We start from the raw sequence: 57,671 nt of genomic DNA, 5'->3' as shown, positions 1-57,671 counted from the left end.
GCCCCTAACTTGCGAGCAGCGACAGTAACCACCACCTCTCCGGCTGCCGTAAACTTAATCGCATTGCCGAGCAGATTAACTAAGATTTGTCGGAGCCTAGTGACGTCACTCACGATTGAAGTAGGAACTTGTGTCTCCAAAACATAAGCCACTTGCAACCCTTTTTCTGCCGCCTTGGGTGCTAGTAAGTCCAGCACTCCCTCAATACAAGTACAGAGATTAAAGGGCTGTTGCTCTAGCTCCAACTTGCCAGATTCAATCTTAGAGAAATCTAAGATGTCATTGATGATGGTTAAGAGCGTTTCTCCACTACTACGAATGGTTTCAGTAAAATCTCGCTGTTGAATGGTCAGCCCTGTATCGAGCAAGAGGCCCGCCAGACCGATCACCGCATTCATCGGTGTACGAATTTCATGACTGACTGTGGCCAAAAATTCGCTCTTAATTTGGTTAGCTGTTTCAGCCGCCTGCTTTGCCTGTTCTAGGGCTTCATTCTGTTCAGTCAACTTTTGGCGCTGGTGCTTTTCTTGCTCTAACAAATGCGCCTGACTCAGAGCAATCCCCACTTGGGCGGCCACTGACTCTAGAAGCTCTACTTCATTAGGAGTCCAGGCGCGAAAGTCATCGCACTGGTAGAGGCTGATTACGCCATTCGCTTCTCCTTGATAGGAGGTGCGAATCGTCAATAAAGATTTAAGTTCTAAGGGATTAAAAATAAAGTGATAAGGCTCTAATAGCGGTTCAGCATAGACATTGGTGTAGGCGATCGCTCGGTCTTGCGACAAAACTGATGCGACCAAATCATTATTAACCGCAGAAATATCGGCCACTTCTGCCTGATTGATCAAGCTAAAACCGGATTCAGCATATTGAGCCACCAAGCAAATCCGAGGGGTAGGGGTCGTGAGATAGGTCCGAATCACACAACGATTCACGCGAAAAGCTTGACCAATCTGTTGCACCGCAGTCTGAAAAATTTGGGAGGCATCCAGGCTTTGGCGAATTTCTTCGGTAATTTTCTTGAGTAAGAGCGTGCGCTGAAACTGTTGTTGCAACACTGCCTCGGCTTGATGGCGTTCTTGCGCTAAGGCAATCGCGGCAGCAGCGGCTCGCAACAAATCAATTTCCGAGGTTTCCCAAGCGCGGGCTTCTACACAGTTATCAAAACCAATGAAGCCACAAAATCGGCTATTGACAATAAAGGGCAACACTAAAATCGATAGAATGCCTTGCGGCTCCAAAATTACTCGTTCTGATTCGGGAAAATCAGCCACGATGCCCGCCACAATCTCGCCTTGCGACAACCTCTCGGCCCAGCGGGGAAAAAAGTCGGCATAGGAAAGATTTTGTAGCTCGGGATTGTCAATTTCGGGTTGAACGCCTGCGGTACACCACTCAGCCCGTTGGCTCATCAGCAACTGAGAACTGTGCAGATGGGAGTTTTCAAAGTGGTTTTCAAAGATATAAACTCGACTAGCTCCAGAAACCTGGCCTAGGAGCTGGAGCACTGAAGTGTACCCCCGCCAATCTTCCTTACAAACCAAGAGTTGCTGCTGCACCTCGACTAAAGCCGCTAAATATTGCTCTCGTTTAGCGATCGCTGCTGCCGCTTGTTTTTGCTCCGTTTGTTTTTGTGTCAAATTAGAGCCGGAACCAGTCATCTTGAGTGGTTTCCCAGCCTGATCGCGCTCAGCCGTTTGCCTCATGGTTGGCTGAATCATTTGCTCAGTCATCTGCCCCATAGCTGGCGCTTCTAGTACCAAAGTGGGGTGGCTCAACGGAGTCAGAGACAGTGCTTTCGAGAGCGGAGCCAACCAAGCTACTTCTGGTATCAACCGCTGTCGGGCCGCTCTGCGAGCCGCGAGAAAGACAGTACTGAGGTAGTAGCCTGCCAACAAAAGGTTAGCGCCGAAAAGCAGTTCACTCAGCATCTGCTAAAACCTCTGAGAGTAGAAGTAGAACTGATAGAGTTTGCCATTGATTCTGAGACTGGCACTCATGGACTCAGCTTTGCAGCTTAGATGCCAGGATGACACATGCAGTATTCCCGATCTGGAGCGGGGAACTGAGTTGGCAGTGAAATTTCTCAGCAGTTGTTAGCCTATGGTTATCCCTACCAACAAAATTAGCCTCCTGCCAACAGGAGAGCGATCGCCCTCTCTGAGCGCTTGCCGCTCCAGCACGGCTGAAAAATCGGAATCATTCATGATACAAATTTTGCTGGCTGAGGTTGTCTTTCTGAGGAGATGATTGTAAGTGAACCGTGAGCGTACTATTCCAGGGCCAGGACAAGAATCAGTCTGGGACTACCCCCGTCCGCCCCGCTTAGAAGATTCTCCTAAGCATATTCAAATAGTCTTTAATGGCGTCGTGATCGCAGACACCCATCAAGCAAAACGAGTTTTAGAAACCAGTCATCCTCCCGTTTATTACCTTCCTCCTGCGGATATTAATCCAGACTCTTTAATTGCTTCTGCTCAAGCATCTTGGTGTGAGTGGAAAGGACGGGCAGGTTACTACACCGTTGCCGTCGGCGATCGCCAGGCTCCAAATGCGGCTTGGTTTTACCCCGAGCCGACTCCTGCTTTTGAGTCCATCAAGGACTATGTGGCGTTTTATCCCCACTTAATGGAAGCCTGCTACGTCGATGGAGAACAGGTCCAGCCCCAACCAGGAAACTTCTACGGTGGTTGGATCACCTCAGATATTGTTGGCCCATTTAAAGGCGCATCGGGCACTTGGGGTTGGTGAGCATGAAAGATGTTGACCCTCTAGAAAGCCAGGACTTAAAACGGCTACAGATATTCTTCTACCTGATCCCAGTCGTCGGCTTTTTTCCCGCCATCTGGACGCTCTATCGCAATGAAGGAGGTCGTCAGAGAAAAGCCCTAAGTCGCTTGGTTGTAACCCTCGCCCTAGGATGGCTGTTTGGGTATATCTTATTAGGCACTGGAGCCCAAACTTCGGAATCTCTCACCCTACCCTTGCTATTGATGAGCAGTTTGCTCACCTCTGGCTATTTTTTAGTCAACATCTGGTTAATGGTGCGGCTGTGGCAGCGTAAACCATTGCGTTTACCTGGAGTCAGTCATCTGAGCGATCGCCTACCGTAAGTAGGAAGCTGCTTTTAGATGAGCGATAACTCTCTCTTGCGTTTGAAGCCAAAGGGCTCGTTCCTTAGCTAAACCTAAGAGAGGGGCATCAAATGTCCAGTTTTGGCACAGAATCGAGGGAATACTGTTAACATGCTGCTGTGAACTGGACAGAGGCTGGAAAACTGTTGGCTTGCCAGCCTGAGATTGGCTGCCCTATGTTTGAGCAATTTGGGTGCAGAGGTTTCCAAGTCACTCCAGTAGCATCAGCTATTTTTGCTTTAGTGTGTGTTGAGGAAGCCAGTGTCAACCCAAAAGATCCCTTACCAGCGATCGCTGCCGAAACGTCATCAGCCCGTGCCCAAGAAACCGACGAAATCAAGTAACTCACGTTTGGTTTGGCTATTGTTTAGCCTCACTGGGGTCGCTATGTTATCAGCGACGGCTGGAGCTTTGTTGGCGGTATCTCTGGCAACCACCCCACTGATGCAGAGTAAACTCAGCGCTGAAGAAGCAGCAGTCTTTGGGCAAGGCGAGAGCATTTCCAGCAATCCTAACTTCCGCTTACCTCAACTCACCCGTCCCGTCAGCATTCTGATATTGGGCGCTAAGGTCCTCTCCACCGACGTCCAAAATCCGCCTGCTTACGCGCGTAACTTAGGTTATCAAGCCACAATCAACTCGCTTGATGGTTTGACTGACACCATGTTGCTGGTTCGGTTCGATCCAGACAGCAAAAAGTTAGCGGTACTATCCATTCCTCGCGACACCCGCGCCTATGTGGAAGGATATGGAGTCACCAAGATTAATGAAGCGAACTACTATGGTGGTCCTGCCCTCAGCGCCAAAGCTACTAGCGAGTTACTCGATGGCGTGGGTATCGATCGCTATGTTCGGATCAATGTGCAGGGAATTGAAAAACTAATCGATGCTTTGGGTGGTGTCACGGTCTATATCCCCAAAGACATGAAGTATCAGGATGACAGCCAACACCTCTACATTAATCTCAAGGCTGGCAAACGTCGCTTAAACGGCAACCAAGCTCTACAGTTTTTGCGGTTTCGCTACGACGAGAATGGAGATATTGGCCGCATTCAACGCCAGCAAATGCTGATGCGAGCCTTAATGGAGCAAGCGCTCAATCCGGTTACCTTGGCTCGCGTCCCCAAGATTTTGTCTGTGATTCAGTCGCACCTCGACACAAATCTGAGCGTAGAAGAGTTAATGGCTTTGGTCGGATTTGCCACTCAGACCAACCGCTCTAACGTAAAGATGCTGATGGTGCCTGGCGACTTTAGCGCTCCAGGAGAATTCCAAGCAAGTTATTGGGTTCCTGATCAGGATCGCATTCAATCACTGATGGCTCAGCACTTCAATCTTGGTGTGGGTAGTGCTTTGCCCACCAACCCCGCCTATTTGCGAGTCGCGATCCAAGACAGCACCCGTGAGTCTGCGGCTACAGATGGCGTGATGAGTGCGCTAAATCAGGCAGGATATGAGAATGTTTCCGTCAATGATCCTTGGACCGAACCGCTGAATGTGACGCGGATTGTGGCCCAACAAGGAGATGCCGAAAGCGCCGAAGCCTTGCGCCAAGTTTTAGGAGTTGGTGAAGTCCGCATCGAGAGCACAGGGGCTTTGCAATCGGATGTCACGATCCAAGTCGGTAAGGACTGGCTGCGCCAGCAAAGCCGCTAAGGTACAGCTTGCTCGGAGTGAGTCGCCTGAGTCATAATCCACTCCTGCAAAATTGGATTTACCCGCTCTGGAGCTTCGTCTTGCGGACAGTGCCCTAAGCCCTCCAGCGCAATAAATTGCTGGACTTGGGGAAACTTGGCGAACTCCTGCCCCAAAGCGATCGGCTCCCAAGGATCTTCGGCCCCCCAAAGAATAATCGCGGGACAAGGTAAGACGGGTAGTAAGTCCTCTGGCAATGGCCCCTGAGAGTAGCGCGTAAAGGCCAAAAAGACTGCTGCCGCTCCTGCATCCACGGTGGGAGCCATCAATAAATCCACTAGTTCATCCGAAACCGCGGCTGGATCTCGATACGCCTGCAACAAAATTTTCCGCACCACCTTGCGTTGCGCTAGACGACTAAAAAAGAACTGCCCAATCCAACTCACGCCCAGTAAACGCTGTAGCACCGGGGCACCGACTCGACGATGCCAGGGCAATCCCAACCGCTTGCGATCGTGCAGTAGCCGTAAGGAACAGTTGAGTAAAGCAACTCCTAAAGCAATTTCTGGCCGATCCACCGCTGCTTGCATCGCCACAATGCAACCAATCGAATTCCCCACCAGAAAAGCAGGACCGCCGACCACTTCTTGGCAAAAATCGGCAACTTGTTGGCCCCAAGTTTCCATCGTGTACTCGATTTGCTCCCCAGGCTGCAATGGGCCAGGTTTCGGTTTAGCCGAACCCCCAAAGCCAATCAGATCTAGGGCGTAAACGCGGCAGGTACTGGCTAGAGCGGGAATATTCTTGCGCCAGTGTCCCCAGGATGCCCCAAAACCATGTACTAGGACAACGGCAGGCCCGCGATCGCCTTGGGTATGGTAGGAAATCGGAAATCCCTGCCAGTTCCAGGTCAAGGCAGTGAGATGGGAGTAAGTCACGGCTGAGGCATTAGAAACGGGGGGCATCATGGAATTTCTAGAGAACTACTGGCGAAACTGCATAAGCTTCAATCTTTATTGTGGCAACAAGCCTGCCGGAATGCGCGGTAATGGCTAGAACATGGGCTGGAGTACCAAGCAACCCCCAAGGTTTGGGAATACTAAGCAGCAAAATGCCAGAGAGTTCGCCAGGGAGTTCGAAGATGCTACAAAGACCCAGCCGCCCCAATATCATTACCCCTAAGATCAGCACAATGCCGCGTCAGCAAACAGAAGCGACGGTGTATCTGGATGTCTATAAGCTAGTAGTAGAGCGCAGACGGCTGGAACAGGAACGACAAAAAATTGAGCAGCGCAGCCAGCAAATCAATCAGCGGCTGACACAACTCGATCAACAAATTGTGGTGTTGGAAACAACCTTGCAGCAAATGCGGTCAGGTATAGTTCCTGAGGCACGACCGATCCCTCCTCAAGCCAAAGCTGATCAAACAGAAATCTTCGACATGCTGTTCTTGGAATATTAATTGCCCTGTGAAACATTTTCCGGCGAAGTTTTACGTTCTCTGGCTTGGTATTTTGGTGCCCCTGCTAGGTTGCAATTCAGTACCTCAACAAACATCATCTAGTCCCCCGGCAAGTGTTGCTGGTAGTCCCAGTGCTACAGCTATAGCCAGCCCCAGCGATCGCCCTGCACCAACTCAGCCGCCTACCCCAGCCCAAACGATTTCCGCGAAAGGTATTGGAGCGGCTCAATTTGGCATGACGTTAGGAGAGGTGAAGCAGGCGTTAGGGCCAGAAACATCCTTCAAGGTTGAGTCACCCTACATTGTTGACTTTGATGCGATCGCGGTGCAGCAAGGAAAAGAAACCCTGTTTTACATCCTGTATCCGGCTGTCACCCAACTAGCGGATACAGATAAGTTTGAAATTTTGCTAACAGATAATCCTCAGTTCCAAACGGCTGAGGGTGTTGGCCCTGGCATGGCACTCCAGCAGGCCGAAACTATTTATGGTCAGGCAACGCTGTCTTACCATACGGCCAACGAGTCGAGAGAGTACGTGAAGTTCGCTCAGCAGCCCGCTGACAGGATTCATTTCCGCCCTCAGACCCAAGATAAAGCTCAATTTGCAGGCATCTACCCTTCACCGACGCAGGAATACAACGAGACTCAAGCGTTTGCACCAGATGCCGCGCTCAAGACGGTAGAAATCCTTTGCCCAGCTCAGAATTGTTTGAAACCTTAATTCTGAAAGACTTCAGCGGAAAACATCTCAGTCAAGGTACGGAGGTAGGGTAAAAATAGCGCTAGATGATCTGGGGTGAGGCGATCGTGCATTTCCCAGCCCAGCGTTTGTAGCATGTCTTGCACCAACTTCCAACTGACGTTGAGGCGGGGATAAAGCATGACACAAAGCGGGAAGAGTTCTTGTTGCACCGAGCGAATGCTGTCTTCCAAAATGCACAGGCAGAGATACACCTGGAACATTTCCACATCACGGATGCTAGAAACTCGAACGGATGATGAGTTGAGTAAGCCACTATAGCTCTCATAACCCGGATTTGATCGCCCCACTTGGCTGCAAACCGCATGAGCAATTTTGGTGCTCACAGGTAATAGAGCCTGTACTGCTTCTAAGACGGGGGAGCCAAGGTCATGCTCTGCCGCTGCTCTGTAAGCATCCCGCAAAGGCATATACATGTGGTCATCCATAACCTTGAAGTAAGGCTCTAGCAGCGATCGCTCTGTCGGCGGCAACTTTTCTAGCAACATTTTGCCAGTGTAGTGAAACTGCATGCTGACAAAACCGATCGCGCGTGGGTCTTGAGCTGTGTATTTGCGCCGCACTCGGCCAAAGTCATTTCCCACTACCACTGACAACCGCCGAGGAGTGATGCGCTCGGCGTAAGCATCTAATGACTTCTTGAATAAGTTGTGAGCATCGGCCGCGATTTGCCAAGGGTCGATCAAGCTGGGGTCAATATCGTGGCGCTCCATTTCTTCGGAGAGCAACGTTTCTGTGGTGGACCAAGCCTGAGCGCTGGCTAAGGTTAACTGCTTGAGTAGCTTGCTGGCAGTGAGAGTGCGCCCCTCTTTTGAATTGACCGCCGCCAGGTTATCACTCGTTTTTAGTTGCTCTGTCGTTTCCTTAGAAGTGACGGCAACGACGTATTTTCTGGCCCAAATGGCTGCTAAGGAATGAACCTTAGATTCTGGTACTGCCCCCCTGGAACCTGAGCTTGGTGCTGCAATCCGTTGCAGCTGAGACGGCAATGCCATAGACGGTTGCTCTTTAGCCGCAGTAGATGCCAGGGAATGAGTCATTACCAAATCCACAATTATCAACAGGGTTTTTGAATTTAGAAATCAAAACTTGATCATCTCAAGCGGCGGCTGAGTCATTCAGCACCAATAAGCAAGGAAGAAAATACGCAGATATTTACAGTTTTCTGAGAAATGCTCTATTAGACATCAAGTATCCTGTATTTTTGCTGAAAAGTAAAACAGACTGTTGAGAATCTTCAATCTTGGGAAGATAAATTGGAAACTCAATTCAGTCTGAAGCCAGAAATTAGCCGCTGTCGGCATGATTTATGAGAAAAGTCTACCTTCCTTAAGGTATAAATTGTGTCAATAGTGTCTCACTCTAGTTACATAAAATTTCGTAAACCAGGACTAGTTACGTTAATGGCAAGGCGTAATGCCAGCGCAGATTGCTACACCTGGGACCGAAAGGTTCTTGTACTATTGAGGGTGAATTAAGCAAAGTGGCAACTATGAGTGCAGGCAGCAATTCGAAAGCGATTAAGTTTGGTACGGATGGATGGCGAGGGATCATTGCTGACGACTTTACCTTTGCTAATGTACGGCGGGTAACACGCGCGATCGCCAGCTATCTCAAAACCGCTTACTCCCAGGATCGACCGGTTTTAATTGGCTATGACACTCGCTTCTTAGCAGATGAGTTTGCTCAAACGGCTGCTGAAGTGTTGGCAGAGTTAGGTTGGACTGTCAAAATCGTGGATCGGGACTGCCCAACGCCTGTCATTGCCTATAACGCTCGTCACCTCAACTCAGCCGGAGCGCTCATGTTCACGGCGAGTCACAATCCTGCCCCCTACTGCGGGATTAAGTACATTCCTGACTATGCGGGTCCTGCAACGACCGAAATTACAGATACGATTGTCGCCAATATTGAAGGAGCAAGTGACGCGCCTGTATCGACTGGCAATGGCGATCGCATTTCTACCTTTGACCCCAAGCCAGAATATTTAAAGTTCATCTATACGCTTTTAGATGTCGAGCGGATTCGCAGCGCTAAGCTCAAGGTGAAGTATGACGCGCTCTACTCTACTTCACGGGGTTATTTGGATGAAGTGCTGATGCACTGTGGCTGCGAAATAGAAGCGTTCCACACTTACAGAGATGTGCTGTTTGGTGGGGGTATGCCTGAGCCGAAAGGGGAGCAGCTAGAAGAGTTGGTTGCAGCCGTGAAGCGCGATCACGCGGACCTGGGCTTGGCGACAGATGGAGATAGCGATCGCTTTGGCATTGTGGATGAGCAAGGCAATGTCTTGACTCCCAACACGGTGCTGCTGTTGTTGGCCCGCCATTTGGTCAAGAATAAAGGCAAAAATGGCGCAATCGTGCGGACTGTGGCTACGACCCATCTGCTAGATAATTTTGCCGCTAAGTATGGCTTAGAAATTCACGAAACGGCGGTTGGCTTCAAGTATGTCGGCCAGAAGATGCGGGAAACCACGGTTCTAATCGGTGGTGAGGAGTCGGGTGGTCTTAGCATCATCGACCATATCCCTGAGAAAGATGGGGTTTTGGCAGATATGTTGGTGGCTGAGGCGATCGCTTATGCAGGTAAGCCTTTGAGCCAGTTGGTAACAGAAGTTATCGCCGAAGCAGGTGGTCCGCTCTACAACAAGCGTCTCGACTTGCACTTGGAAAACCCTCACAAGGAAGCGGTTTTGGAATCTTTCACTAAGAATCCACCGTCGGAAGTGGCAGGGATTAAGGTGAAGGAAGTGGGTCGCAAGGATGGCATTAAGCTTTACCTAGAAGACGGTAGCTGGGTGTTGCTACGTCCCTCTGGAACTGAGCCGTTGATGCGGGTTTATATGGAGACAAATTCTCCTGAGAAGGAAACCCAGATTGCTCAGCATATGGATCGGGTAATTCATCAGATTCAACCTGTGGGTGTTTAGGAAAAGCCTTGGGGGCAAGCGCCCCCAAACCCCCGCTGAGGGACGGTTGCGTCCCCCAGACCCCCTCCAAAGGTAACTTCGGTGTCTTTAGTTGGGGAACTTCTGTCTCCTAATTTCTGACTCCTGACTCCCTCTTCTCCTTTCATCCTTCCTCTTTCTCCTCACCCCCTACCAATGGTTAATCTACTCGCCTCACTACTTTTGGCTGCCTGGGTTGTGGCGATCGCCATTGTTTCGGTGCAGAATTTTACGCCTGTCTCTTTTGAGTTTCTGCTGTTTAAGTCGGTGGAAATTCCGTTTGGGATTGTGCTGGCGTTTAGTGTGGGACTGGGTATGGTTGGGATGGCGCTGCTCCAGTTTCTATGGGGTTTCAGCAGCTCTAGTCGGGGTTACTCTGGTTCCTCAGTCAATCCGGGTGGAAGGGCTCAGAGTGACGATAGCTGGTCTGAAGATTGGTAAAACTCAGGCTCCGATCTAATCGATCCGTAGGTTGAGGGGTAGGCGGGCATAGACACCAAGAGAATCGTTGAAGGCTTTCAGGGTGGACCAATCTTGTTGCACTTTGAGCAACTCGGCTGTGAATGGATCGACTTTTTCGGTAGCTGTTTCAGCAACCTGAGCGGCTGGATCACCGATGAGCCGCTTGAGAATTTGATCTTCTAGACTGCGGGTTTTAGGATATTCTTCTAGTTTCCAGTCATCGCCCAACTTGGCTCGCTTGGCGGCATCTTCGACGGCAGCATTGAGACCACCGATCGCGTCGACTAAGCCGAGTTGTTTGGCGGATGTGCCTGACCACACTCGTCCTTGAGCTAAGGTTGCTACTTTCTGTTTGGGCAGTTTGCGAGATTCAGCAACTTTGGTCAGGAAGCGGTCATAAATTCGATCGACGACGCGCTGATGTACGGCTAATTCTTGGGAAGTTCTAGGGCGTGTAATGCCTTCGCTATCAGCAAAGCGGGCGGTCTTCACCACATCCCAAGTAATGCCTTGGGCGTTGGCTAGTTTTTGCACGTTGGGCAAGAGGCCGAATACGCCGATGGAACCAGTGATCGTATTAGGTTCGGCGAAGATCCGATCGGCATAGGTGGAGATCCAGTAACCACCGGACGCGGCCACATCTCCCATTGACACCACAATCGGTTTGACTTTCTTAATTAGAACAACTTCTCGCTGAATCACTTCGGAAGCGGTGACGCTACCACCAGGGCTGTTCACTCGTAGTACGACTGCTTTGACATCATCGTCGAGCCGCAGTTCTCGCAGTTGTCTAGCTAAGCGATCGCCTCCGACCGAGCTAGGGCCGCCAATCCCTTCTACAATGTCGCCTTCGGCATATACCACCGCGACTTGATTGCTGGAAGATTTTTCCGTGTCGGATTCAACCGCTCTGGCATAGGTCGGCAAGCTAATTTGCCGGAAGGAGCGCTCGTCTTCGTCGCTGTCCGTCATTTGCTTCAACTCGGCCACAACTTCATCGAAGTAAGCCACTTTATCAACTAAGCGCCGTTGCAAAGCTTCTTCGGCTAACAAAACGCCTTGGTTATCGGCGATCGCTTGAATTTGCTGAGGCTTGAGTTTACGGTCTTTGCTGACGGTGGTGGAGAACTCGCTCCAGAGGTCTCCTAGGAGCTTGGCCGTTTGTTCCCGACTGGCAGAGCTTTGCTTAGTGAGGAGGAAAGGTTCTACGGCTGATTTGTACTTGCCAACTCTAGTGACCTGAACACCGACCCCATACTTTTGCAAAGCTCCGGTGTAGAAAGTTGGCTGGGAACTAAACCCGTTCAGTTCCATTGAACCAATTGGATTGAGTACAACAGTGTTGGCAACTGAGCCGAGGTAATACTCTCTCTCTCCCCACTCCATGTCGTAGGCAATAATCTTTTTGCCCTTGGCCCGAAACTCCTCTAGCGCTTCCCGCACTTCCTTCAAGGTCGCCAAGCCAGAACTGCTACTACCCGTGCTCATGTTGCCATACAGGTAAAGCGCGATAATCCGGTCGTCCTGAGTCGCTTCCTCAATCGCTTGCAGCACTGTCTGGAGAGAGACGGAGTCATTATTGTCGTTCGATAACGCTTCACTAATCGCCTGACTCGTACTAGTGGCAGGCTTGGAATCGGTAATGTTCAGGGATAAATCAAACGTTAGAACGGACTTGTTTCTCACCTGGGGGCCTGAGTCAACTGACGCAGCAGCAATGAGCAAAAATATTAGCCCCCCTACTCCTAGACTGCAAAAGAGGATCAGCCCTGCCAAACTAGCAAAGGTGTATTTGAGAAAGTCACGCATTGAGAGAATCCCTGGCAAAAGTGAATAGCGCCTCAGCAAGCATCAGGCTTCAAGGAGAAACTAACTGGTCAAGCTTTAGCTAGGTGCCTAAAACATTCCTCTATGCTAGTTGCTCTCTCACGAAGCCGCCGCTCTTTCAGCATGCCCAAACTCAGGTTGAAAGGTGAGCTAGACCTTCAATTCCAGAGCTTGCGATCGCCTGAGCGCTTCAATAGTGGGGCTGCCTGTACAGAAGAGTACCGTTTCGATCTCGGCAATCAGCACCTCTGCCAGTTCCGCCAAAGCGGTTTCTGACTCACAAGCTGCCTGCAAGAAAGGCTGGGCCAAACCTGCCAAATCTGCACCTAAGGCGATCGCTTTAGCCACTTCTAAGCCATCGCGCAAACCACCGGAGGCGATGAGGGGGATGGTAGGGGCGATTGCCCGGATGCTGGTGATGCATTCTGCGGTGGGCAAACCCCACTCGGCAAACGTCGCGCCTAAGCGTCGTTGTTTGGCATCTGTAGCCCGTTCACTCTCCACCTTGGCCCAGGAAGTCCCGCCTGCACCTGCCACATCAATGGCTTGCACTCCAGCCTCAATCAGCTTTTGCGCCATTGCTCCCGAGATGCCATTGCCGACTTCTTTGGCAATCACCGGAACGGGCAATTTCTGGCAAAGCGTGGCAATTTTAGCGAGTAAGCCTCGGAAGTTAGTGTCGCCTTTGGTCTGCACACACTCTTGCAACGGATTCAAGTGCAGAATCAGAGCATCGGCTTCTAGCCAATCAATCACCCGCAAACATTGATCTAGGCCATAGCTGTAGTTCAGTTGCACCGCGCCCAGGTTCGCGAATAGCAAAATATCGGGGGCAAGCGATCGCACATTGAAGGTCGGCGCGACTTCTGGGTTCTCGACTGCAACCCGCTGCGAACCAACCCCCATCGCAATTTTGTAGTGCTGCGCGACGGTGGCGAGGCGGTAATTAATGGTTTTGGCTAGCTCTGTGCCGCCTGTCATGGAGGAAATCAGCAAGGGAGCTGCCAGCGGTTTACCCAGAAATTGAGTGGTTAGATTAATCTCGCTGCGGTCAATCTCTGGCAAGCAGCAATGGGTAAAGCGATAGCGCTCTAGTCCATTTGTCGCCTGATGACATTGCACGTTTTCATCTAAACAGATGCGGATGTGATCAGCTTTGCGGGATTGGGTTTCGGTGGGGGAAGTGAGGGGCGCGTTCACAAAAGACCAATGAGTCAAGCAAAAGGGAAGTCTTGATCAGAATACCTTGGATGGCAGCACTCCAGACACTTCCCTCTATTCAGCAATCAGGTTCAGCAATCGAGTTCAGTAATCAAGTCATCCAGGCAATTAACCACCCCAGCCATCGGGCTTACGAGGAATCAGCTCTACTCCATCTCGGCCATCCAAGTCTTGCAGGTACACTTTCACTTTCTCTTCTTTCGCAGTGGGTAGTTTTTTCCCTGTGAAGTCTGGGTGAATCGGCAACTCTCGATGACCGCGATCGACTAAAACGGCGAGCCAAATTTCTGGCGGTCTACCGTAGTCATTTACTGCATTTAAGGCCGCTCGAATCGTCCGTCCTTTATAGATCACATCATCTACTAAGACTACTGTTTTCCCAGACAGATCAAAGGGAATATCGGTTTTATCGGGGGTACGCACCCCAATTTCATCTAAATCATCTCGATAAAACGTGATGTCTAAAGCTCCCACTGGCACCTGCACCTGCTCTAGAACCTCGATTTGTCGTGCTAATGCATAAGCCAAGGGCACGCCTCTAGTGCGAATCCCTAATAAAACCAACTGAGACAAATCATTCGCTTTTTCGACAATTTGAGAGGCCAGTCGGGTCAAAGTCCGACGTAATTCCTCGGCTGAAAGAATTTCTATGATTTCGGAGGCCATAAAGTTTCTACTAGGAGCTGTATTCGCCAGAAACACCCTAAGCGGCTTAGGCAAAGTTTAGGGCAACTGGCCTGTAGAGAAAACCATTTCAGACCACAGACTTAAACCCAAAAGTCCCAATCCTAACCAAAGCAAAAAGCTAATGCGGGTCAGTTGCAGCGCTTGGTAAATTTGTTCTGGCGTAATGACGTGAATTGGTTCTCCTAGCAAGGGTTTATGTTTAGCAACGCCGCGATACCAATTGGTGCCTCCCACTTGCACACCCAAAACTGCTGCATAGGCACACTCACTCCAGCCAGAGTTAGGGCTAGCATCGGCGATCGCGTCTCTGCGGCAAATCCGCCACACATATCCTGGTTTTCTGGAGAGCAAGGCTAGCGTCAGCACGACCAGACGGCAGGGGAGCCAAGTCAAGCGATCTTCCATCTGGGCACTAAACCAACCCAAGTGAGTGTAGGGTGCTTCTTTATAACCCACCATTGAGTCTAAGGTGCTGGCAGCTTTGTAAGCGATCGCTAGAGGCACTACTCCAACTCCAGGCAAAGCAGCACCCAGCAAGGCATAGAACAAGGGAGCCATCACTCCATCCGTAGCATTCTCCGTGACGGTTTCCAATATGGCTCGTAACACTTCCGGTTCTGATAAATTCTCCGTATCTCGTCCGACATAAAAGCTCAAACGAGTGCGGGCCTGTGCCAAATCTCCGCTGGATAGAGGCTGCATCACGTCCTCAGCAGCAGACCTCAAGCTCCGCCCCGCGAAACAAGAGGCCAATAGAATGCTTTGCACGGCGATTCCTAGCCCTGCATGAATCCAAGTGGTACCTGTGGCAATCGCCCAACCAACCCAGCCACTGCCAATAACTAGCCCAAGCCCCAAGAAAACCCCTGCCAACCGCTGTCCCGTGGCTGACTTGAGGTAGTGAAACACTATTTCCTGGTAACGAGCGATCGCCCAGCCCATGACCCGCACTGGATGAGGCCAGCCCCAAGGATCGCCGATCACATAATCAATCAACGCCGCGATCGCTAATACCCAAAGGGCGATCGTGGATGGTGGGGTGAATGATTCTAAAGCTGAGAAGAGATGGCTAAAAAAAGATACTCCTGAAGTCATGCCAATAAAGTCAAAAAGGGGTATGGCCCATCGGAGTGTACCTGGCTTTTTTAGGCACAATCAACAGATGCATCTACTCTCGCAGGAAGTTTAATTGCTATGTCCTCCCATCAACTTGTTCCTATTCAGTCTGACGACGGCACAATCATCTACATCGAAGCGCAGCAAAACGTTGAGAATACTCCAATTTCTGACACTCCATCCTACGAAGGCAACGAAGAAGTTGAACAAAAACGGGAAGGAGGAAAGGGATGGCCTGGTATTGCGGCTAAGTCTATGAGTTCCCATAGCTCAATGCAGATGGTGCAGAATACCCTCCGCAGCTACACCGCTTATACACTCAACGCCTTCAAAAACTTTGGGGCTGGCAACATTGATGAAGTCACTCTAGAGTTTGGCATCAATTTTAGTGCAGACGCAGGCGTGCCCTACATCGCCAATGGCAAAGCCCAAAGCAGCATGAAAATTACAGTTAAGTGCTCTTACAACAATCAAGTAGAAGGGGCCGAGGAAAACCCAACTGATGAACTTGCGCAGGGACAGGTCAACTGTTCAGCCAATAGGCAAGTCCATGAGCCAATCCATGAGTCAGCAAACGGAACAGCTTATGGAGAAGTTAGCCGCCAAATTCATAACCATCACAACCAATTTAGGCAGCCAGTTTAGTCCATATTTTACTGATGCAGCGCTGTCGGATCAGTGCATCTCTAAGCGCAGTTAGTATTAAATTTTACCCAGCCTACCAATAGGGCTGATGTTGGAGTCAACACCTAATCGAAAAGGTTGTTGGCTCCTCCTTTTTTGAAACCAAAATTAAACTACAAAACTTGTCGATTCTCCTTGAGCCGCTTGCCAGCTTCGGGCATCATAGTAAAGGTCTTCTAAGGAAATACTGTATAGCGCCTCTTTCAACTTTTGGTGTAAGCGATTCCAGAGGGTAAAGGTCACCCAATCCTCGGCTTGCTCTGCGTCCGGAGCGTAGCGTGACAATGGCTCAATTGTTTCACCAACCGCTTCTAAGATTTGACCCAGAGAGATTTGAGCCGGCGATCGCGCTAGTTGATATCCGCCTTGAGCCCCTCGGAGCGAGTTCACTAACCCCGCTCGACGCATCTCAATCAATAGCTTTTCTAGATAAGGGGCAGGCAAATCTTGGCGACGGGCGATCGTATTGACGGAGGTAGGACCATAACCTGGTTGCAAGCTTAAATCTAATAAGGCTTTAACACTGTAATGACTACGAGTTGTTAGCTTCATTGCTCCCCAAAAAAGTTGCCGTAACAGACGCAACCATTCTCATCTAAAGTGGATGTCGCACCATAAATTACAAAGTCACCCTTAGCAGTAAAATGCAGTAATTTGCCCTCATCTTCTCCTCAGCAAGCTCTGCTTTATTAGTTTTCCTCTTCTGTCTCAGACATCCTAAACCACCTCCGAATAAGAGCAAGGATTTTAATTGTAAATTGCTTCGCCAGCCTCTTCACAAGGGTTGAATAATTCTGCTTCTACCAGCTTGAGGTGACTGTAATAATGATATTTTCTTTGGATCTTAATCAGCAGTTCTAATGCTTATCTGACTTATCTAGACATTACCTATACTTCATAAGTACTAAATCAATAAATTACTTCTTAAAATCAATAGATATTGTGAACAAGCCCGCTTTATCAGTGTAGTATAGTTTTACAAGCTGATACTCAGCTCAGATTTTCATGTCTCAGCGTCGATCAGCAAGAAGTAATCTAGACCCCTTGTTAATTTTTTTAGACTCAAGTTGATGACTAAAAAGAAAAAAATTGAACCTCTGACAGGTGAAGCTCTCCTCAAAAAAGTTAAAGAGTTAGACACTCTTAGTAAGGAAGAAAAAGCGAAGGCATGTGGCTACTACACTCAGACTAAAAGTGGTGTGGAACGAGTCAACATGATGAAGTTTCTCAATGCTCTGATTGATGCTGAAGGCATTGAGTTAGATGGCAAGCAAAATGGTAATGGTCGGGGTGGACGCAGTGCAAGCTACCGCATCAGTGTTCAATCCAATGGCAATTTACTCATCGGCTCTGCTTACACCAAGCAAATGGATCTCCAACCTGGAGACGAATTTGAAATTTCTTTAGGCCGTAAGCATATTCATTTGCGGCAAATTGATCTGCAAGACCAGGAAGCTGCTTCTTAAGTTTCTTATTGCCAAACATCTCAGATTTGAGCGGCAATTTTTGCTAATGAAGCCAGAATCCATCGAATCGTCAACTAGAGTTCCTGCAAGAGTAATCAATCCAAGGCACTCTTGCCGGACTTTTACATTAAATTTGTAATTGTAATTTCTGTGTAGATTCTTTTTATGGAAAATATCGATTGGATGAATTTATCGGCTGCCACATTAGCGATCGCTATCCTCATTGGCGGTATGTTGATGATGTTCACCAGTGTTTGGACGACTAAAAGCAAGAAGTAAAACCTGAATTCGCAGTCGTGAACAAAACTAATTTCTGACGCAGCTCGCTTTGTCATTAAGCGGGCTGCTTTAATGTGGGTAAAGAAATTTCCTCAGAGTTTAAGGGAGCTATGAGGTGTCGCTGTAGCGCTTTGCGAGTAGCAGCCAAGTTGCATGCCAAGGGAATTCGCTCTTGCTCCAACAGGCCTACCACTAGATGAGGAGGCTCTCGATCGACTACGGGAAGCTGGCGCAATCCTCTCGCTCCCATGCGATCGATCGCTTCCGTCACCAACTCATCCTTGTAAGCATACAGCAGCTCACTGGTACAAATTTCCCCCACAGGCTGACTTGCTAATGTTGCTGATGGTTGCGGTGATAGCGCTTCTGCCACCGAATTTGATGTCCTCTCTGGGGCTGCTAGCACTCGATTAATATCTTGCAGCGTCACAATTCCCCTGAGCTGCCCTGTCTCATCCACTAGCAAAGCGCTATGCAGATGCCCACGCAGCAAAATCTCGCTAGCCTCTAGCACAGGTAAAGCATACGGCAGAATGAGCGGAGAAGGTTGCATAGCCTCTTCTACAGTCAGGTGCTTTAAGGCTTCTTGCCCCTGATCCGGCTCAACGTTGACTCCCATCTGCTTCAAATTCAAACCTGGCTTTGAAATAGGCTTCAGCGACTCGATCACCCAGACACTCAAGCCAACAGCGGCCATCAAGGGCAACACAATGCGATAGTCGCGTGTGAGTTCAAACAACAGTAGAATCGCTGTCAAGGGTGCTCGCACACTTCCGGCCAAGACAGCAGCCATGCCCACCATTGCATAGGCAGGGGGTGCGGCAATAGCGATCGCACCAGCAGGCAGAATCGCCGCCAGAATCTTGCCATAACTTGCGCCTAGCACCGCTCCTAAAAACATAGCTGGGGCAAAAATTCCACCCACTAAACCACTGCCCAAACTCAGAGCAGTCAGGGCAAGTTTGAAAGCCAGGAGCAGGAGCAATAAAGGCAACGAAAATTCTACATCTCGGAGCAAAGCCTCAATGGTTTCGTAGCCAATCCCAAGAGTCTGGGGCAGAGCGAGGGCGACTAAACCCACACAAGCTCCACCAATGACGGGATGAACTGGGCGGGGAATGCGGCTCACCCAAGCAAATCCTGAAATTTCACCCCGGAAAAAAGTTTGCGCGAGCTTGATGGTTTGGGTGTAAGCCACCGATACTAAGCTGGCACATAACCCAAGACCGATATAAAGCGGTAATTCTAACGGGCTGCGAACTTCGTAAGCGGGCAAGGCAAAGGCAGGTTGTGCGCCTAAACCGATCTGAGCAATTAATGCTGCCACCACCGCGGCTAAGAGCACGACACTCACCGCTGAGGTGGCAAACGTAGTGCCTAAAACCACTTCAAGCGCAAAAAATACTCCCGCGATCGGTGCATTAAATCCTGCTGCTAGACCTGCCGCTGCCCCTGCTCCTAATAAGAGACGCTGCCGTTCTTGAGATACTTGCAGGATTTGGCCAAGCAAGAGGCCAAAATTAGCGCCAATTTCTACACTCGGTCCTTCTGGGCCTAAAGAAGCTCCGGTGCCCAAGGAAACTGACGCAGCTACCATCTTGGTCACAGGGCGAATGGGAGAAATTTCGCGCTTACCCTGCGTTGCTGCAATGAGAGAGGAAATACCAGGGCCAAAGTCTTGCCAGCGCCAGCGCATAAAGCCAACGATGACACCCCCGAGCATAGGCACACAGGCTAAGGTCCAAGCCCCCCAAGGGGCGATCGCTCCCATCAAATCCTCTAGCATCAAGCTATGGATTAACTCAATTAAATAGTGAAAAGTCACGACTCCCATGCCAGTACCGCCACCAATCAGGATCGCCAAGATGAGCACGACCGTTTCAGGTGTGGGTTGTAAGCGATTGAGAATATGGGCAAAATGAGAAGTAGAGGGGGCTGGCGTCGGTTGCTCAGCCAACCCATCCGGGGCTGGAATCAAAGACATTGAGAGTCAATAGAAAAATTAGATAAAGCTTAACTTTTATGTATTTCTAGTCTTTCATTGTGATTGATCTTGAAGCCTGACGACAAGCATTAAACTCCTGCCAAAGCCAAGAATTCATCAAATGCTAGAACGAATGGATAGATACTATAGGCTGTTACAGCTTAGTTAGGTTAGAGTGATATCGCATTGCCACACTAGCCTTGGAAATTCAGCTAACTGGACGATGTTAGCAATGCCATTTTGCGGAAAACTAGCTGTAAGAGAACCGTCAGAATAAGATTCTCTGCCTTAGCAGGCAAGCGTACTGAGTAGTTCCTGGGCAAGTGGAAAGTTCTAATGAATGCTCACACTTTTGATCATGACGCTGTCATTTGTCCCCTATGCCATCGCGATGGCAGAATTGGGCCGCATCGACTCTTGAATGGGCTGTTAACTTGTTCTCACTGTCGAGAGCGGTTTGTAGTCAGCCGCAGTGGCCATTTTGTCCGTGATCCTTTTACGCTAAAGCGGCTAGCAGATAGCCGCACTTTACGCCGTCAAAGCCATCCGTTCGCTAGAATTCTGCGTGATTTTGGTTTTTCCAAATATCCATCTCTTTTTGCGATCGCCAGCAGTGTGGTGCTTTTAGGTTTGACATTGACAGCCGTGGGAGATTGGGCGGTTCCTCAAGCATCAGTTCCAGGGGTAGTGAACCATATTACTGAAACTTTAGGCATTGACGAGACAGAGCCTTGAGTCTGGTATTGTTTCACCGAACTCAGCCATAAGACCTGTTTGGCCTTAATGATGGGTCAACTCATCAAAGTTATATAAGCTTTACGAGCTCTGCAATTTTTTTGATAGCTTCAGCGTCGGGATGAGTTGAAGTTTTGTAGCAGTTTCCAAAGCCGTATGGTAGCCCATGAGACTCGCTTTAACTCCATCTTGGGACGGATGTATTGAAGCATTCAGTCATGAAATTTTAATATTTAGCCACTATTTTTTCACATCAAACTTAACAAGCTTTAGGGGGGGATCTCCCTAGTCATTGGGTAACTAAACCATTGTTTTCCTCCTAGGCGTAACTTAAGTTTAATAAGAGAGCTGCAAAGCCTACTTACCCGTTTTCTTTACAGAATTAAAAAATTCAAATTGGTTGCTAACTATATGCATAAGTGCCCTTGCTGCTCCGATCGTCTCCTACGTCATGCTCGTCACAATGAGGTTTATTGGTTCTGCACTCATTGTTGGCAAGAAATGCCTGACTTGACCTCTTTGATGGAGACAAAACAGCAGAATCGGCAGCAGCTTGAGCGTCTACTAGGTGGTTATAGTTCTCCTTTAGCAAGAGTTTAAGGAATAACAGATTTTTCAAGAAATTGCCGTTTAACTAAAGCGATTCAATTCTTTTTTTAAGTTAGATAAAAGAGACAAATTCAAAAAAACAGCGATCGCCCCTGAAATTAAAAAAGGCGATCGCTGTTTTTTTGCTTTAAAGATCTTTAAGCTGTTTAGGCACTAAAAGCAGGACATCGTATAGTGGTATGCGCTTATGGTGCTAAAAGCAGGTGTGCCGCAATGGAGTTAAACAGCAGATGAATCTACCTTTAGTTTTAGACATTGCCATTGGGTTAATATTTATTTATTTAATTCTGAGCCTCTTAGCTTCAGAAATTCAAGAATTAATTGCCACACTTTTGCAATGGCGAGCAGTTCATCTCAAGAAATCCATTGAAGTTTTGCTAACAGGTGGTGAGGGAACAGAAGAAAAAGATGTGAGAGACTTTGCCGATCGCTTATATTCCAATCCACTCATTAAAAACGTTAACCAGGAAGCTAAAGGTTGGGCAGAAAACTTTTTCAGGAGTATCACTTGGGTAATTAGCTCCGCTATAGGTCGTGGCAGAAGTATCTTTGGAGGCTCCAAACGGAGCGGTCCCTCCTACATTAATGCCGAAACTTTCACGACTACGCTTTTAGAAACTTCCGGAATTCCGGTATTAGTGCAAAAGTTAAGTGAATTAAAATTAGAAGAATTTGTTCAAACCAATCTGAAAACAGCGATCGCTGAAGCTCAAGCTGCTATCCATGTACCACCAGTCACTATTCCTACCGACACGGACACAGCTTTAGGAGAAGATGCTTCTTCAACGGAATTGGGTGAAGCTGAAGCTATTCAAACAACTGAAATAGACTCCAATGCTCAAGCACTACAAGCTCAGCTACAAGCCGAATTTGATGTACTAACGCAGCAGTTTAATACAATCCTGGAAGACTTTAGAACGAATAAATCAACTCTAGAAGGTAGCATCAAGTGGATTGCTTATCGGCTCGATCGCTACATTGAGCGATGCAAAGAGGTAGGTTCTGATGATCCTCAAGGTCAAGCATTTATTGGGCGGCTACAAGCCTTAAGACGAGAGATCTTTGAGGATGATCCGACCAGTGGGGCGATCGCGATTAGGCCTATTTTGCAAAGTTTAATTCGGCCCAGCTTAGTAGAAATCGTCGAGGCGGTGAACGACAAAGACAGCCCAACTTATCGCAGGCTCTTAAGGCTCATTGAACAAAAAATTAATGGCCTACTTCCAGAAAAGCTAGCGCATGAACTGGTGCAAGACATTAGAACTGTACTGGAAAAATTTGCTGTCATTACTCAAGACACTCCACTCCTCACGGAACTCGAAACTGTTCAGCAAAGCTTAACTAAGATTGCCAGCCATGACAAAAGCACCACTGAGAGCCGTATTGCCTTAATTCATCAAATGCTGTCAGTGCGGGATGGTTATATCAGTAATGCTGAAAGTTACTTATCAGATGTTGATTTTCTAACTGAGCTTAATGCCTCAAAGAATCTTCCTTTGAGTAGTTTCAAACATGAGCTTTTAGGGGAAATCGATGCGCTTCTGGAAGGCTTTCGAGATATTACTAGAGGAACGCAACTTCACATCAAGCTAGATAATTTACGTCACCTTTTGGATGACATTATCAGTAGCTTTGAGCGTGGAGAAATTCAGCTTTTGTATACTCTTGACCAAATATTAGGGGCGCGAGACGCCTATATTGACAATGCGAGCCAATACATCGCCACAGCTTCGATCCCGGTAAAACGGCAAGATAGCTTCCTTAGGCAAATCAATGGATTAAAACGCCAAAAAGATTCTTTTAGCAGTGTGGATAACCGGATGGCCATCATTGCTTGGCTCACTGCCACCTCAGAGGAACTTGACTGGGAAATTAAGCACAATACAGAGATTTATCGACAAGTTTCAGGCATCGTTAAAGATAAAAATATTGATGCTTATACCAGTGTGGTGAATGCGATCGCCCGCTTGCCTCAACCCATCAAAGCTAGCCTTTCTGTACTAGCGAGACGAGCACAGGAAAAATCAACCACTGTAGAGAATGAAGTCAAGCAGTTTCAATTTGAAATTGAAACCTGGTTCGATCGCTCCATGGAACGGGCGACAGGGGTTTATAAGCGAAATGCCAAAGGGGTGGCAATCATCCTTGGCTCATTAATTGCATTTGCTGTGAATGCAGACACATTTCACATCGTTAACCGCTTATCTAGAGACACATTATTACGCAATGCGATCGCGACTAGCGCAACTCAAGTTGCGACCCGAGCCAACGATATCAATGCTGTTGAAAACCAGGTCAATGCCGCTTTACAGGATCTACCATTACCGATTGGGTGGGACCAAGTTAATTTAACTGCCCAGGGCCGTCAGAATCGAGGCTGGCCTTTACCATTTCTCAAAACGATGTTGGGCTGGCTCGTTAGTGGCATTGCCATTTCAATGGGGGCATCCTTTTGGTTTGACCTGTTAGGCAAGGTCGTGAATGTGCGGAATTCTGGCAAGCCCCCAGAGAAAACTCAGGCGAAGTAAGAGTCGCGTTTTATTGAATCATGCTCTCTAAAGCGATTTGCAGATCTTGAGTGAGGTCTGCGATCGCTTGTTTCGCCCCGCGGCGATCGGCGCTATAGGCACCCCAGCGGTCTGTGACTGAAATCGGTTGCCCTATCGTCATCTGTACCGTTTGCTTACCTAGTTGAGGCCGCTGAAAAGGGCTGTTGCCTTTAATCCGAGAAATCATGTCCCACATCAGCAACGTTGTCTCAGCAAAGCGCTCTGCCGTTGGTTTTTCTAGGACGTAGCGCCCTGTCACTGCCACAAAGCTCTCCACTAGTCGCATGTGCCACATCCGCAGGTTGGCTTCTTCCGCCACACGATCGGCCAAACCGCGTTCCAAGAGAGAGACTCCCTCAGGATTTCTGAAGTCTTCGCGGTAAATGCGGTCCCAGCCTGCTTGCTCTAGTCGGCGACAGCGATCGATCAAACTCCCTTTAGCCTGCAAATCAAAATACTGTTCTGCTACTTGTAGGGCCACATCCAGCAAGGCTCTGAGGCGATGGGTAAAAGCTTGATCGGCTTGCGAAACAGGAGGCTGATCTGATTGAAAAATGTTCTGCTCCGGTAAGTCTTCTGATCCAGAAGGCGGAGCGGACTGTGTAGGCAAGGTGTGATGGTAGAAGCGAGTATAAAACTCTTCCATCAACGTCAAAACATGCTCGCCTAAGCTATAGAGCCTGTAGTAGAGTGCTGCTTCTCGGCCCTGAAGACCTTTAATACTGGGAGTTTCAGTTCCTTTAGAACTCTCAGCCACCGATAAACCGCTATCGGCTTCTAGCTGGCTCATCAACTGCTCAATCTGCTGCCAAGGAGGTGTCACATAGCGATACTGGATGCCCATTGGCACAATGAGTACCTGTTCGGAGCGATCGGCCTTGAGCAAATCTTCCACACACCAGAAGCCGAGCTGAGCCACACCGGGTTCCAAAGGACTAATCACTTCGTTATGGCCGTTAGTCGCACCTTCTGGGGCCGCTGCAAGTGGCAGTTTGCCATCCACAAACAAGCTCCGGGCCGATCGCAAACCCGTCCGATCGACTTTGCCACGATGAATCGGCGTACCTCCTAGGCGGGAATACAGCCAGCCGATTTGTGATCCCGCCCACAGCGGAATGCCGCGATCGTAAATAAAGTGGGCGTGAATCGGGTGCTGTAGCGCCACTCCTTGCTGTTTCGCCACGCGCGGCAGAATTGAGGAGTGCAGATGTGCCATGCAGAATGGATCATCAGTGCTGGGGTGCCGAAACGCCATGAAAAAGCGAATTTTACCCGCTTGAAATTGGCGATAGCAGTCTACCAATTCCTCCACATTGCTGGCCTGAATTTGGGTAATCGCAGTCCGCGATCGCAACCAAAGTGGCAGCAGTCCTTGAGCAACCCGAAGCACTAGGGGATTAAAAGCGGGTGGAATAAATTCCAGTGGCGGTTGAACTCGATCGATCGTACTTGGCAATTTTGATCCCTCTTGGCTCTAATTCTTCATATCTTGACCTGAGCGCTGAGCAACTTTACAAGGTTTCTATCATGCCTTGGCTATCGTATAAGCTGCTACGTCTGGCCAGAGATTCGACAGTTAGGTGAAAAAATCGTGAATATTTACCTGGGAGAACGTAGGTGACATACAAGCCTAGGTAGATGAAGCGGCAAAAATTTTGTAGCTATTTACGAGGCTGCAATAACAAACGTGATGGTAAACACTCGGTTTGATGCAATGCGGAAATGATACCTGCCTGTTTTTTATATATGGCGTTTTTCTCAGCAAATCTACATCTTGAGTGGCTGAATCTGACAGGGCTAAATTTGGTGTGGCTGGATGGGGCCGCTAATTTGGTGATTGCAGCTTGCTACTTAATGATTGCTGGCTTAATTAGTCTGGGCTTGTGGCGTAATCGTTGCACTGGCATTGATGCCTTTGCTGCCATTACTGCTGGGATTTTTTGGAGTGGCAGTTGGAGTCATGCGGCCCATGCAACGAGTATGGTAGGGCTGGATGCAGCGCTTAGTGGACAGACTTTTTTTGATGCCATTGCTGTGATTCCGGCGATCGCGTTTCTGAGCTTGCGGCGGCGATCTAGTCTCCTGATTGGCTCGACCCAAGTTCTGGCATCGCAAAAGCAATTGGTGAAGCGCAACGCCGAACTAGAGAAAAAAATTGATCGACGTACTCAGGAGCTAGAAACCCAAAACCAACGCCTGAATGAAGCCTTAACCGCATTGCAAAAAATGAATTTGCATTTGGCGCAAACCGAGAAAATGTCAATGTTAGGCCAGATGGTGTCTGGGATTTCTCACGAAATTAACAACCCGATCAATTTTATCCACGGCAACTTACCTTACATGGAGGAGCATGTGGGAGATTTGTTGGCATTGCTCGAAACCTACCGCGATCGCTATCCGCAAGAAACCGTCCAGGTAGAAGCCGCTTCACCTAACATTGAACTTGATTTCATTGTGGAAGATCTGCCTCGGATTATGAACTCAATGCGGTTGGGCACCGAGCGAATTCGAGAAATAGTCCTGAACCTACGCAACTTCTACCGCCTCGACGAGGCAGAAATGAAGCCAGCCGACTTGGAGGCTGGGATTGAAAGCACTTTGGTGCTGCTGCAAAACCGCTATAAACAGAAAATTGAGATTGTGCGGCAGTTTGGCAAAATTCCTCTCGTGGAATGCCACATCAATCAGCTCAACCAAGTGTTTATGAACTTACTGAGCAACTCAATTGATGCATTGCTAGAAGGAGAGCTTAGCCCTGATTCTACTCAATCTCAATTGTCCAGTTCGCTAGAACTAAAGCAGATTGTGATCAAGACTGACACCGTGGGCGCGAATCGAGTCGGCATCTGGATTTCGGACAACGGCCCTGGGATCACTGTTGATGTTCAAGAGCATTTGTTTGAGCCATTTTTTACCACTAAGCCGAGAGGAGTGGGAACGGGGCTAGGGCTATCTATTTCGCATCAAATTATTACCGAAGCGCACCAAGGCCGCATTTATTGCTGCTCCACTCCGGGAGAAGGCACGACATTCGCGATCGAATTACCGCTTCAGCAAACTGAATCGCTCAGTCAGTTGCAGAACTGTGGCTCAGGTGAACCTATTGCTTTGGGTGTTTAGACCTCCCGTACCCACCATTAAAATCCCGCAGGCTAAAGCCTGGGACTATTGGAACCAAGCCTACGTGCGTAGGCTAAGCTCACTTCTTTAGGAATGAGGCCGCCTTCGCGGCCTTTACGCTTGTAGACAGACGCGACTTCAGTCGTTAAGGCGTTCTAAAAAATAAATACTAACTGAAGTTGCCAGGTTTGCTCTTGGCGGATCAGTCGAATTTGACGAATGAATTCGCGGAAATAGAACCGTCGCTCGGACTCGGAGAGATCGAGCCAAAATTCGGGAATAGAAACGGCTTGGGCGATCGCGGGCAAATTGGATGGAGGAAGCTGAGCCAGTTGGTTTTGCAATTGCGACATTTCGGTGCGGAGTTTATAGGCTCGCAGTTCAGCAGTTTCAGGATCTAGAATCTCTTGTTCAATCAGCTCAGGCAGTTGATTGAGTATTGCTTGTTTATTAGCGATCGCCTGCTCTATGGAGTCTTGAATCCCACCGAGATTTGGCATATTTACCTGGGCCACCGCTCGCGGCAACTCCTGGCAAATGGTCTGAATGGTTTGCTCTAAAATTTGCTCGTAAGGAATGGCTCGACATTTAGGTTTTCGAGGACAGGCGATCGGGCGGAGGTAAAGATATTCTTGGTCGCTACGGCGAGCCGTCACCCGCGTTACAGTCAGGCCAGATTGACACTCAGCACAAACCACCAAACCTGCCAGAGAACGAGGAGCACTCGCGGTACGGGGTGGGAGCCGACGATTACGCCGCAGCAAGCGATCGACTTGGGCGGCTTCTTCCCGCGACATGATCGGCACATGGGTATTTGAAATTACTTCCCCATTTTTGTAAGCTAAGTCTCCCCGATACACCGGATTATTGAGCCAGCGCTGCCCCGTCGAAACCGAAATTTTCTTGCCATGTTTTTTCTCTAGATACCGCACTGCCCCATGCAAGGAGCCGTAGAGCAAAAACCGCTCAAAGAAATCTTTTACAATCGGGGCTTGGCTGCGATCGAGCGCATAACGATCCTTGCCCCGACGATAACCAAAGGGGGCTTTTCCCGGCGGCGGCAAAGCTTTGATGCGATTGCGAGCATGGCCTTGCCGAATTAAACGGCTCCGCTGGCTCTGCTGCACTTCCTCCAATACTTTGAGCAAATCAGAGCGCTTCAGGGGTGTTTGGTTGCCAGTCCCGACTGCGGTTTCTAGAACCACCAACTGCACGCTTAAGTCTTCCAGTTGAGCGAGGCGATCGCTGAATTCCTGCACCGAATCTCCCAACTCTTCCAGTCGGCGCACCAGTAGATAATCAACCGCTTCTTGTTGGCAATCAACGAGTAGTTGTTGCAATTGAGGCCGCTTTTGTTGCTGAGCCGTTTTGCCCTTGGGGAAGGCAATTTCCTTAAGGGTGGCATCTCGCATGCCTAAGTCTTGATAGATGCGATCGACTTCCCAACCCCAAATTTCTGGATCGGGTACAGGTTCTAGCAACGGGTCGCTATAAACATAGGCAATGATTTTCATGGGTTAGGAAAGCAGTTTAGATTATGAATCCAAACCTCTCCCCAAGCCCCTCGTCTTTTAGGAGAGGGGCTTGAATTTGGCTCCCCTTCCCTAATAGGGAAGGGGTTGGGGGTTAGGTCTCGATAGGATTTACACTCAGCAACTATTTGCTTCATGTTTCTAAGCGAGTTGGGTCTCGCCTAGCTCAATGACGTTGCCATCGGGGTCTTGGGTGAAGAGGGCGGGGCGACCAGAAGCGCTCATCTGAATGGAGCAGCCATGCACCAAAAGTTGGTCTTTGGCAGCGGCTAAATCTGTAACTGAAAAAGCCAGATGGCGATTGCGTCCTAACTTCTCCGAGTCCACCAAATCAGCAGGAACGCTGTCAGCCACAATCAGGTGAATTTGATAATCTTCTACCTGATACCAAGCCCCCGGAAAATTTAGAGGCCGCTCGGCTTTCGGCAAACCCAATACTGTGCCATAAAAATGTTCAGCTCGCGCCAAATCAGCAACTAGCAAAGCGGTGTGAAGACATTGGGTGATTTGCATAGCCAGTTTGGAAAAAACGTAGGGGAAGTGGGGCGATCGCTTTCATTATCCCTCTTGGCCAAGGCAAGGGGAGCTACTGGCGGGTGTAGCGATGTTTCACCGCTTTAAGTGAGTTTGAATAGAAGCCGCGATCGCCGGTTGCGATCGCGCCATCGGCCTTGCTCCCTCTGTAACGAAAAATCATGATTTAGGATACTCAAGACCCGTTAGCTCGTCTACTTTTCTTTAAAGCTTTCTAACGGATCGTCCCAGTTCAGACCCACTAGCTCAGACACCAAACTTTTTAGCTTTGAAAGGGTAATCTGGATCAAGCCTGACCAAGCGCGTAGTTAGTAAATCGATGAGCGATCGCGAAATTTAATGGGAGTGCTGTAGGTTTACCATGCCCCTCTATTGCAGTCAAAGACACGAAAACCCGGATTCCAGCCGATTTTGCCATCTCTGTGGCGAAAAGTTGCAAGCGCCTGTCAGCGTTGGTGTATATGCTGGGCTACTGCTTGGCGATCGCTATCGAGTAGTGCGGGAATTGGGGCATGGAGGCTTTGGGCGAACTTACTTAGCAGAAGACCAAAACCGCTTTAACGAACCTTGTGTCCTGAAAGAATTTGCGCCTCAGGTTCAAGGCACCTACGCTCTGCAAAAAGCCGAAGAATTGTTTGAGCGAGAAGCAGGCATTCTCTACAAGCTGCAACACCCGCAAATTCCTCGGTTTCGCGAACTCTTTCGCGCCGCCCTCCCCGATCGCAGCCGCTTATTTTTGGTGCAAGACTATGTGGAGGGCCAAACCTATCGAGCCTTGCTGGATACCCGTAAGTTGCAAGGGCAGCGGTTTAATGAAGCAGAAGTGACTCAGCTACTACTGCAAATCTTGCCGATTCTGGACTACATCCACTCTTTAGGAGTCATTCACCGCGATATTTCTCCAGACAACCTGATCTTGCGGAGTGCTGATTGGCTGCCAGTTTTAATCGATTTCGGCGGTGTAAAACAAATTGCGGCTACCGTGGCCTCACAGTTTTTGGCTCAGTCTGTGGGTAATGGCGTTAGCTCTCCGACTCGCTTAGGCAAAATCGGTTACGCCCCGGATGAACAGTTGCAGATGGGCGTTGCCTCTCCCCACAGCGACCTGTATGCCTTGGCCGTCACAATTCTGGTGTTGCTGACGGGCAAAGAACCACCCGATCTATTAGATAGCTACAACATGAGCTGGACTTGGCGGCAGGAGGTCAGCCTCAGCCCCAAGCTCAGCGCCGTTCTAGACCGCATGTTGGCTCAGCGTCCTAGCGATCGCTATCAATCTGTGCGCGAGGTACTGCACGACCTCAACCGCTACGATGTTCCGGTTTATGCTCCGCCCGCTCCTGCCCCGGTTTACCCGCCACCCGTCCAAACCACGGCTGCGACCGTGGCCGTAGGTCGCCCACCTGCTCCGCCTGAAGCTGCCCTCAGCAACTACACCGTGGCTCCGCCACCTGCCTACGCTCCCCCTAGCCGTGGCAACTCGTTCGGTTTTGGTAAAGTGCTCTTGCTGTTGTTGGTGATGGCTGGAGCCGCTACTGGAGGTTGGTGGTTGAGTAGTAATTGGCTGGGTGATTTGGCCGATCGCACCCCATCTGCTCCGCCAAACGAGCAACCTGTTGTGGTGCCCAATGTCGAACCCCCGGCAGCTCCAGAACTGTCTCAGGAGGAGCAAAACCGCAAGGAAGCGTTGGGCGATCGCCGCCGTAACTTAGGCGTAGATTACCAGTTCTTCGTGCGCCTCGTGAATCAAGTGTTTTACGCTCAACATTCCGAACTGCAAAACCGCCAACTTAGTGCTGGGACAGAAGATGCTGACTTACGCACCCAGTGGGATCAAACCGCCAACCAACTGCTCGACCAACTAGAAAACATCAGCCCAGAAGCTCGCAGCGAGATGGGTAAATATGACCGTAACGATCGCGATCGCTGGCGGGGTAGCGTCAACAAACTCAACCTCAGCACCCGTGCGCTTTACACCCTCGCAGATGCCAAATTCTTCCAGTTATTTCCCGACCAACAGGGCCAAGATTTTGTCAACCAACCCATTGGTCAGGTGTGGCACGCGATCGCGGCTGACGAACTCAAAGCCGTGCAAGCAGGAACCAGCCTAGAAAAAGTCCAGTTTGCTCAAGGCTCCTTTAGTCAAGCAGTGAGTGGCACACTAGCTCCAGGAGAAGGCAAGGCTTTCATCGCCCAACTGTCCCAAAACCAACTAATTCGGCTGAGTTTGCAGGCTGACCAGAAAACGCTGCTGTCAATCTATCCGCCTACTAGCTCTCAACCACCCCTGCTAGAAAACTCGCCGGAAACTACTTGGTCTGGAAAGTTGGCTCAAGATGGTTACTACGAATTTGTGGTGGTTTCAGCAGCCACCGCGCCTGCGACGTTTCAACTGAACCTCGCAGCGGATAACGTCATCTCTACACCTCCTAGCCCTGTCTCACCGCCACCGTCACCCTCACCCTCACCCGACTCAGAACCAACTCCACCAGCACCTTAAGTTTTCACCAGATAATTCTACAAAAGCAGAAATAAAGCCTCGATCAGCTTAAGATCCTCCCAGCAGTTAGTTGGGTAGAGACAAGAGACTCTCTATGATTTGATTGGAGTCTACCTCTGAGCTATGCAGCCATCCCTTTCTCTAGGCACAATTTTGCCAGGTCGATATCACCTAATCGACTTGCTGGAGCAAGGTACCTATTTGGCCGAAGACCAAACTCGGTTTAATGAGCTATATCTCTTACAGGAGTTCCGCCTCCGCCATCCTGGTGCTTACTCACTAGAAGTTATTCGAGGAGTCTTTCAACAAGAAGCGGCGATTCTGTATGAGCTACAGCATCCTCAGATTCCTCGGTTTCGGGGCATTATTCCTTACGCCGATCGCTTGTTTGTGGTGCAGGAGTATGTTGAGGGTGTTACCTGTGGGGATTGGTTGAAGGAGCGCTTAACTCAGCACCAAGTTTTCTCTGAGGCAGAAGTGTTGCAGTTATTTTGGCATGTGCTGCCTGTGCTGCTACATATTCACAGTCGGGGCATCATTCATGGCAATCTTTCGCCAGCCAGCATCTTGATTCGGCAGCGAGATGGAGTGCCGATGCTGACTCACTTTGGCTTAATTCAGGAGATTGCTACTGATCTAGAACTCTATTATCCGGGTCCGAAGAAACATCTGAGCAAGCTAGGTTATGCCCCCAAAGAGCAGTTGCAATCTGACAAAGTCTACCGCAACAGTGACCTCTATGCCTTAGCTGCCACCGCAGTTGTTTTACTGACTGGGCAGGAGCCTCAAACCCTCTACAATCCGCGACGACAACTGTGGTATTGGGAACCTTGGGCGACGGTTTCACCAGGATTGGCCCAAATTCTCAATCGGATGCTGAGTGCCAAGCCGCAAAATCGTTATGGTTCAGCGGGCAAAGTGATTCGCGCTTTGCAAGCTCTATTTGCCCAACCCGCTTACATTCCTCCCACTGCTGCCTTGGCACTGGCTCCCCAACATAACAACCCGCCTCCTGTCGTCGCAGATTCGCCTGTGGTAGAGCCAGAACTGGAGTTGGCAGCAGAGCTAGAACCGCAATTAAACCTGGAAGCAGAATTAGAGCCAGCGCCAAAACCGCAACCTGTAGTGGCCTTAGAGCCAGAGCGGGTGGAACCGGAAAGCGATATTACCTGGATGGGTTCGGCTTTAGCGGTTGCTGCGCTTGGACTCACCTTGCTCGTGCTGGGTCTGTTGGCTGGAACTGCTTGGCGATCGCTACGACAAATGCAGCAGGCTCGGCAAGATTCATCTAGCTCTGCAACGGTGGTGCAAGCAGCAGCTCAATCTCGTACTGCCAAAGGTTCCGACTCTGTCAGCACAACTCCCAAGTCGGAAAATGGCACCCACGCAGCTTTACGCGATCGCCGTCGGCGCTTAAACATCAGCTACGACCTCTTTGTGGATTTAGTCGATACGGTTTTTTACTCAGAACATTCCGAACTCGACAACCGTCGTCTCAGCGGCGATTCAGACGATCGGGCTTTGCGCCGTGAGTGGAATGCCACGGCAGAAAAGCTACTGAATAAGCTAGAACCTCTGAGTGAAGAGTCTCGTAACCGCTTGGGACGTTACAGCCAGCAAGACTACGACCAGTGGGTGATGGAACTAGAGCGGCAGCACCTTAGCCGCCCGACCTTTGCTCAGTTGGTGGATGCCAAGTTCTATCGCTTGTTTCCAGAGCAACAAGAGCGCTATCTAGACCCCAACACTTTTGGTCAGGTTTGGTATGCGATCGCGGCGGAAACCTTTCAAGCCATTCAAGCTGGAACTGCTTTCTCCCCACTTCAGCTTGGCCCTAAAAACCCTAGCCAAACCTTGACCGCAACGCTCAAGCCTGGGGAAGGAAAAGTTTATGTGGCTAATTTAAGCCAAGGGCAGACGATCCGAGTCGCCTTGCAATCTCCTAACCAAGGCACCCGCTTGTCCATTTATTCTCCTGAGCGCCGTTCTGCTGCGGCTCAAGCGCTGATCAACGACACACCCAAAACGAGTTGGTCGGGCACGCTACCTCGTCCTGGCTATTACGAAATTGTGATTCTTTCCAATTCACCCGACATTGTTCGTTATCAGCTCAATCTGACCTTACAATCCCAGACTCCTACTACCCCTAACGAGCCATCGTTTGACGGGTGACAACGCGGTTAATCGGTGGATTGTTGGCCATAGAGTAAGCCATATTTAGAATATTTTGTCGCTCTCCTGAAAAGAAACTCACGGTGTACACTAAGCCGTTTTGCTCCCAAATCACAGAAGAAAATCGAGAGGCGGGTTTAAGGCTGGGACCTGGCAGAAAATAACCACGCACCCCCTCTGCCAGCTTGATCGGAGCCGCCGCAGCTTGATGTTTTTTTAGTTCGATCTGGGCGCTTTCTGAGTCTTTACTGTCTACCGAAAAGCTACCGATTAAGCAAGGCTGGGGGCTGATATCGCACGTAAACAAACCCACGGTCATGCCAGGAGGCGACTGGGAAGGAAAAACTTTGACGATCAGTTCATCAATAAAATCTCGATCCCCTGGGCCGCTCAACCTAATTTGCGATGGCAAGCGCATCACCAAATTGGGCGGCAACCCTTGGCTGATTTTAGCGAGGTGTGGTGTGAAAATATCATCGGGGATAGCCGCAGCTTTGATAGCGCTGCCACCAACCATTAAAGCCGTAGATAACGCTACAGAGGCAGCTAAGCAGTAGCGACGCAAGCGGGGGTAGATCACCGGAACTCCTGGCACTCCAAGGGAAAAATTTGGGCTAGCAGTAACAAACTCACATCACTTCAGGATGCCCATGCGATCGCTGAAGATGGACTCAGCTATTTTGGGTTAATTCTCGCAATTTCTTAGCACCCTGCTAGGAAAAATATAGATTTCACCACAGATTGCAATTGACCGATGCATCACGGGCTAAAAGCTTAAAACCTTTTGGGATGAAAGCGAGGATGTAATAGAGATTCAACGGCATGTCCTGCCTGCAAATGCTCTTCCACCACAGCCGGGACATCACTGGGTTGGACTCGGCAATACCAAACTTCATCGGGTACCACTCGCACGTTGGGTCCCATATTGCACTGGCCCAAGCAGCCACTGGCACTGATGCTGGTATCCGGAACAGGCTGAGACTGAAACGCTGCCAAAACTTGAGCTGAGCCTCTAGCTAGACAGTTCTGATATTGACAAACTAAAACTTGACGCTGACCTGCCGGATCTTCCAACTAAAAAATCCCCGTGCTGTTTTCCCATTCTAGAAAGAGCCAGAATTCTCTGGCCTAGGGAAAAGCACGAGGATTCTACATAGTTAGCGATCGCCACCTTCGCTAACTGGCGTTAATTACTTACCAAAGCCACGACCGCGACTGGTGGAAGGGATGCAGAGGCACTTTTCTAGTTGCGATCGCAGGGCATCGTGATCTAAGTCTTGACCGATCAGCACCAACTGGTTTTTGGGTTGGCCGTTCCAGGTGTCATCCTCCAGCGAAAAGCGCTTGCCGCTGAGGTGGAAGACGTGACGCTTGGGGCTTTCGTCAAACCAGAGAATGCCCTTAGCTCGGAAGATGCCAGCGGGTAATTGGTTGTCTAAAAAGTGTTGAAACTTCTTAATTGCGAAGGGTTTATCGCTTTGGAAAGACAGAGAGGTAAAGCCGTCATTCTCTAAGTGGTGGGAGTGATGGTCGTGATCGTGGTGGTCGTGAGTGCACTGCCCATGATCATGATCGCAAGCTGAGTGATCGTCATGACCTTGATGATCGTGGTGATCCTGATGAGCATGGTCATGATGGCGCTCATGATCGTGATGGTGGTCGTGGTGATGATCTGGATTCGGCTCAGAATCAGTAGGGTTGAAATATTTATCTGATTCAAACAGACCCACACTCAGAATCAATGGCAAGGCGACATTTCCCTTCGTGGTTCGGAGAATTCGAGCGTCTTTCTTCACGTCCCGAATCTTCAGCTCTAGAGAGTCTGCATCGGCTTCATCCACCAAGTCCACTTTGTTGAGCAGAATGATGTCGCCATAAGCAATTTGGTTGTAAGCCGCTTCGCTATTGAACAAATCCAAGCTGTAGTTTTCCGCATCAACCACCGTCACAATCGAGTCGAGACGAGTCAGGTCGCGCAACTCAGTCCCCAAGAAGGTCAGCGCCACAGGCAGGGGATCGGCCAACCCAGTGGTTTCAACCACGAGGTAGTCTACGCGCTCTTGCCGTTCTAGAATTTTGTAAACCGCTTCTAGCAAGTCATTGTTGATGGTGCAGCAAATACAACCGTTGCTGAGTTCCACCATGTCATCGCCTGTTTTCACAATCAGCTCGTTGTCGATGCCGATTTCACCAAACTCATTCACCAGAACCGCAGTTTTCACGCCCTGCTGGTTGGTCAGGATGTGGTTCAGAAGGGTCGTCTTCCCACTACCGAGAAATCCAGTAATGATCGTGACTGGCAGACCATGCTTGGGGGCATCCATTGCCTGAGTTTGAGCGAGATCAGTGGCTGATTGCATAGTGTGACTAGTCAGTAATTGCTAGAACAAGAGTTTTTTGGAGTCGAAGCCAACTCAACAATCCGCAGGAGTGTAACGAAGTCTCAAGCCGATGTTGGGCCATCTCCTATAGTAGGCGATCGCTCTAACGAATGACTGGTTGTGCGATCGCCTTTCTCAAAACAGCACTTCGTAAGGTGCGTGATGTTCACATCACGCACCGACAATATGAATTGTGCCGAGAAACTGAGCAATGGCGCGTTACGCTGCGCTAACACGCCCTACCGAAACTCTAGATCTGTCACCTGTATCTACTACGGTAAGAAAAGGGAGGCTGTGCCTTACCCTAGTAGAATCGAAATGTTTAGCCCTACGTCCCTCAAATATTCCTAGTTCACAATGACCCTAACGCTCTACAACAGCCTCACCCGTCGCAAAGAACCTTTTGAGCCGATTGAACCTGGCAAGGTGCGGATGTATTGCTGTGGCGTAACGGTGTACGACTACTGCCACTTGGGTCATGCTCGCTCTTACATTGTTTGGGATACGGTACGGCGCTATTTGCAGTGGCGTGGCTTTGATGTGCGCTACGTGCAAAACTTCACTGACATCGATGATAAAATTCTCAACCGAGCGAGGGAACAGGGTGTTTCCCCCCGAGAAATCGCCGATCGCTATACCCAAACCTATTTTGAGGACATGGCGCGGCTGAATATCCTCGAAGCCGATGAGTATCCCCGTGCTACGCATACCCTCGATGGCATCAAACGTCTGATTCATGAGCTAGAGCAAAAAGGCTTTGCCTATGCGGCAGATGGCGATGTTTACTACAAGGTGCGGCAGTTTTCTGAGTACGGGAAGCTGTCGGGGCGCAAGCTAGAGGACATGCAAGCGGGAGCGAGTGGCCGTGTTGAAGTATCCGTAGAGGAACAGAAAAAGCAAGACTCTTTCGACTTTGCCCTGTGGAAGGCGGCGAAACCAGGCGAGGAATTTTGGGAGTCTCCTTGGGGTCAAGGTCGTCCGGGTTGGCACATCGAGTGCTCGGCAATGGTTCAGGAGCACTTAGGCGACACAATCGACATCCATGTGGGCGGGTCAGATCTGGTGTTTCCGCACCACGAAAACGAGATTGCCCAGTCGGAAGCGGCCACAGGTCATTCCTTGGCGCATTACTGGCTGCACAATGGCATGGTGAACGTGGGCGGCGAGAAGATGTCCAAATCCTTGGGCAACTTCACCACGATTCGACAAATGTTGGATCATGGTTTAGACCCAATGGTGCTACGGCTGTTTGTGTTGATGGCCCACTACCGCAAACCCATCGACTTTACCGATGAAGCGATCGCCTCGGCTAATAACAGTTGGGACACGCTGAAAGAAGGACTGCTATTTGGCTATCAATATGGAGAGCAATTGAACTGGCCCGATCGCCAAGATTCCGACTTTGGGAATTCCGCCAACATGCGGATTGATATTCAGAGCGATCCTGTGCAACGCTTTCAGGCAGCAATGGATGACGACTTTAACACCCCTAGCGGTGTGGCCGTTTTGTTTGAACTTGCAAAGGATCTGCGTCGTGAAGGTAACGTGCTTGTCCATCAAGGAAAGACAAAGCTTGACTCTCCAACGTTGAGACAAAAGTGGCAAACTTTAGTGGTACTAGCCCAGGTTTTGGGTTTAGAGATCCGTTCCCAAGTCGTACCGATTGAATTCGGTTTCGGTCAAGGAATGGATTTTGGCATTGAGTTAAGTCCCGCTGGCCCAACGAATGAAGAAATCGAGCAACTAATCCAACAACGGCAAGAGGCTCGCAAGGCCAAAAACTTTGCAGAGAGCGATCGCATTCGGGATGAGTTAAAAGCTCAAGGGATCACCCTAGTTGATCAACCCGGTGGCGTCACAACCTGGCACCGCAGCTAGTTAATTTTGCTGGTTAGGGATTTATGAGACTCGTGAAACCCTAACAACCAGTGCTAAAGCCGATAATTGAGAGGAAACCATGAGGTTTCCTCTCTTCATCTATTGCTTTTGTGATTTTGTTCAAAGCTCGCGCTATTTGACAACGAACGATGATATCTGAACTCTCAAAGGCGATCGCGGCTCTGGATCTTCCCGCTGATTGGTTGGGTCTGCGAGCCGTAAAAGACACGTCCTCAACCTACGCTGTCCGGGATGGCAAACCTGAAACTAATGGTAAATCTCTGACGCAGGGCGTCATGGTGGAAGTGCTGGTGAATGGGCAACTGGGCTATGGAGCCACCAATTCGCTCAAGTTGGAAAGTCTGCAAGCCGCAGCTAAAACCGCTTACCAGCAAGCCCTTACCGCCAGCCAATGGTCAATTCACCCGACTACTGTGGCAGAGCGGCCTAAAGTGGTGGGGCAGTACAGCTCACCGTTTCTGAAACCCTTGCAGTCTTTGACGGCTGGGGAAATTAACGAGGTCTTGGTCAAGCTCTGCCAAACCTTGAACGTGTCTGCTCAGATTGTGCAGACTGGTGCCGCTGCTCATACCAGAGAAATCGAAACTTGGTTTGTCAGCAGCAATGGCTCCGAGGTTTATCAGAAATTCCTGACTTTAGCGACCGACTACGCTGCTACCGCCCAAGCAGGCCCAGTCGTGCAACGCCGCAGTCACAATGGCTGGTTAGCCCATTGCCACCAAGGGGGCATGGAGCTGTTTTTGACTCCCGAGCTATGGGCTGAAGTCAAGCAGGTGGGGGAGCAAGCAGTAGAGCTGCTGAGCGCCGAGGAATGCCCCACCACGGCCACGACGCTGGTCCTGGACCCAGACCAAATGCTGCTGCAAATTCACGAAAGCGTAGGGCATCCGCTAGAACTCGATCGCATCCTAGGCGATGAGCGGAATTACGCAGGGGGCAGCTTCGTCAAACCAAAAGATTTTGGGAATTTGGTTTACGGTTCGCCGTTGATGAATATCACCTTTGACCCCACCGTTCCGGGTGAGTTTTCTAGCTATAGCTTCGACGATACTGGCGTGCCCGCGACCCGTGAGTACGTGATTCGCGAGGGTGTGTTGGAGCGGGGTTTAGGTAGTTTAGAAAGCCAAGCTCGCCTCGGCCTCCCAGGAGTGGCTTGTGCGCGGGCTACTTCCTGGAATCGTCCGGCGATCGATCGCATGGCTAACCTGAATTTAGAGCCAGGCAATGCCAGCTTTGAGGAGATCATCGGCAACATTGAGCAAGGCGTTTATATGCAATCCAATCGCTCTTGGTCAATTGATGACCAGCGGCATAAATTTCAATTTGGTTGCGAATACGCCAAGCTGATTGAGAACGGCCAACTCACCAAGACGCTTCGCAATCCCAACTACCGGGGAACGACACCGCAATTTTGGCGCAGCTTGTCTCAACTCGGCGATCGCTCGACCTGGAAGCTATATGGCTCTCCGGTTTGCGGTAAGGGCGAACCGAATCAAACCATTTGGGTGGGGCATGCCGCTCCTGTTTGTGCCTTTACCAATATTGAGGTGTTTGGAGGTGGTGCGTGAGTTCATCCATCAGTTCATCTGTAATTTCTCCCCGGAGTTCCGCAGAGTTAACTGCTTTAGAATCCAGCTTTGCACAGGTGGTCGAGGCACTGTTGCGCCAAGCCGAATCGGGTGAATTTTTAACGATAAAACTTAGCAGCGAACGCAGCCAATTTGTTCGGTTCAATCAAGCGAAAGTACGGCAAATTGGGAATGTGGCTGATGGCTCACTTAAGCTCACCTTAATTCGTGACCAGCGCACCAGTTATCGCACTTTTCCGCTTACGGGCGATTTGGAAGTGGACTTGCAGCAAGCTCAACTTGCCTTAGCAGATCTGCGGCAAGCCGTCCCTCAGCTCCCGATTGACCCCTATTTAGTCATTCCAGCGGGCACCAGCACCAGCCACGATGTGCACTTAGGGCAACTGCTCGCGCCTGAAGCAGTCACCTCCACTGTGCTACCCATTGTGGCCGAGTTGGATTTTGCGGGACTTTATGCAGCAGGCTTGCTAGTACGGGGCTATGCCGACTCTAGCGGTCAGAAGCATTGGTTTGCGACAGATTCTTTTGCTCTGGACTATTCTTTGTTTGGCACTGGCGGGGAAGCGGCCAAAGGCACGTTGGCGGGGAGCACTTGGGATACAGAGGCTTACAAAACTCAAATCGAAGAGTCTAAAGCCCAACTGCAATTGCTTTCTACTTCCCCTAAACAACTCTCACGCGGACAATACCGCACCTATTTCGCCCCAGCAGCGATCGCGGAATTGGTTGGGATGCTGTCTTGGGGTGGCATTAGTGAAGCCGCTTTGCAGCAAGGCAATAGTGCTTTGAAGGAGTTGCGGCGGGGTCAGAAGCGCTTATCTCCCCGCTTCACACTGAAGGAGAATTTTCAACACGGTTTGGTACCTCGCTTCAATGAGTGGGGAGAAACCGCTCCGATAGAGTTGCCGCTGATTGTGGCAGGTGAACTGGTGAATACGCTGGTGAGCGATCGCACCGCCAAAGAGTATGGCCTGGCAGCAAATGGAGCTGGTGGTTCAGAGGGCTTGCGATCACCAGAAATTAGCGCGGGTGGTTTGGCGCGAGAGCAAATTTTGGCGGAGTTGGGAACAGGGTTATATGTCTCCAATCTGCATTATTTAAATTGGAGCGATCGCCCGACGGGTCGGATTACGGGGATGACTCGCTATGCCTGTTTCTGGGTAGAAAATGGCGAAATTGTCGCCCCCATCGAAAATCTACGCTTTGACGAGAGTTTGTATCGCTTTTGGGGTGAGAATCTGATTGACTGCACTAATTTTCAGGAGTTTATCCCTGAGGTGGGCACTTATGGAGGCCGTCAGTTAGGAGGTTGTTGGGTGCCAGGGATGTTGGTGGAAGGGTTTACTTACACACTTTAATTTCGTTGCACCGCTCCTTTTCTGGCATACCTGTAAGAGCTTTGATTCCCCAGACTTGAGGGCTTTTAAGCAGATTCCCCCCAACTTTGTCAGGTTAGGGGGAATCGGTGACGATACGACTTTTTACGACTTTTAAGGGGTCGTGCCGACTTTTTCCTTTTCTAGGCGCAGTTTGGAGCGCTTCACGGGTTCGGGGATGGCGATGGGGTAGTCGCCTGTGAAGCAAGCAGAGCAGAAACTGTTGGGGTCTTCGCGGGTGGCGATGAGCATGCCTTCCCAGCTGAGATAAGCCAGGGAGTTTACCTCAATCTGTTCAGCAATTTCTGCAACGGATTTGGTCGCTGCAATCAACTGGTCTTGATTGTCGGTGTCGATGCCATAGAAGCAAGGATGGGTAACGGGTGGCGAGGAAATCCGCATGTGTACTTCGGTCGCCCCAGCATCTCGCAAAGCTTTGACAATCTTGCGGCTGGTAGTACCCCGGACGATGGAGTCGTCTACGATAATCACTCGCTTGCCTTCTAGCACGTCTCTGAGTGGGTTCAGTTTCATGCGAATCCCAGCTTCTCGCATGCTCTGGGTCGGCTGAATAAAGGTACGACCGACGTAGCGGTTTTTGATCAGGCCCTCAGCGTAGGGGATGCCAGAAGCTTGGGAGAATCCGATCGCGGCAGGAATGCCAGAGTCGGGGACAGCAATCACAATATCTGCATCAATCGGGGATTCTTGGGCCAATTGGCGACCAATCCGCATCCGATAGCTGTATAAGCTTTCTTTACTCATGACGCTATCAGGACGAGCGAAGTAAATCATCTCAAAGATGCAAAGCTTCCGTTGAGGCTGTGGAGCCCAAGGGAATGAAGCTAAGCCTGCTTCAGAAATCCAAACCAGTTCTCCGGGTTCTACATCTCGGAGGAACTCAGCGCCAATGATGTCAAGGCCGCAAGTTTCGGAAGAGAGGACGTAGCGCTCTGGCGTGGTTTCGTCAGGACTGGGAATTACCCCAATGACTAAAGGGCGGATGCCGTTGGGGTCACGCACACCAATGATGCCGCTGGGGGTACCAATAACGAAGCTGAAGGCTCCTTGGCAACGGTGCAAAGCGCTAATGGTGCCTTCTAACCAATCTTTGCCGCTATTGATAGCTTCGGCGATCGCGAAAGCCGCTAATTCTGAGTCGGTAGTAGTGACTAAATTAAAATTGTTTTGCAACAGCTCTTGGCGCAGAGTTTCGGTGTTGACCAAGTTGCCGTTGTGAGTCAGGGCTAAGGAACCCAAGCGAGTTTCCACTACAGCAGGTTGGGCATTAACGACGCGGCTAGAACCTGTAGTAGAGTAACGGGTATGGCCGACTGCTAAATGCCCAGGCATTGTACTCAGCATCGACTCGTTAAACACTTGGGAAACCAGCCCCATGTCTTTATGCAAATGGACTTTGTCACCTTCAAAGGTGGCAATCCCAGCCGATTCTTGGCCCCGATGCTGTAAAGCATATAGACCAAAGTAGGTTAGCTTCGCAACAGCTTGTTCGGGGGCATAAACACCAAAAACACCACAGGCTTCCTCTGGTTTGTCGGGTCGAGCGTCGCCGCTCCCTTCGCCCTGGCTATCACTAGTCAAAGGCAAGGAATCTTCAGGGAACGCAAGATCAGAATGGGTGGGAATCATGCTGCGGTCAGCTCCTAGTAGGTTGAATCGGATGGGGCGGGATTGAGATCGAAACTTTGAACAGCCAGCAGTAGACTTAACGTTTCTTTAATAATCCCACCAAAAACCTTAAACGGAACAACTCCTTGGCCTTAACCCAAGGAATTTGTATCTTGTGCTACAACTACAGTTGCCGCGCTACTGTTTTAGACTGCTAAGCGACGCTCAATGGCATTGAGCCAGCGATCGCTCATATCTGCAATGCTAACGTCGATAACCGGAACCGAGGGTCTAGTGGAAATCCGTAAACCAGCGTTCGGATTACCCACCTGACCGAGATTTTGCCAGTGTTCTCCCAAGTGCTCTTGCACATAGGTTTCCCAATTTGCAGCTTGGTCTGGAGCTACAGAAACCAGGATTCTAGCTCCGCCTTCCCCGAATAGGAGCTGATCCCAGCGCAGAGAGGAAGGTTGGGAGTCGGAGATATCCAGAGCAATTTCGGCTCCTTTCTGGCCACTAATGCAAGCTTCAGCAAGGGCGATCGCGAGGCCACCTTCAGCACAGTCATGAGCAGAACGCACCCAACCCTGGCGAATGCCTTCTCGACAAGCGGCTTGAACTTGGCGTTCGAGATCAAAATCAACTACAGGGGGTTTCCCTGCTACGGTGTTGTGAACAGCTGCTAGATATTCTGATGCGCCCAAGGTAACGGCTGCGGTTTCCTGAGTATCCCAGCGGAGTCCTAATAAATAGATGCGATCGCCTGTAGCTTGCCACCCTTGACCGCAAATTCGGTTCAAGTCTGGAACTAAGCCAACCATCCCGACGACCGGAGTTGGGTAAATCGGTTGAGGTTTGCCTTCGGAGTCGAGGGTTTCGTTGTAGAGCGAGACGTTGCCGCCAGTCACGGGGGTTTTGAACTCGGTACAAGCTTCGGCAAGACCTCGGCAAGCTTCGGCGAGTTGCCAGTAGCCAATCGGTTTTTCGGGACTACCGAAGTTGAGGTTATCGGTGACTGCCAAGGGTTCGGCTCCCACACAACTGAGGTTGCGGGCGGCTTCGGCGACAGCGGCCTTGGCTCCTTCGTAAGGATGCAGGTACACGTAGCGGGGGTTGCAGTCTACAGTGGCGGCAACTCCGGTGTTAGCTTGAGCAGGGGAACTGTTAACGGGACGTACGCGCACCACTGCTGCATCTGCACCACCGGGCATGAGAACGGTGTTGTTCTGCACTTGATGGTCATACTGGCGATACACCCACCGCTTCGAGGCGATCGTGGGGGTTTCCAGCAGTTGGAATAAAACTTCATTCCAGGTTTTGCTGCTGCCTGCTAGTTCAATGCCAGCAGCGGAGCAAGGCGGCAGGCGATCGCTCGTCCATTCCCAAGCTTTGCGGGCGTACTCTGGCGGCTCAGCCATCAGTTCCCGGTGATAGATTGGGGTGTTGTCGGCTAGGGCAGTGGCAGGAATCTCCGCGGCGACTTCTCCTTGGAAGAGAATCCGCACGATCGGCTCTTGGATCACACTACCCGCCACAACTGCGTGCAGTCCCCAACGCTCAAAAATATCAATCAATTCCTGCTCGCGGCCTTTGTGGGCTACGAACAGCATCCGCTCTTGGGACTCGGAGAGCAAATATTCGTAGGGCACCATGCCAGTCTCGCGCACCGGAATGAGATCCAAATCTAGCTCGATGCCTACACCACCTTTCGCGGCCATCTCGGAGGTGGAGCAAGTAATCCCAGCGGCACCCATATCCTGAGCGGCAACCACCGCACCCGTTTTGAAGGCTTCTAGACAAGCTTCAATCAAAGATTTTTCTAAGAAAGGATCACCCACTTGCACCGCAGGGCGATCGTCCATTGACTCATCGCTAAGTTCGGCACTGGCAAAGCTGGCTCCACCCATTCCGTCGCGTCCAGTGGTGGAGCCGACATAGAGTACGGGGTTGCCAAGGCCATTAGCTCCTGATTTGACGATTTCTGGGGTTTCCATTAGCCCCAAGGCCATCGCATTCACCAAAGGGTTGCCAGAGTAGGCAGGGTCGAAGTAAACCTCACCACCTACAGTCGGCACACCCACACAGTTGCCGTAATGAGAGATTCCTGACACCACGCCGTTAAACAAGCGCCGAGTTTTAGCATCATCTAGGGAGCCGAAGCGCAAGGAGTTGAGAATCGCGATCGGACGAGCACCCATTGTAAAGATGTCGCGCAGAATCCCGCCTACCCCGGTTGCTGCCCCTTGGAACGGTTCCACGGCTGAAGGGTGATTGTGGGACTCAATCTTGAAGGCCAACTGAAGCCCGTCGCCCAAATCCACAACTCCCGCGTTTTCTCCAGGGCCAACCAAGATGCGATCGCCTTCGGTAGGAAACTGCTTCAGCAGAGGCCGAGAGTTTTTGTAGCAGCAGTGCTCGGACCACATTACCCCGAACATGCCCAGCTCGGCTTTGTTGGGATGCCGACCCAAGCGATTGAAAATTTCTTCGTATTCTTCTGGTTTGATACCTTCTGAAGCAATTTCTTCCGGAGAAAACGGAGCCGAGGAAATGGCGGACATAGAAGCCTTGCGCGAATCTGGACAGGTTTCAATTTTATCGATATTTTCCGCGTTTCCTTTCCCCAAATTGTTTGTCTTAAATTCTTTCTTGCACCCAAGCTCGTAGCAATTGCAAGGACTGGACTAAACCCAGAGAATCACTCTGCTCGATAAATTCCAGCACTCTCGCCGCACGCAAGAAATTAAAGACAGCGCTGGTTTCACTAGTGAAATACTGTTGATTTTGTAACTGATAAATTGAGAGTTGATGTTCTGGCGCAGGGGTGCTGTTGTTGCTGGTATAGCACCAAACTTCTGGAATGCCTAAAGCCGCATAAATTGGGAGCTTATCGATCGCGCTACTGGTAAAGGCAATATCCAAAACTAAATCGGGAACTGGATCACGGGACAAATCAAGATCAGATTTACCCATCATCTCAGGCGCATGAGAAATATAGAAACAAGCATTCGGTTCGATCGCGCATTGCACTTCGGGTTGTTGCAACAAAGCTGAATTGAATCCAACGACTTTTAGATACGTTTCATCGGCTAGAACCAACAGAAACGATTCAATCAGTTTGCGATAGCGCTCATGTTCCTCATGCGGGTTCATCATTTCCATCCGCCCCCGATAGTAGGCGAAGCGAGTGGCACGTTCTGTACCGAGCTCTGCTAATATATTCTCAAATTTTTGCCAGCTAATTTTGTCTAGTACAACCCGTTGCTCAGACGTTACCGAACTGCTACTCATGCTAAGACCTCGATCTGTCTTCTCCATTGAATAGTAGTAGACTCCCTCTCAAAGTCTTTCTAGAAGTTCACCAGATTTAACGGCGATCGCTCCTACTCACTAAATCTGACTAAATCTCAAAATCTGCTCAGCAGTGATGGTGGGTTGTTCGAGATGCGGCACATGACCACAATCACGAATCCAAACCAGCTCGCTATTGGTAATTGCCCTTCTAAATTTTTCAGCATCGGCAGTTCCCAGCATGTCATCGCGATCGCCCCAGAGAATCAGCGTCGGTTGTTGGATTTGGGAAATTCGCTGAGCTGAAAGATTGTAGCCACCGCTTTTAGTAAAAGTGGCGATCGCTTCGGCCCATCCCGGCATGTCTAAATGCACTCCCGCACAACGAATTGCTTCTAGGTCTGTGGCACTGAAACCAAAGGTAGTGCCGAAACTCAGCGGTAGAAGTTTACGCTGTCGCCAGAACTCGACCGCAAACATATCGAGAGGCGTAAACAAGAACTGCCCTAGGGGAAAGGTGCCACTGAAACCCACACTATCGATTAGCACTAGCTTTTGGACACATTGCGGATAGGCCAAGGCAAAGTCGATCGCCGCAGCCCCACCTAAGGAAGCCCCAACTAAAATCACAGGTTGTTGAATTAAAGTCTGCCAAAAACTGTAGAGATGAGTTCTGATCGTGCTGGGATTTAGAGGGATACTTGCTACTCGCTCTGTAAATCCTGACCCTAACAAATCAACTGCCCAAGTTTCCTGCTGCTGCGCTAGAAGGGGTGCGATCGCCCGAAATTCCAACACTGAGCTATCAAACCCATGTAATAAGAGAATGGGGCTACCTCCGTTCCCTTGCCGCACATAAACTGTCGAGATTGGTTGGGCTGTTAGCGGTGTGGAAATTGCTTGTTGTCGAATTTGTTGAGTTAAAGCGATCGCCGTTGGGTCTTTGAGCGATCGCACGCTTGGAGGTAGAAAGCTGGGGAACATGAGGACAACGTTGCAAATAGAAAAGGATACCTTTGTGGGGTATCCCTGTAATCTCTCTATGTTATGAGCTAAAGTTCTACAGCTGAATTCGTAAAACCAGTTGAACAATAGCAGTTAGTTCCGGTGGAGATTTCCATGTGACAAGTGATCGCCGAATTGCCTCAATCACCGTCTCTTCCTTGAGAGAAGAAGCTAGCTCATCCAACATAATTTGTCTGACTCGTCCTCTGTGCACTTGGAACTTAAACACAACATCACCGCTGAAGCCAGTAGGAAGCTGGATCGATTGTAGATGGTGAGTTAATAGGGCGGTCGCATTTGCATCAAGCCCATTAGCCTGAACAATTTGTAGGGGCTCAGATATCGAACCAAAACCTTTCTGGGATGCTCCTCCTAAGTCAAAGTCTTCATCATCTGCCAGCCTAGGAGAAGGTACGGAAGGAGGGGACATAGCAGGAGGAGCAAGGGAGAAGTTAGCATCATCTAAACTTCCTGCCATCCTGGGGTCAATTAGCGTAACATCAAACTCCTGTTCGAGGATATCAAAAACAGGTCTTTGTCGTCTCATTTTGCTAACAGGTGCAGCCATTGGTGCGGGTGGACTAGAGTAGGCAACATTGCCAAAGACTCCTTCATAACTAACCCCTTCTGGCATTTCTACTGGGACTTGAACCGAGACGGAAGCTCCTGTGGCATCTACTCTCACCTCATCACTTACCGCCACAAAAGCGGTGTATTGAGAGAGAAGCTGATAGGCCAGTGCGGTATCTGTCACGGCTTCTACGCCTGCCTTGGTGTCACCGCTGAGCATTTGATTCATCAAGTTTTTGATGCGGGCACGGCCCCAAAGTTGAGCGATCGCGGGATTACCTGGCCCCTCAAACTGAAGTTGAAAAGTCTGTTGATAGCGCTTTCCACCCGCCGCGATACCAGAGATATGCAACTTACCAGAGTGTTTATCCTCCTTGCGACCAAATAAGACCAAGGGCTGTTCAGCAAAGAGATCTGGTGGCGCGGAGGGATAAAAGATAGGTTCGCTGCCTGCTCCTTCCCATTGCAACTGAATATTAGTGAGAACCGGATTGTTGATCTGACGAAAGAACTGTTCTGTCACTTGGTCAGTTGGCTCATCATGTCGAATAACCCGAGAGATGCCTCTACCAATTTCAGCCACACGGTTGAGCAAGAAACGATTCACAGAGCTACCTGCCCCAAAGCTGTATAGACGAGTACTCGGTTGGAGATGACGTTGCACTTCCGCCAAAATCTGGTTCTCGTTGCCAATGTAGCCATCGGTGAGCAGCACGATACTCCGCAATCTACCCGGATCGGTGACCGGGAAGTTCAACACTGCCCGAATTCCTCGCAACATCTCAGTGCCACCCCCAGCAGTAAGTTGATTCACATAGCGAATCGCTCGCTGCTGGTTTTGGGGTGTGTTGGGCAGCGGCACGGGAGAGAGTTGCTGCGTGGTATCCGAGAAATCGATGATGGAGAAGGTGTCGTCAGGGTTCAGACCTTGAATGAAGCGGCGCATCAGCTCCTGACACTGAGCTAGAGGAGCACCCGCTTGGGAACCAGAGGTGTCAATTAGAAACACCATATCCTTCGGCACCATTTGGTCAGGGCGATACGCAATGGCTGGAATCAGATACAGGGCAAAGTGCCCCCCGCGATCGCCCGCTTCTGTGAGAACAGTGGTTTGCGTTTCGGCTCCGGAGACTTGATAGCGTAGAATTAGATCTTTGTTGGGAATCGTATCCCCACCTGCTAGCTTGATCCGAGCGATCGCTCCCTGAGGGATAATCTGAATTTGATGGGAAGGCGAATGGATCTCCTGAATGGCAACACCAGCATTGATCTCGACAGTGACACTGATATCATGCCCAGAACGCGTCCCTGGTGGCAAAATAGGAGCGTTGAGGCGAGAGGCATCAGGTACTAAATCAGTATCTTGGTTTAACATCATCGGTGCTGCTGCTGACCCACTTCCCACGGCGTTCTCCTCAATCAGGTTGCCAGGGATATAGCGCGGACCGACTACCATTGGGAAGACAAACTCGTAGCTCCCTCTCGGTGCCTCAGGAGATACAGCGCCAGTAAACTTCAGACTCTCGGTGTAGCGAATCACCACATTTATTTGTTCGCCTGGTTTGATGTTGGCGAGAGACTGCGTAAAGATATTGTCCCGTTCTTGTTCTAGCAGCCCCGCTGTGCGTCCTTGCCGCTTGGCTTGCTCATAGATTTGCTGGGCTTCTTGGCGTTTTTTGATGCTGCCTTGAATGGTGCGATCGTCAATCCGAATCAGCATGTCATCCACTGCCGCTTCATCAGGTAGCGGGAAAATGTAAACCGCTTCGAGGGTGGTGGTGAAGGGGTTCTCGAAACTCTGCGTCACTTCTACCCGCGCAAGATTCCCCACAATTTTGGCCTGCACTGCGGTGTGCTTGAGTGGGAAAGCGAGTTGCTGACGCTCGGCAGTCTGGACATATAAGCCACCCGATTGGCGTTCTGTTGTCTGAGTCATGGCGGCAACCTCCGACGCTATTGTTTGTTATTCTCAGCGTAGTTACGTCTATTCGCTAACCATGCTCAGCTTTGTGCTCACTCTAGTGCTCACTTAGGTGCTCACTCATGCTCAGGGTTGTGAAGCTGGCTTGTGTCAGCGATCGCTAAAAGTTCAGGGGTTGCCGTTAAGAGTGAAACATCGCGTGTAGTTATAGGAAGCGGCGGGCACTCTACCAGTAGAACTAGTCACTTCACCAATTGCAATGGCTACTCAACCTAACTCCACCAATCTTGCTAAAGCGGACGACAATTCAGCTCCAGCTTTGTCTGCTCCGCCTCTTAATAGATTGAATCGCTTCTTTAGTGTGAGCGCCAAAATCAACTGTGGTTATGCCTTAGCGCTCAGTATCGCCGTGATTGGCACAACAGTGGGGCTAGTTCAGGGCCATCGCGCTTACGAGCAAGCTAGGCATCAAATGGATGTGGCGGATGATGAAGGTGGCATGTTGAGTAGTTTGCAAGGTGGCTTGCTAGAAATCCAGACCCATCAACGAGAGCTAGCCCTCCAAATCGCACAGCCACAAGCTTTTCAACAAACGAATCAAGACTTGTTGGGTCATGTCAGCGGGGTTCAGGAGCTATTAGCTGAGCTGAGAGAATTTGCTCAGATTAACAACGATGTGAAATTGAGTGCTTTTCTACAGCAGTATGGCAATACGGTTGAGGCTTACACCCGCTACCTAGAAGCTCAAATTAGCCGCATCGATTTAGCGAATCTACCACCAGAAGAAATCCCCCAAGTCCAGCAGGTGCTCTCAGGTACAGTCGCGGCTCCGGAAACGATAGAGTTCCATCAGTTTATTCATGAGCTGGCAGAATATGCCAGGACAGTGCGCCAAAAACAGGCAGCGGCTGACGAGGAGCAAAGCCGCGCCACTGTCTTACAAGCCCAGATCATCCTGGCTAGTGTGGGATTATCCATTGCGATCGCCGCTATCCTGGCATTTCTGACCAGCCGCACCATTTCCCGTCCCATCGAATCCCTCACGCGCGTCACCCAGAAGATTACAGAAGAATCAAATTTCGACTTACAAGCGCCTGTGACCACGCGGGATGAAATTGGACTGCTAGCGGTTTCCTTTAACCAACTGGTGCAGCGGGTAAAGCAGTTGCTCGAAGAACAAGCTGCTGCCCTAGAGCGGGAACGGGAAATGCAGGAAGCCAAGCTCATTCAGAGCGAGAAGATGTCTAGTTTAGGGCGCATGCTGGCAGGGGTAGCCCATGAAATTAATAACCCCGTCAACTTTATCTATGGCAACTTGAGCCATGCTCACAACTACATTGAAGACTTGCTCAAGTTACTCCGAACTTACGAAACGGAAATTGCTGACCCACCGCCAGCCATTCAAGACCAAATTGAAGATATTGATTTAGAGTTTTTGGCCGAAGATTTGCCAAAAGTTTTGGACTCAATGAAACTGGGAGCCGATCGCGCCCGCCAGATTGTCCTCAGCTTGAAAAACTTCTCCCGTCTAGACGATACCGAGCCACACCCAGTCAATCTGCATGACTGTCTCGATAGCACTTTATTGATTCTCAACAACCGCATCAAAAAAGATCTTGTGGTGACGCGCAATTATGGCGATCTGCCTGTGATAGAAGGATTTGCGGGTTTGCTCTACCAAGTGTTTATGAACTTGTTGAGCAATGCGATCGATGCGCTAGAAGAGAAGCCCGTGGAGGAGGGCAGTCGGCAAATCACTATTGTCACCCAGCGCTTAGACACCGACCGAGTGATGGTGAAAATTATCGACAACGGTATGGGCATGCCACCGGAAGTGCAAGCTCAGGTGTTTGATATGTTCTTCACCACTAAACCGCGAGGCGTGGGCACTGGCATGGGACTGGCTATTAGCCACCAAATTATTGTTGAAAAGCACGGGGGGACGTTGGAATGCCACTCTACTGCTGGAGTCGGGACTGAGTTTGCGATCGCCCTACCCATCAAGTCCTCTCCGGTGGAAACAACCGCACCTGTATCTGCACCCTCGGTCGCTCAGGTCTAAACTTAGTGAGAACAAGACTGCGCTGCAACTGCGTCCCTTCAGTGATGAGAGCCAAACCCGCTTCCATTGTTTTCATGGGTACACGCTCATAGAGTTGCGATCGCCTCAGTCAAAGAAACTCAATTTTTTGTACAACTTTAGGTATATATCTTCAGGAACGAATGCCACACTCTCGCTATGCTTAAAGTATTAACCCTACAGAGTCTTTGAGCATGTCAGTTATCCCCGATTGCATCAGCACCCTGGAGTTGTCTAAGCTTTGGATTTATAAGGCTTTGAAAGAAATGGAAGCCGAAAGAGAGCAAGAGCAATCAGAACTATCAGAGCCAGAGCAATCAGAGCAATCTGACAAAGAGAGTTAAGCTTTGTTAAGCAGATTCAGAGATTTCAGAGCAAGAAGTTAATCAACTAGCCCTCAGTAGGCTGTTGCAACTCTTGAGCTGTCTTCTTTCCTACCTTGAGCATTTCTTCCATATCAATCTGAGCGGCACATTCGTCAGTTTTCTCCACGAGGGCTTGTACCTCCTGATTAATTTCCGCAGCTTGTTGTTCAACATTTTTCTCGGTCATTTGGTGCCTCTAGACTTGGCTTCTGTAAACAATGGGACACGCCATATTTGCGTGTAACTCATAAATAAAGGAACTTGTTGTGCTAAAACCTCAGCTTTAGGGGGCAAATTGAGCTGTTTTTTGGCGATCGCGAGATTAAGCAATCGGTCCCAGGCGCGGACACGCGCAGAGGCGAAGCAGAAGGTGACGTAGATGTTATCTCCGCCCAAGTTGATTGGAGCTTCTAACTATGTAAATTTATTTCTCTGGTGGTAGCAAAGAGAGGAATTGGCGATTATCTTGGCTAAAGATCTGAGGCGATCGAGATTCGCAGACAATTCCACTGAGTAAAAACTGTATGCAAACAGATAAGGTAATCGAAACCTACAATCAAGGGGCGGCTGATTATGATGCCATTATGCAGCGCTACTGGCACGTCGATCGCGCACCGCTGATTGCTTCCTTACAGTTGAGTTCGGGGCAGAGCGTCCTCGATGCCGCCGTGGGCACTGGGCTGAATCTCTCTGCATATCCTGCTGGAGTGCAGGTGGTAGGCGTAGATTTGTCAGAACAGATGCTGGAGCTAGCTCGGCAAAAGTCAGTCAAGGCAGATGTCGCCCTCAAAATTATGGATTTACAAAATCTCGAGTTTCCTGACGACAGCTTTGATGCAGCAGCATCTGGATTTACCCTCTGTGTCGTGACAGATCCTGTGCGATCGCTGCAAGAGATTTTACGAGTGACGAAGCCTGGTGCCCTGATTGCAATTGTGGATTACTGCAAGTCGCGCGATCCTGAAGTACAGAAATGGCAGGAGTTGATCTCTGATGCCAGTTCCCAGTTGGGCTTTCCCACTGGCAAGGTCAAGTGGAATGCTTTGATGGATTACGACCAATTGATTTATCACAGCAATTTAGCGATCGAGGTTTTGACAGACGATCGCATTGAAAGTGCTAATCCTTTTTCCTGTGGCTGTCAGCTGCTACTGAAAAATGCAAAGAGCTAGAAACTGTTCATCACTACTTAGCATGTACTTGCTTATCAAACCATTAAAGATAATAAAAATCGATATCAGACAAGGCAGAAAGCTGTAAGCTCATCCGTCGATAAGAATGGTTAGAAATTCGAAATACTTTATCTACGCTCCGCTTAAAAATAGAGCGTTTAGGATATTTTATCTCTTTGTATTGCTCAAAATAATTAGCTACATCTTTCAGATCTACTTGTCCTTTCTGAATTCGCCATTGAGTTACATGGTGCTTGAAAAATGAAAGACCATCCATTTGACAATAATTTACTTCAAATCCTGCTTTAGCAGCGGCCAAACCTATGATGGCACCTTCGCTGCCACAAATTCCTCGAAGCTCAAAATATTTTTCAAGCTTATCCCACCACATCAAGAATTCTTGCTCCCTGCCAGAATCTCTTGTGACTGAGAAAAGCCATTCTTTAACAAAATAAATATCTTCATTGAGAAAATCTAAACTAATTTTCCTTGAGGCGCGCACAACAACATCAAACTCTTTAATGAGTGATTGACTCGCCTTATCAGAAAAGACCTTTGAGTAATGATGCGGCATTGTGAAACAAGATTTTGCTTGTATCCCCGGGGTATCAATCCACTCAAGGCGGTCTGGAATTGGTTGAAGGATTCTCACATCCGAATCCAAAAATATACAGGAATTAAACGCTTCTAATGATTTGGCAATGGCCCATCGCTTATCGTGATAAGCTCCAACACTTTTCTGAGTATGGAAGTATGAAATAACATTCCTATAAGCTTCAAACTTTTTAGGATTGTCTGTTAGTATAACTATAGGAATTTGAGGAGCATTTTTACTTAAATCTTTTATTAGAAGTGAAGCAAAATGCTGATATTTTTCACCCAATGCTAAAGTACAAAAACAGAAATTATTTAACGTATTTATAGTCTCCATTAAAATCACTCCTTTCTTTATTATTCCAAATAACTTATAGCAATCCTAACCAAATGGGTTATGAGGGTCACACCGCGCCAACCTTACAACCCATTTAGGACTGCTATATAAATAAGCGGTAATTTAGAAAACTATCGCTAAAGCTTAAATAAACTTTTTGACTGCGCTTCAAGAGTGTAGCAGCCAGCTTATAGCATGCCTCTGCATTGAATAAGGATCAAATATAGCGGCGAGCAGTGATTTGTCCTTGCAGGAAACGTATTCATATTCACGAATACTGCTACAAGCTGGTTAATCCGGATGTGTTAGTTTTCCGTGAGGCAGCTATCAACCTTGTGTAGGATTGATGGCATGTAAGCCACACTCTTTGCTATTTGGGTCTTCCCACCACCAACGACCTTCCCGCTCATGCTGGTTGGGGAGGACTGCGCGAGTGCAAGGCTCACAGCCAATGCTGATAAAGCCGCGCTCATGCAGAGGATTGTAGGGAAGCTCAAAGGCCCGGATGTACATCCAAACCTCTGCCGATGACCAGTTCGCCAAGGGGTTGAATTTAATCAATTGGCGTTCATCATTAGAGAAAGCGGTATCGACTTGAATCACTGGTACAGTTGCGCGAGTGGATGGGTTTTGATCTCTGCGCTGTCCGGTAATCCAAGCATCCAAGGTACCTAGCTTCCGACGCAGAGGCGCAACCTTACGGATGCCACAGCATTCTTTGTGCCCATCTTCATAGAAGCTGAAGAGACCTTTTTTTGTAACCAAAGCTTCTACTTGAGCGGTATCGGGATACATCATCTCAATGGTGATGCCGTAATGCTTTCTGACGCGATCGATAAACTGGTAGGTTTCGGAATGCAGACGACCTGTATCCAGGCTGAAAACTTTGATGTCTTTTTTGATTCTGTACGCCATGTCGATCAGGACAACATCTTCTGCGCCACTGAAAGAAATGGCAATGTTGTCGTATAGGCTCAAGGCGCGTTCCAGAATTTTTTGTGGGCTTTGAGTCGAAAGCTCTGTGTCGAGGCTAGGAATATTCAGTTCAGTCGGGGTCTGCTCGGTCAACTGCGCCATGATGTGTTCTTCCTAAAAGGGTGTTTGCTCCCCAGCAAAGGATCGTCTGATTGCATCAAACTATTCTATCAAGCCGTAGTCATTACCATGAGGCATGCTTTATCACTAGTACCTTTGGCCTAGTTCTTTAGGTTGTTAGGCGATCGCCTTCAGGCTACTGTTTTCCTGCCTCTGGTTTTCTAGCGCTGGTCAATTGGCTAATCCAGCCTACAGATTTGGTGGCGATCGCCTCAAATTGAGCTGCATGCAGCCAATCATCGACACTTTCGGCGGCATAAACTTTGGAGTAAGGTTCTTGGAAGAGGGTGATTAACCAGTCAGCCCGACGTAGCTTGGGCTGATGCCCATCGAGGATCAGCAGTTGTCCACCTGGTTTCAGCAGACGAAAGCATTCTTGCAGAACTAATTGTGAAGCGTTAGGTGGCATTTCATGAAACATGAAAGCAACTGTGACTAAATCAAAAGTGCCTGCATCAAAGCCAGTATCTTCTGCTGAGGTATGCTGCCAGATAATGTTTAGCGCTGCTTGTTGCGCTTTGCAGTCTGCCATCACCAGCATGTAGGGGGACAAATCTAACCCAATTACTTCGGCTTGAGGAAAGGCTTGCTTGAGCATTAAAGTGGTTGAGCCTGTGCCGCAGCCTAAATCCAAAATTCTGCTTGGTTGACCTGCGATCGCCTGGATCAATTGCTGCCGAATCCAAGTTTCACTGGGCGGAGAGGCAAAAGCGGTGACAGCATCGTAAGTAATGGCCGCGATCGCGTTGAGATAACCGCCTGTAATGCCGTGAAAGTTTTGGCTGCTGTAGTAGTGGGGATAGGTGAGGTTGGCTTGGCAAAAGCGATCGCTCTCCTGCTGCCAATCAATCGTTTCCAACCATTGCAGCTTGTCGGCTCCTATGAAGATGCTAAGAATCGGTTTTAATAAGAACTGCCCCAAGCTTTGAGCGAATTGCATGAATTTCAATGATGCCAAGAAAACTTTGTCTGCCTGGATCAAGGTTATCTCTATCGTTCTGATTACAGGGGCGATCGCTTTGGAATCCTGGAATTTTTATGCGGGATTAGCGAATATCCCTGTGCCCAGCAGCCTGAACATAGTGTTTGCGATTGAGCGCTTTGCGGTTGCGGTACATCTTGTAGAGGGAATTGTTGCGGCTGTTTTTGCATCTTCTCGGCAACAAAGACCGCTGCAATACGGGGTTTACACTTTTTTTGTTGGCACTGTAGGTTTGTTAGAACTGTTTACCAAAGTAGACCCAGAGTGACACGTTTGTTTATAGTCAGATGTCACTTTAGACCTGCGTGTTAAGCTGCCAGCAGTAGTGCTTTAGGGGTTCGACAGGTATGAATACTCCCGAAAACCATCTCCCTTTCCAGGTAACAGAGAGCGTAACTCGTGGCGGTACTGTCTTTGAACTTCTGGAGTACAAACCCTTGGCGGGGAGCGACTCTCTGGCGATCGCAGAACAGGTTTATTCGCTTAATCGGGCTGGAGTGCATCTGCGGCAACTCCGGGTTCGTTTACAGAATGATGCAGTGCGAACTGAGCCAGGGGTGTTGCAGTTCCTCAAGGGCAACATTGAGATGGAAAGCTCAACGGGCGCAGGAGGGGGAGTTGGCGGGTTCATGAAAGGGGCGATCGCCGCAGCCCGCACCGGAGAAACGATCTTTAAGCCGCTGTATCGAGGCACTGGCGAACTTTACTTAGAACCGAGTTTTGGGCACTACTGGCTGATGCAGTTGAAGGGACAAACTTTGTTTGCTGACCAAGGTTTATTCTGCTGCTGCGAAGATGCAATTAAAGTCGATGCCCACAAAGTTGAGAGCTTTTCGGCGCGAGTGGCGGGCGGTGAAGGACGCTACCAAACTAAGGTCAGCGGCACCGGGGTAGTCGTTTTTCGTATCCCCGTACCTCGCAGCGAAATTTTAGAGCTGACGTTGAATAATGAAACGCTCCAGGTAGACGGTTCCTTTGCGCTCCTCCGCACTGCTGAAGTGCATTTCAGTGTAGAGAAAGCTTCTACTTCTTTTTTAGGTGCCCTTACTAGCGGTGAAGGTCTCCTCCAAACGTTCCGAGGCACTGGCAAAGTGTGGATCGCCCCAACCCAACCTCTCTATGCCAGAATGGGTGGCTTATTGTCTACCTCCACTCCAGTCACTTGATGTATAAAGCAGGGCGATCGCTTGTATTGGTGTATGTTGGGGATATTGGTTCGGTGTGTAGCTAAAGATACTTCTAAGACTATAGATACTACGTCTAAAGGTTTCTGGATAACTTTCGCCTGTCCACCCCAATCAGCGTACTATACGGAAAGTTTTTGCCTACGACTCTAATTTGACATAATAGACAACGCATTTCTGCCTATTGATAGCTCTGTTTTTTGTTACCGGAGGTTGATATGGACTCAAATGGCCGGCAGAGTTACATAACTAACCTTGAGGATGAATTGCTTGTGGGTGGGGTTATTCTCTCCGAATGGTCAGCTTTTCTTATCAGAGATGCTGACGAAGCATTTTGTAGTGGAGCGGATTTAGCAACAATTCTTGTGTCACAAGCAGCTGTTGAATCTCATCTCCGGTATGAGTACGTTGATAGTTCTATAGCTGCTAAGTCTGGCTTCTATGTTCGGCGTTGCTGAATAGGTAATGATTTAAGCTGAGAGAGGAATTGTTCGATACTTCAAATAATGCAGCAGCAACCGAAGTGAACACTTCAACATCTCAACTGATTTGGAGTAGCACAAGGTTTTCCGGTGCAATCGTGCTAAATAATGCCTCAGTCGGGTATTCTCTCCCTCCACCCGAGTCATATAAGTCTTACTGACAATTTGGTCGCTTTCCTCAATGAACATAGAGTAAACCTTCCATCCATCGGTGACGTAGAAGAAACAGTGCCAGCACTTTACAATCACCCATAACAACTTGAAGGTCTTGCTGCTGCGGTCGCCAATAACCCAAGCCAAG

Annotated in this window: 49 protein-coding genes (1 of these 49 running past the window's edge); 24 read left to right on the top strand and 25 right to left on the bottom strand. The window is 49.5% G+C overall.

Features of this window, described 5'->3' with window-relative positions; translation table 11 throughout:
• Positions 1-1,931 carry the 5' portion of a response regulator gene (locus NDA01_RS00250; RefSeq protein WP_348226449.1) on the bottom strand. 1,516 nt of this gene lie to the left of the window's left edge, so 1,931 of the gene's 3,447 nt are visible here — the first part of the coding sequence; the start codon lies at positions 1,929-1,931; its stop codon lies off the left edge, out of view.
• Positions 1,932-2,256: 325 nt separating this feature from the next.
• Here NDA01_RS00250 and NDA01_RS00245 point away from each other — a divergent pair, with 325 nt between their 5' ends.
• The 4 genes from NDA01_RS00245 (at position 2,257) to NDA01_RS00230 (ending at position 4,790) form a co-directional block, all read left to right on the top strand.
• The gene (locus NDA01_RS00245) at positions 2,257-2,751 is read left to right on the top strand and encodes a DUF427 domain-containing protein (RefSeq protein WP_348226448.1); all 495 of its coding nucleotides are present in this window, start codon (positions 2,257-2,259) and stop codon (positions 2,749-2,751) included.
• A gap of 2 nt (positions 2,752-2,753) precedes the next feature.
• Positions 2,754-3,113, top strand: coding sequence for a hypothetical protein (locus NDA01_RS00240; RefSeq protein WP_190432210.1), 360 nt, complete (start codon positions 2,754-2,756; stop codon positions 3,111-3,113).
• Between the two features lie 140 nt (positions 3,114-3,253).
• On the top strand, positions 3,254-3,478 hold the full coding sequence (locus NDA01_RS00235) for a hypothetical protein (RefSeq protein WP_348226952.1): 225 nt from the start codon (positions 3,254-3,256) through the stop codon (positions 3,476-3,478).
• Between the two features lie 43 nt (positions 3,479-3,521).
• Complete coding sequence (locus NDA01_RS00230) at positions 3,522-4,790, top strand: LCP family protein (RefSeq protein WP_431193261.1); 1,269 nt, start codon at positions 3,522-3,524, stop codon at positions 4,788-4,790.
• Here the strand turns inward: NDA01_RS00230 and NDA01_RS00225 are convergent.
• Positions 4,787-5,737, bottom strand: a complete 951-nt coding sequence (locus NDA01_RS00225; RefSeq protein ID WP_431193260.1) for an alpha/beta fold hydrolase — start codon at positions 5,735-5,737, stop codon at positions 4,787-4,789. The two genes, NDA01_RS00230 and NDA01_RS00225, sit on opposite strands and share 4 nt — an antisense overlap.
• Positions 5,738-5,910: 173 nt before the next feature.
• Here NDA01_RS00225 and NDA01_RS00220 point away from each other — a divergent pair, with 173 nt between their 5' ends.
• A complete protein-coding gene (locus NDA01_RS00220) occupies positions 5,911-6,231 on the top strand; it encodes a gas vesicle protein (RefSeq protein WP_348226446.1) in 321 nt (106 codons plus the stop codon).
• A gap of 7 nt (positions 6,232-6,238) precedes the next feature.
• Entirely contained in the window at positions 6,239-6,952 is a 714-nt protein-coding gene (locus NDA01_RS00215) for a hypothetical protein (protein WP_348226445.1), read from the top strand.
• On the opposite strand, the gene NDA01_RS00210 is transcribed toward NDA01_RS00215, so the two are convergent.
• Positions 6,949-8,031, bottom strand: a complete 1,083-nt coding sequence (locus NDA01_RS00210) for a hypothetical protein (protein WP_348226444.1) — start codon at positions 8,029-8,031, stop codon at positions 6,949-6,951. The two genes, NDA01_RS00215 and NDA01_RS00210, sit on opposite strands and share 4 nt — an antisense overlap.
• Before the next feature lie 452 nt (positions 8,032-8,483).
• On the opposite strand from NDA01_RS00210, the gene NDA01_RS00205 reads away from it, so the two are divergent.
• Both NDA01_RS00205 and NDA01_RS00200 read left to right on the top strand, forming a co-directional pair.
• A complete protein-coding gene (locus NDA01_RS00205; protein WP_348226443.1) occupies positions 8,484-9,923 on the top strand; it encodes a phosphoglucomutase/phosphomannomutase family protein in 1,440 nt (479 codons plus the stop codon).
• A 174-nt stretch (positions 9,924-10,097) separates the two neighbouring features.
• Positions 10,098-10,382, top strand: coding sequence for a lipopolysaccharide assembly protein LapA domain-containing protein (locus NDA01_RS00200; RefSeq protein ID WP_190553805.1), 285 nt, complete (start codon positions 10,098-10,100; stop codon positions 10,380-10,382).
• A gap of 15 nt (positions 10,383-10,397) precedes the next feature.
• Here the strand turns inward: NDA01_RS00200 and sppA are convergent, their stop codons facing one another.
• From sppA to cbiB, 4 genes are all read right to left on the bottom strand, one after another.
• On the bottom strand, positions 10,398-12,212 hold the full coding sequence (gene sppA / locus NDA01_RS00195; RefSeq protein ID WP_348226442.1) for a signal peptide peptidase SppA: 1,815 nt from the start codon (positions 12,210-12,212) through the stop codon (positions 10,398-10,400).
• 168 nt (positions 12,213-12,380) lie between these two features.
• Entirely contained in the window at positions 12,381-13,430 is a 1,050-nt protein-coding gene (fni, locus tag NDA01_RS00190) for a type 2 isopentenyl-diphosphate Delta-isomerase (RefSeq protein WP_348226441.1), read from the bottom strand.
• 129 nt (positions 13,431-13,559) lie between these two features.
• Positions 13,560-14,117, bottom strand: coding sequence for a bifunctional pyr operon transcriptional regulator/uracil phosphoribosyltransferase PyrR (gene pyrR, locus NDA01_RS00185; protein ID WP_348226440.1), 558 nt, complete (start codon positions 14,115-14,117; stop codon positions 13,560-13,562).
• Positions 14,118-14,174: 57 nt separating this feature from the next.
• Complete coding sequence (gene cbiB / locus NDA01_RS00180) at positions 14,175-15,233, bottom strand: adenosylcobinamide-phosphate synthase CbiB (RefSeq protein ID WP_348226439.1); 1,059 nt, start codon at positions 15,231-15,233, stop codon at positions 14,175-14,177.
• Between the two features lie 99 nt (positions 15,234-15,332).
• Between cbiB and NDA01_RS00175 the strand changes: the two genes are divergently transcribed.
• Positions 15,333-15,899: a CU044_2847 family protein gene (locus tag NDA01_RS00175; protein WP_348226438.1), complete on the top strand. Its 567-nt coding sequence runs from the start codon at positions 15,333-15,335 to the stop codon at positions 15,897-15,899.
• A gap of 147 nt (positions 15,900-16,046) precedes the next feature.
• On the opposite strand, the gene NDA01_RS00170 is transcribed toward NDA01_RS00175, so the two are convergent.
• A complete protein-coding gene (locus NDA01_RS00170) occupies positions 16,047-16,490 on the bottom strand; it encodes an Rrf2 family transcriptional regulator (protein ID WP_348226437.1) in 444 nt (147 codons plus the stop codon).
• Positions 16,491-17,008: 518 nt separating this feature from the next.
• On the opposite strand from NDA01_RS00170, the gene NDA01_RS00165 reads away from it, so the two are divergent.
• A complete protein-coding gene (locus NDA01_RS00165) occupies positions 17,009-17,404 on the top strand; it encodes an AbrB family transcriptional regulator (RefSeq protein WP_190432230.1) in 396 nt (131 codons plus the stop codon).
• A 334-nt stretch (positions 17,405-17,738) separates the two neighbouring features.
• Here the strand turns inward: NDA01_RS00165 and NDA01_RS00160 are convergent, their stop codons facing one another.
• Positions 17,739-19,667: a chloride channel protein gene (locus NDA01_RS00160; RefSeq protein ID WP_348226436.1), complete on the bottom strand. Its 1,929-nt coding sequence runs from the start codon at positions 19,665-19,667 to the stop codon at positions 17,739-17,741.
• A gap of 336 nt (positions 19,668-20,003) precedes the next feature.
• Here NDA01_RS00160 and NDA01_RS00155 point away from each other — a divergent pair, with 336 nt between their 5' ends.
• Both NDA01_RS00155 and NDA01_RS00145 read left to right on the top strand, forming a co-directional pair.
• The gene (locus NDA01_RS00155; RefSeq protein WP_348226435.1) at positions 20,004-20,402 is read left to right on the top strand and encodes a hypothetical protein; all 399 of its coding nucleotides are present in this window, start codon (positions 20,004-20,006) and stop codon (positions 20,400-20,402) included.
• A gap of 839 nt (positions 20,403-21,241) precedes the next feature.
• Positions 21,242-23,539 (top strand): hypothetical protein, encoded by a 2,298-nt coding sequence (locus NDA01_RS00145; protein WP_348226433.1) that lies wholly within the window; start codon positions 21,242-21,244, stop codon positions 23,537-23,539.
• Positions 23,540-23,549: 10 nt separating this feature from the next.
• On the opposite strand, the gene NDA01_RS00140 is transcribed toward NDA01_RS00145, so the two are convergent.
• Positions 23,550-25,016 carry a 1-acyl-sn-glycerol-3-phosphate acyltransferase gene (locus tag NDA01_RS00140; protein WP_348226432.1) on the bottom strand — a complete coding sequence of 489 codons (1,467 nt, stop codon included), beginning with the start codon at positions 25,014-25,016 and terminating at the stop codon, positions 23,550-23,552.
• Positions 25,017-25,306: 290 nt separating this feature from the next.
• Between NDA01_RS00140 and NDA01_RS00135 the strand changes: the two genes are divergently transcribed.
• Positions 25,307-26,680 carry a sensor histidine kinase gene (locus NDA01_RS00135; RefSeq protein WP_348226431.1) on the top strand — a complete coding sequence of 458 codons (1,374 nt, stop codon included), beginning with the start codon at positions 25,307-25,309 and terminating at the stop codon, positions 26,678-26,680.
• Between the two features lie 155 nt (positions 26,681-26,835).
• Here the strand turns inward: NDA01_RS00135 and NDA01_RS00130 are convergent, their stop codons facing one another.
• Positions 26,836-28,194 (bottom strand): recombinase family protein, encoded by a 1,359-nt coding sequence (locus NDA01_RS00130; RefSeq protein ID WP_348226430.1) that lies wholly within the window; start codon positions 28,192-28,194, stop codon positions 26,836-26,838.
• 159 nt (positions 28,195-28,353) lie between these two features.
• A complete protein-coding gene (locus NDA01_RS00125) occupies positions 28,354-28,725 on the bottom strand; it encodes a VOC family protein (RefSeq protein WP_348226429.1) in 372 nt (123 codons plus the stop codon).
• A 382-nt stretch (positions 28,726-29,107) separates the two neighbouring features.
• Here NDA01_RS00125 and NDA01_RS00120 point away from each other — a divergent pair, with 382 nt between their 5' ends.
• Complete coding sequence (locus NDA01_RS00120; RefSeq protein WP_348226428.1) at positions 29,108-31,246, top strand: protein kinase domain-containing protein; 2,139 nt, start codon at positions 29,108-29,110, stop codon at positions 31,244-31,246.
• Positions 31,247-31,369: 123 nt separating this feature from the next.
• The gene (locus NDA01_RS00115) at positions 31,370-33,418 is read left to right on the top strand and encodes a serine/threonine protein kinase (RefSeq protein WP_348226427.1); all 2,049 of its coding nucleotides are present in this window, start codon (positions 31,370-31,372) and stop codon (positions 33,416-33,418) included.
• Here the strand turns inward: NDA01_RS00115 and NDA01_RS00110 are convergent.
• The 3 genes from NDA01_RS00110 to NDA01_RS00100 form a co-directional block, all read right to left on the bottom strand.
• Positions 33,393-33,998, bottom strand: coding sequence for a hypothetical protein (locus NDA01_RS00110; RefSeq protein WP_348226426.1), 606 nt, complete (start codon positions 33,996-33,998; stop codon positions 33,393-33,395). The two genes, NDA01_RS00115 and NDA01_RS00110, sit on opposite strands and share 26 nt — an antisense overlap.
• Before the next feature lie 194 nt (positions 33,999-34,192).
• Positions 34,193-34,492: a (2Fe-2S) ferredoxin domain-containing protein gene (locus NDA01_RS00105; protein WP_348226425.1), complete on the bottom strand. Its 300-nt coding sequence runs from the start codon at positions 34,490-34,492 to the stop codon at positions 34,193-34,195.
• A 116-nt stretch (positions 34,493-34,608) separates the two neighbouring features.
• Positions 34,609-35,778: a CobW family GTP-binding protein gene (locus tag NDA01_RS00100; protein ID WP_348226424.1), complete on the bottom strand. Its 1,170-nt coding sequence runs from the start codon at positions 35,776-35,778 to the stop codon at positions 34,609-34,611.
• 131 nt (positions 35,779-35,909) lie between these two features.
• Here NDA01_RS00100 and NDA01_RS00095 point away from each other — a divergent pair, with 131 nt between their 5' ends.
• The 4 genes from NDA01_RS00095 (at position 35,910) to NDA01_RS00080 (ending at position 40,645) form a co-directional block, all read left to right on the top strand.
• A complete protein-coding gene (locus tag NDA01_RS00095) occupies positions 35,910-36,032 on the top strand; it encodes a hypothetical protein (protein ID WP_348226423.1) in 123 nt (40 codons plus the stop codon).
• A gap of 124 nt (positions 36,033-36,156) precedes the next feature.
• Positions 36,157-37,677 (top strand): cysteine--tRNA ligase, encoded by a 1,521-nt coding sequence (cysS, locus tag NDA01_RS00090; RefSeq protein ID WP_348226422.1) that lies wholly within the window; start codon positions 36,157-36,159, stop codon positions 37,675-37,677.
• Positions 37,678-37,826: 149 nt separating this feature from the next.
• On the top strand, positions 37,827-39,266 hold the full coding sequence (locus NDA01_RS00085; protein WP_348226421.1) for a TldD/PmbA family protein: 1,440 nt from the start codon (positions 37,827-37,829) through the stop codon (positions 39,264-39,266).
• Positions 39,263-40,645, top strand: coding sequence for a TldD/PmbA family protein (locus NDA01_RS00080; protein ID WP_348226420.1), 1,383 nt, complete (start codon positions 39,263-39,265; stop codon positions 40,643-40,645). Before NDA01_RS00085 ends, NDA01_RS00080 begins: the two co-directional genes overlap by 4 nt.
• Before the next feature lie 132 nt (positions 40,646-40,777).
• On the opposite strand, the gene purF is transcribed toward NDA01_RS00080, so the two are convergent.
• The 5 genes from purF to NDA01_RS00055 form a co-directional block, all read right to left on the bottom strand.
• Complete coding sequence (gene purF, locus NDA01_RS00075; RefSeq protein WP_348226419.1) at positions 40,778-42,313, bottom strand: amidophosphoribosyltransferase; 1,536 nt, start codon at positions 42,311-42,313, stop codon at positions 40,778-40,780.
• A gap of 185 nt (positions 42,314-42,498) precedes the next feature.
• Positions 42,499-44,853, bottom strand: coding sequence for a phosphoribosylformylglycinamidine synthase subunit PurL (purL, locus tag NDA01_RS00070; protein ID WP_348226418.1), 2,355 nt, complete (start codon positions 44,851-44,853; stop codon positions 42,499-42,501).
• Positions 44,854-44,929: 76 nt separating this feature from the next.
• Positions 44,930-45,583 (bottom strand): Uma2 family endonuclease, encoded by a 654-nt coding sequence (locus NDA01_RS00065; RefSeq protein ID WP_348226417.1) that lies wholly within the window; start codon positions 45,581-45,583, stop codon positions 44,930-44,932.
• Between the two features lie 99 nt (positions 45,584-45,682).
• A complete protein-coding gene (locus NDA01_RS00060; protein ID WP_348226416.1) occupies positions 45,683-46,567 on the bottom strand; it encodes an alpha/beta fold hydrolase in 885 nt (294 codons plus the stop codon).
• Between the two features lie 76 nt (positions 46,568-46,643).
• Entirely contained in the window at positions 46,644-49,094 is a 2,451-nt protein-coding gene (locus NDA01_RS00055; RefSeq protein WP_348226415.1) for a VIT domain-containing protein, read from the bottom strand.
• A 244-nt stretch (positions 49,095-49,338) separates the two neighbouring features.
• Between NDA01_RS00055 and NDA01_RS00050 the strand changes: the two genes are divergently transcribed.
• Complete coding sequence (locus tag NDA01_RS00050; RefSeq protein ID WP_348226414.1) at positions 49,339-51,141, top strand: sensor histidine kinase; 1,803 nt, start codon at positions 49,339-49,341, stop codon at positions 51,139-51,141.
• A 212-nt stretch (positions 51,142-51,353) separates the two neighbouring features.
• Entirely contained in the window at positions 51,354-51,503 is a 150-nt protein-coding gene (locus NDA01_RS00045; RefSeq protein WP_348226413.1) for a hypothetical protein, read from the top strand.
• Positions 51,504-51,549: 46 nt separating this feature from the next.
• Here the strand turns inward: NDA01_RS00045 and NDA01_RS00040 are convergent, their stop codons facing one another.
• A complete protein-coding gene (locus NDA01_RS00040; protein ID WP_190432277.1) occupies positions 51,550-51,711 on the bottom strand; it encodes a hypothetical protein in 162 nt (53 codons plus the stop codon).
• A 337-nt stretch (positions 51,712-52,048) separates the two neighbouring features.
• On the opposite strand from NDA01_RS00040, the gene NDA01_RS00035 reads away from it, so the two are divergent.
• Entirely contained in the window at positions 52,049-52,696 is a 648-nt protein-coding gene (locus NDA01_RS00035; protein ID WP_348226412.1) for a class I SAM-dependent methyltransferase, read from the top strand.
• Positions 52,697-52,739: 43 nt separating this feature from the next.
• Here the strand turns inward: NDA01_RS00035 and NDA01_RS00030 are convergent, their stop codons facing one another.
• The 3 genes from NDA01_RS00030 to NDA01_RS00020 all read right to left on the bottom strand — a co-directional run bounded on the left by NDA01_RS00030 (position 52,740) and on the right by NDA01_RS00020 (position 55,662).
• Positions 52,740-53,627, bottom strand: a complete 888-nt coding sequence (locus NDA01_RS00030) for a hypothetical protein (protein ID WP_348226411.1) — start codon at positions 53,625-53,627, stop codon at positions 52,740-52,742.
• Positions 53,628-53,954: 327 nt separating this feature from the next.
• Positions 53,955-54,704, bottom strand: coding sequence for a phosphoadenylyl-sulfate reductase (locus tag NDA01_RS00025; protein ID WP_348226410.1), 750 nt, complete (start codon positions 54,702-54,704; stop codon positions 53,955-53,957).
• A 154-nt stretch (positions 54,705-54,858) separates the two neighbouring features.
• Entirely contained in the window at positions 54,859-55,662 is an 804-nt protein-coding gene (locus NDA01_RS00020) for a class I SAM-dependent methyltransferase (protein ID WP_348226409.1), read from the bottom strand.
• Between NDA01_RS00020 and NDA01_RS00015 the strand changes: the two genes are divergently transcribed.
• Complete coding sequence (locus NDA01_RS00015) at positions 55,661-55,972, top strand: hypothetical protein (protein ID WP_190432285.1); 312 nt, start codon at positions 55,661-55,663, stop codon at positions 55,970-55,972. The two genes, NDA01_RS00020 and NDA01_RS00015, sit on opposite strands and share 2 nt — an antisense overlap.
• A gap of 79 nt (positions 55,973-56,051) precedes the next feature.
• Positions 56,052-56,870, top strand: a complete 819-nt coding sequence (locus NDA01_RS00010; protein ID WP_348226408.1) for an AIM24 family protein — start codon at positions 56,052-56,054, stop codon at positions 56,868-56,870.
• Between the two features lie 488 nt (positions 56,871-57,358).
• On the opposite strand, the gene NDA01_RS00005 is transcribed toward NDA01_RS00010, so the two are convergent.
• The coding region (locus NDA01_RS00005) for an IS1 family transposase (protein WP_348226407.1) at positions 57,359-57,671 on the bottom strand (313 nt) is incomplete at its 5' end.

The organism is Trichocoleus desertorum AS-A10 (assembly GCF_039962155.1).
Taxonomy (GTDB): domain Bacteria; phylum Cyanobacteriota; class Cyanobacteriia; order FACHB-46; family FACHB-46; genus Trichocoleus.
The sequence above is the reverse complement of the archived record's forward strand: the minus strand, read 5'-3'. Positions and strand labels throughout refer to the sequence as shown.

What these genes read in the sequence shown, in the direction of transcription:
- NDA01_RS00085 (WP_348226421.1), top strand. Translation starts at nt 37,827, where the DNA reads ATGATATCTGAACTCTCAAAGGCGATCGCGGCTCTGGATCTTCCCGCT.
- NDA01_RS00225 (WP_431193260.1), bottom strand. Translation starts at nt 5,737, where the DNA reads ATGATGCCCCCCGTTTCTAATGCCTCAGCCGTGACTTACTCCCATCTC.
- NDA01_RS00165 (WP_190432230.1), top strand. Translation starts at nt 17,009, where the DNA reads ATGACTAAAAAGAAAAAAATTGAACCTCTGACAGGTGAAGCTCTCCTC.
- purL (WP_348226418.1), bottom strand. Translation starts at nt 44,853, where the DNA reads ATGTCCGCCATTTCCTCGGCTCCGTTTTCTCCGGAAGAAATTGCTTCA.
- NDA01_RS00135 (WP_348226431.1), top strand. Translation starts at nt 25,307, where the DNA reads ATGGCGTTTTTCTCAGCAAATCTACATCTTGAGTGGCTGAATCTGACA.
- NDA01_RS00095 (WP_348226423.1), top strand. Translation starts at nt 35,910, where the DNA reads ATGACTGGTTGTGCGATCGCCTTTCTCAAAACAGCACTTCGTAAGGTG.
- cbiB (WP_348226439.1), bottom strand. Translation starts at nt 15,233, where the DNA reads ATGACTTCAGGAGTATCTTTTTTTAGCCATCTCTTCTCAGCTTTAGAA.
- purF (WP_348226419.1), bottom strand. Translation starts at nt 42,313, where the DNA reads ATGATTCCCACCCATTCTGATCTTGCGTTCCCTGAAGATTCCTTGCCT.
- NDA01_RS00010 (WP_348226408.1), top strand. Translation starts at nt 56,052, where the DNA reads ATGAATACTCCCGAAAACCATCTCCCTTTCCAGGTAACAGAGAGCGTA.
- NDA01_RS00210 (WP_348226444.1), bottom strand. Translation starts at nt 8,031, where the DNA reads ATGACTCATTCCCTGGCATCTACTGCGGCTAAAGAGCAACCGTCTATG.
- sppA (WP_348226442.1), bottom strand. Translation starts at nt 12,212, where the DNA reads ATGCGTGACTTTCTCAAATACACCTTTGCTAGTTTGGCAGGGCTGATC.
- pyrR (WP_348226440.1), bottom strand. Translation starts at nt 14,117, where the DNA reads ATGGCCTCCGAAATCATAGAAATTCTTTCAGCCGAGGAATTACGTCGG.
- NDA01_RS00220 (WP_348226446.1), top strand. Translation starts at nt 5,911, where the DNA reads ATGCTACAAAGACCCAGCCGCCCCAATATCATTACCCCTAAGATCAGC.
- NDA01_RS00155 (WP_348226435.1), top strand. Translation starts at nt 20,004, where the DNA reads ATGAATGCTCACACTTTTGATCATGACGCTGTCATTTGTCCCCTATGC.
- NDA01_RS00035 (WP_348226412.1), top strand. Translation starts at nt 52,049, where the DNA reads ATGCAAACAGATAAGGTAATCGAAACCTACAATCAAGGGGCGGCTGAT.
- NDA01_RS00065 (WP_348226417.1), bottom strand. Translation starts at nt 45,583, where the DNA reads ATGAGTAGCAGTTCGGTAACGTCTGAGCAACGGGTTGTACTAGACAAA.
- NDA01_RS00050 (WP_348226414.1), top strand. Translation starts at nt 49,339, where the DNA reads ATGGCTACTCAACCTAACTCCACCAATCTTGCTAAAGCGGACGACAAT.
- NDA01_RS00045 (WP_348226413.1), top strand. Translation starts at nt 51,354, where the DNA reads ATGTCAGTTATCCCCGATTGCATCAGCACCCTGGAGTTGTCTAAGCTT.
- NDA01_RS00020 (WP_348226409.1), bottom strand. Translation starts at nt 55,662, where the DNA reads ATGCAATTCGCTCAAAGCTTGGGGCAGTTCTTATTAAAACCGATTCTT.
- NDA01_RS00175 (WP_348226438.1), top strand. Translation starts at nt 15,333, where the DNA reads ATGTCCTCCCATCAACTTGTTCCTATTCAGTCTGACGACGGCACAATC.
- NDA01_RS00115 (WP_348226427.1), top strand. Translation starts at nt 31,370, where the DNA reads ATGCAGCCATCCCTTTCTCTAGGCACAATTTTGCCAGGTCGATATCAC.
- NDA01_RS00145 (WP_348226433.1), top strand. Translation starts at nt 21,242, where the DNA reads ATGAATCTACCTTTAGTTTTAGACATTGCCATTGGGTTAATATTTATT.
- NDA01_RS00025 (WP_348226410.1), bottom strand. Translation starts at nt 54,704, where the DNA reads ATGGCGCAGTTGACCGAGCAGACCCCGACTGAACTGAATATTCCTAGC.
- NDA01_RS00170 (WP_348226437.1), bottom strand. Translation starts at nt 16,490, where the DNA reads ATGAAGCTAACAACTCGTAGTCATTACAGTGTTAAAGCCTTATTAGAT.
- cysS (WP_348226422.1), top strand. Translation starts at nt 36,157, where the DNA reads ATGACCCTAACGCTCTACAACAGCCTCACCCGTCGCAAAGAACCTTTT.
- NDA01_RS00060 (WP_348226416.1), bottom strand. Translation starts at nt 46,567, where the DNA reads ATGTTCCCCAGCTTTCTACCTCCAAGCGTGCGATCGCTCAAAGACCCA.
- NDA01_RS00205 (WP_348226443.1), top strand. Translation starts at nt 8,484, where the DNA reads ATGAGTGCAGGCAGCAATTCGAAAGCGATTAAGTTTGGTACGGATGGA.
- NDA01_RS00120 (WP_348226428.1), top strand. Translation starts at nt 29,108, where the DNA reads ATGCCCCTCTATTGCAGTCAAAGACACGAAAACCCGGATTCCAGCCGA.
- NDA01_RS00055 (WP_348226415.1), bottom strand. Translation starts at nt 49,094, where the DNA reads ATGACTCAGACAACAGAACGCCAATCGGGTGGCTTATATGTCCAGACT.
- NDA01_RS00160 (WP_348226436.1), bottom strand. Translation starts at nt 19,667, where the DNA reads ATGTCTTTGATTCCAGCCCCGGATGGGTTGGCTGAGCAACCGACGCCA.
- NDA01_RS00040 (WP_190432277.1), bottom strand. Translation starts at nt 51,711, where the DNA reads ATGACCGAGAAAAATGTTGAACAACAAGCTGCGGAAATTAATCAGGAG.
- NDA01_RS00230 (WP_431193261.1), top strand. Translation starts at nt 3,522, where the DNA reads ATGTTATCAGCGACGGCTGGAGCTTTGTTGGCGGTATCTCTGGCAACC.
- NDA01_RS00200 (WP_190553805.1), top strand. Translation starts at nt 10,098, where the DNA reads ATGGTTAATCTACTCGCCTCACTACTTTTGGCTGCCTGGGTTGTGGCG.
- NDA01_RS00125 (WP_348226429.1), bottom strand. Translation starts at nt 28,725, where the DNA reads ATGCAAATCACCCAATGTCTTCACACCGCTTTGCTAGTTGCTGATTTG.
- NDA01_RS00240 (WP_190432210.1), top strand. Translation starts at nt 2,754, where the DNA reads ATGAAAGATGTTGACCCTCTAGAAAGCCAGGACTTAAAACGGCTACAG.
- NDA01_RS00030 (WP_348226411.1), bottom strand. Translation starts at nt 53,627, where the DNA reads ATGGAGACTATAAATACGTTAAATAATTTCTGTTTTTGTACTTTAGCA.
- NDA01_RS00100 (WP_348226424.1), bottom strand. Translation starts at nt 35,778, where the DNA reads ATGCAATCAGCCACTGATCTCGCTCAAACTCAGGCAATGGATGCCCCC.
- NDA01_RS00015 (WP_190432285.1), top strand. Translation starts at nt 55,661, where the DNA reads ATGAATTTCAATGATGCCAAGAAAACTTTGTCTGCCTGGATCAAGGTT.
- NDA01_RS00130 (WP_348226430.1), bottom strand. Translation starts at nt 28,194, where the DNA reads ATGAAAATCATTGCCTATGTTTATAGCGACCCGTTGCTAGAACCTGTA.